Annotated in this window: 55 protein-coding genes, 1 tRNA gene and 3 pseudogenes (2 of these 59 running past the window's edge); 24 read left to right on the top strand and 35 right to left on the bottom strand. The window is 62.4% G+C overall.

Features of this window, described 5'->3' with window-relative positions:
• The 8 genes and pseudogenes from KCN53_RS00575 to KCN53_RS00540 all read left to right on the top strand — a co-directional run.
• Positions 1-1,002, top strand: the 3' portion of a protein-coding gene (locus KCN53_RS00575; protein ID WP_088711939.1) for an acyl-CoA dehydrogenase family protein. It extends 90 nt beyond the left edge of the window; only the last 1,002 of its 1,092 coding nucleotides appear in the window; its start codon lies off the left edge, out of view; it ends in the stop codon at positions 1,000-1,002.
• Positions 1,003-1,065: 63 nt separating this feature from the next.
• Positions 1,066-2,679 (top strand): acyl-CoA synthetase, encoded by a 1,614-nt coding sequence (locus KCN53_RS00570; RefSeq protein ID WP_088711940.1) that lies wholly within the window; start codon positions 1,066-1,068, stop codon positions 2,677-2,679.
• Positions 2,676-4,313, top strand: coding sequence for a flavin-containing monooxygenase (locus tag KCN53_RS00565; RefSeq protein WP_088711941.1), 1,638 nt, complete (start codon positions 2,676-2,678; stop codon positions 4,311-4,313). Before KCN53_RS00570 ends, KCN53_RS00565 begins: the two co-directional genes overlap by 4 nt.
• Positions 4,310-5,320: an alpha/beta hydrolase gene (locus KCN53_RS00560; protein ID WP_088711942.1), complete on the top strand. Its 1,011-nt coding sequence runs from the start codon at positions 4,310-4,312 to the stop codon at positions 5,318-5,320. Before KCN53_RS00565 ends, KCN53_RS00560 begins: the two co-directional genes overlap by 4 nt.
• 101 nt (positions 5,321-5,421) lie before the next feature.
• Positions 5,422-6,504: an ABC1 kinase family protein gene (locus KCN53_RS00555; protein ID WP_224199267.1), complete on the top strand. Its 1,083-nt coding sequence runs from the start codon at positions 5,422-5,424 to the stop codon at positions 6,502-6,504.
• 261 nt (positions 6,505-6,765) lie between these two features.
• Positions 6,766-7,918, top strand: a pseudogene (locus tag KCN53_RS00550) (IS3 family transposase).
• Positions 7,919-8,111: 193 nt separating this feature from the next.
• Positions 8,112-9,058 (top strand): IS630 family transposase gene (locus tag KCN53_RS00545; RefSeq protein ID WP_088711943.1). Its coding sequence is split into 2 segments (ribosomal slippage): positions 8,112-8,448 and positions 8,448-9,058, totalling 948 coding nucleotides; the frame shifts between segments, so codons are not numbered across the junction.
• Between the two features lie 116 nt (positions 9,059-9,174).
• Positions 9,175-9,744 carry a MarR family winged helix-turn-helix transcriptional regulator gene (locus KCN53_RS00540; RefSeq protein ID WP_088711944.1) on the top strand — a complete coding sequence of 190 codons (570 nt, stop codon included), beginning with the start codon at positions 9,175-9,177 and terminating at the stop codon, positions 9,742-9,744.
• A 107-nt stretch (positions 9,745-9,851) separates the two neighbouring features.
• Here the strand turns inward: KCN53_RS00540 and KCN53_RS00535 are convergent, their stop codons facing one another.
• The gene (locus KCN53_RS00535) at positions 9,852-12,932 is read right to left on the bottom strand and encodes a TonB-dependent receptor (protein ID WP_088711945.1); all 3,081 of its coding nucleotides are present in this window, start codon (positions 12,930-12,932) and stop codon (positions 9,852-9,854) included.
• A gap of 28 nt (positions 12,933-12,960) precedes the next feature.
• Entirely contained in the window at positions 12,961-15,927 is a 2,967-nt protein-coding gene (locus KCN53_RS00530; RefSeq protein WP_088711946.1) for a TonB-dependent receptor domain-containing protein, read from the bottom strand.
• Between the two features lie 667 nt (positions 15,928-16,594).
• Here KCN53_RS00530 and KCN53_RS00525 point away from each other — a divergent pair.
• The 6 genes and pseudogenes from KCN53_RS00525 to KCN53_RS00500 form a co-directional block, all read left to right on the top strand.
• Entirely contained in the window at positions 16,595-16,990 is a 396-nt protein-coding gene (locus tag KCN53_RS00525; protein ID WP_088713370.1) for a hotdog fold thioesterase, read from the top strand.
• Complete coding sequence (locus tag KCN53_RS00520; RefSeq protein ID WP_143712200.1) at positions 16,987-17,421, top strand: efflux RND transporter periplasmic adaptor subunit; 435 nt, start codon at positions 16,987-16,989, stop codon at positions 17,419-17,421. Before KCN53_RS00525 ends, KCN53_RS00520 begins: the two co-directional genes overlap by 4 nt.
• A gap of 8 nt (positions 17,422-17,429) precedes the next feature.
• Positions 17,430-18,110, top strand: a complete 681-nt coding sequence (locus KCN53_RS00515) for an efflux RND transporter periplasmic adaptor subunit (RefSeq protein WP_224199265.1) — start codon at positions 17,430-17,432, stop codon at positions 18,108-18,110.
• A 30-nt stretch (positions 18,111-18,140) separates the two neighbouring features.
• Positions 18,141-18,920: an efflux RND transporter permease subunit gene (locus KCN53_RS00510; protein ID WP_088711949.1), complete on the top strand. Its 780-nt coding sequence runs from the start codon at positions 18,141-18,143 to the stop codon at positions 18,918-18,920.
• 98 nt (positions 18,921-19,018) lie between these two features.
• Positions 19,019-19,720 (top strand): efflux RND transporter permease subunit, encoded by a 702-nt coding sequence (locus tag KCN53_RS00505; protein WP_088711950.1) that lies wholly within the window; start codon positions 19,019-19,021, stop codon positions 19,718-19,720.
• Positions 19,695-19,970 (top strand): annotated as a pseudogene (locus tag KCN53_RS00500) (transposase); the annotation flags it as partial. The gene KCN53_RS00505 and the pseudogene KCN53_RS00500, both read left to right, overlap by 26 nt.
• A 439-nt stretch (positions 19,971-20,409) precedes the next feature.
• Here the strand turns inward: KCN53_RS00500 and KCN53_RS00495 are convergent.
• The 5 genes from KCN53_RS00495 to KCN53_RS00475 form a co-directional block, all read right to left on the bottom strand.
• The gene (locus KCN53_RS00495) at positions 20,410-20,676 is read right to left on the bottom strand and encodes a hypothetical protein (RefSeq protein ID WP_143712201.1); all 267 of its coding nucleotides are present in this window, start codon (positions 20,674-20,676) and stop codon (positions 20,410-20,412) included.
• A 149-nt stretch (positions 20,677-20,825) separates the two neighbouring features.
• Positions 20,826-21,053: a TolC family protein gene (locus KCN53_RS00490; RefSeq protein ID WP_143712202.1), complete on the bottom strand. Its 228-nt coding sequence runs from the start codon at positions 21,051-21,053 to the stop codon at positions 20,826-20,828.
• Positions 21,054-21,065: 12 nt separating this feature from the next.
• Positions 21,066-24,173: an efflux RND transporter permease subunit gene (locus tag KCN53_RS00485; protein WP_088711951.1), complete on the bottom strand. Its 3,108-nt coding sequence runs from the start codon at positions 24,171-24,173 to the stop codon at positions 21,066-21,068.
• A complete protein-coding gene (locus tag KCN53_RS00480; protein ID WP_172406198.1) occupies positions 24,170-25,288 on the bottom strand; it encodes an efflux RND transporter periplasmic adaptor subunit in 1,119 nt (372 codons plus the stop codon). The genes KCN53_RS00485 and KCN53_RS00480 overlap by 4 nt, the downstream gene beginning before the upstream one ends.
• Before the next feature lie 13 nt (positions 25,289-25,301).
• Entirely contained in the window at positions 25,302-26,765 is a 1,464-nt protein-coding gene (locus KCN53_RS00475) for an efflux transporter outer membrane subunit (protein WP_088711953.1), read from the bottom strand.
• Positions 26,766-26,983: 218 nt separating this feature from the next.
• Here KCN53_RS00475 and KCN53_RS00470 point away from each other — a divergent pair, with 218 nt between their 5' ends.
• The 3 genes and pseudogenes from KCN53_RS00470 to KCN53_RS00460 all read left to right on the top strand — a co-directional run bounded on the left by KCN53_RS00470 (position 26,984) and on the right by KCN53_RS00460 (position 29,958).
• Positions 26,984-27,622: a TetR/AcrR family transcriptional regulator gene (locus tag KCN53_RS00470; RefSeq protein WP_088711954.1), complete on the top strand. Its 639-nt coding sequence runs from the start codon at positions 26,984-26,986 to the stop codon at positions 27,620-27,622.
• Positions 27,623-28,059: 437 nt separating this feature from the next.
• Positions 28,060-29,065 (top strand): annotated as a pseudogene (locus KCN53_RS00465) (IS1595 family transposase).
• A 692-nt stretch (positions 29,066-29,757) separates the two neighbouring features.
• Positions 29,758-29,958 (top strand): hypothetical protein, encoded by a 201-nt coding sequence (locus KCN53_RS00460; RefSeq protein WP_088711956.1) that lies wholly within the window; start codon positions 29,758-29,760, stop codon positions 29,956-29,958.
• Here the strand turns inward: KCN53_RS00460 and KCN53_RS00455 are convergent.
• Positions 29,953-30,666 (bottom strand): hypothetical protein, encoded by a 714-nt coding sequence (locus KCN53_RS00455; RefSeq protein ID WP_088711957.1) that lies wholly within the window; start codon positions 30,664-30,666, stop codon positions 29,953-29,955. The genes KCN53_RS00460 and KCN53_RS00455 overlap by 6 nt on opposite strands.
• A 127-nt stretch (positions 30,667-30,793) precedes the next feature.
• Between KCN53_RS00455 and KCN53_RS00450 the strand changes: the two genes are divergently transcribed.
• A complete protein-coding gene (locus KCN53_RS00450) occupies positions 30,794-32,419 on the top strand; it encodes a hypothetical protein (RefSeq protein ID WP_088711958.1) in 1,626 nt (541 codons plus the stop codon).
• A 128-nt stretch (positions 32,420-32,547) separates the two neighbouring features.
• Here the strand turns inward: KCN53_RS00450 and KCN53_RS00445 are convergent.
• From KCN53_RS00445 to KCN53_RS00425, 5 genes are all read right to left on the bottom strand, one after another.
• Positions 32,548-32,624 (bottom strand) — tRNA-Arg (locus KCN53_RS00445).
• A gap of 34 nt (positions 32,625-32,658) precedes the next feature.
• The gene (locus tag KCN53_RS00440) at positions 32,659-33,153 is read right to left on the bottom strand and encodes a DUF1178 family protein (RefSeq protein WP_088711959.1); all 495 of its coding nucleotides are present in this window, start codon (positions 33,151-33,153) and stop codon (positions 32,659-32,661) included.
• Positions 33,150-33,965 carry a carbon-nitrogen hydrolase family protein gene (locus KCN53_RS00435; protein WP_088711960.1) on the bottom strand — a complete coding sequence of 272 codons (816 nt, stop codon included), beginning with the start codon at positions 33,963-33,965 and terminating at the stop codon, positions 33,150-33,152. The genes KCN53_RS00440 and KCN53_RS00435 overlap by 4 nt, the downstream gene beginning before the upstream one ends.
• On the bottom strand, positions 33,965-34,237 hold the full coding sequence (gene grxC / locus KCN53_RS00430) for a glutaredoxin 3 (protein WP_088711961.1): 273 nt from the start codon (positions 34,235-34,237) through the stop codon (positions 33,965-33,967). The genes KCN53_RS00435 and grxC overlap by 1 nt, the downstream gene beginning before the upstream one ends.
• Positions 34,238-34,255: 18 nt before the next feature.
• Entirely contained in the window at positions 34,256-34,996 is a 741-nt protein-coding gene (locus tag KCN53_RS00425; protein ID WP_088713371.1) for a ComF family protein, read from the bottom strand.
• Between the two features lie 49 nt (positions 34,997-35,045).
• Here KCN53_RS00425 and KCN53_RS00420 point away from each other — a divergent pair, with 49 nt between their 5' ends.
• Entirely contained in the window at positions 35,046-35,837 is a 792-nt protein-coding gene (locus tag KCN53_RS00420) for a methyltransferase domain-containing protein (protein WP_172406201.1), read from the top strand.
• Here KCN53_RS00420 and KCN53_RS00415 read toward each other — a convergent pair.
• A complete protein-coding gene (locus KCN53_RS00415) occupies positions 35,834-36,238 on the bottom strand; it encodes a (deoxy)nucleoside triphosphate pyrophosphohydrolase (RefSeq protein WP_088711963.1) in 405 nt (134 codons plus the stop codon). The genes KCN53_RS00420 and KCN53_RS00415 overlap by 4 nt on opposite strands.
• A gap of 110 nt (positions 36,239-36,348) precedes the next feature.
• Here KCN53_RS00415 and KCN53_RS00410 point away from each other — a divergent pair, with 110 nt between their 5' ends.
• Together KCN53_RS00410 and KCN53_RS00405 are read left to right on the top strand one after the other, a co-directional pair.
• The gene (locus KCN53_RS00410) at positions 36,349-36,525 is read left to right on the top strand and encodes a Flp family type IVb pilin (protein WP_088711964.1); all 177 of its coding nucleotides are present in this window, start codon (positions 36,349-36,351) and stop codon (positions 36,523-36,525) included.
• A gap of 215 nt (positions 36,526-36,740) precedes the next feature.
• Positions 36,741-36,932, top strand: a complete 192-nt coding sequence (locus KCN53_RS00405) for a Flp family type IVb pilin (protein ID WP_088711965.1) — start codon at positions 36,741-36,743, stop codon at positions 36,930-36,932.
• A 99-nt stretch (positions 36,933-37,031) separates the two neighbouring features.
• On the opposite strand, the gene KCN53_RS00400 is transcribed toward KCN53_RS00405, so the two are convergent.
• The 6 genes from KCN53_RS00400 to KCN53_RS00375 form a co-directional block, all read right to left on the bottom strand.
• Complete coding sequence (locus tag KCN53_RS00400; protein ID WP_224199263.1) at positions 37,032-38,513, bottom strand: M48 family metalloprotease; 1,482 nt, start codon at positions 38,511-38,513, stop codon at positions 37,032-37,034.
• Positions 38,514-38,592: 79 nt separating this feature from the next.
• Complete coding sequence (locus tag KCN53_RS00395; protein WP_088711966.1) at positions 38,593-39,198, bottom strand: ABC-type transport auxiliary lipoprotein family protein; 606 nt, start codon at positions 39,196-39,198, stop codon at positions 38,593-38,595.
• The gene (locus KCN53_RS00390; RefSeq protein WP_088711967.1) at positions 39,195-40,145 is read right to left on the bottom strand and encodes an MlaD family protein; all 951 of its coding nucleotides are present in this window, start codon (positions 40,143-40,145) and stop codon (positions 39,195-39,197) included. The genes KCN53_RS00395 and KCN53_RS00390 overlap by 4 nt, the downstream gene beginning before the upstream one ends.
• Before the next feature lie 4 nt (positions 40,146-40,149).
• Complete coding sequence (locus KCN53_RS00385; protein WP_088711968.1) at positions 40,150-40,944, bottom strand: ABC transporter ATP-binding protein; 795 nt, start codon at positions 40,942-40,944, stop codon at positions 40,150-40,152.
• The gene (locus tag KCN53_RS00380; protein WP_088711969.1) at positions 40,944-42,071 is read right to left on the bottom strand and encodes an MlaE family lipid ABC transporter permease subunit; all 1,128 of its coding nucleotides are present in this window, start codon (positions 42,069-42,071) and stop codon (positions 40,944-40,946) included. The genes KCN53_RS00385 and KCN53_RS00380 overlap by 1 nt, the downstream gene beginning before the upstream one ends.
• 41 nt (positions 42,072-42,112) lie before the next feature.
• Positions 42,113-43,039 (bottom strand): SMP-30/gluconolactonase/LRE family protein, encoded by a 927-nt coding sequence (locus KCN53_RS00375; protein ID WP_088713373.1) that lies wholly within the window; start codon positions 43,037-43,039, stop codon positions 42,113-42,115.
• Positions 43,040-43,134: 95 nt separating this feature from the next.
• Here KCN53_RS00375 and rmuC point away from each other — a divergent pair, with 95 nt between their 5' ends.
• Complete coding sequence (gene rmuC, locus KCN53_RS00370; RefSeq protein ID WP_088711970.1) at positions 43,135-44,634, top strand: DNA recombination protein RmuC; 1,500 nt, start codon at positions 43,135-43,137, stop codon at positions 44,632-44,634.
• A gap of 18 nt (positions 44,635-44,652) precedes the next feature.
• Here the strand turns inward: rmuC and KCN53_RS00365 are convergent, their stop codons facing one another.
• The 9 genes from KCN53_RS00365 to KCN53_RS00325 are packed head-to-tail and all read right to left on the bottom strand — an operon-like array spanning position 44,653 to position 50,551.
• Positions 44,653-44,853, bottom strand: a complete 201-nt coding sequence (locus KCN53_RS00365; protein ID WP_088711971.1) for a DUF5818 domain-containing protein — start codon at positions 44,851-44,853, stop codon at positions 44,653-44,655.
• A 6-nt stretch (positions 44,854-44,859) separates the two neighbouring features.
• Positions 44,860-45,432, bottom strand: a complete 573-nt coding sequence (locus KCN53_RS00360; protein ID WP_088711972.1) for a cupin domain-containing protein — start codon at positions 45,430-45,432, stop codon at positions 44,860-44,862.
• Positions 45,432-46,232, bottom strand: coding sequence for a TrmH family RNA methyltransferase (locus KCN53_RS00355; RefSeq protein WP_088711973.1), 801 nt, complete (start codon positions 46,230-46,232; stop codon positions 45,432-45,434). Before KCN53_RS00355 ends, KCN53_RS00360 begins: the two co-directional genes overlap by 1 nt.
• Before the next feature lie 13 nt (positions 46,233-46,245).
• Positions 46,246-46,515, bottom strand: a complete 270-nt coding sequence (locus tag KCN53_RS00350; protein WP_397333595.1) for an HPr family phosphocarrier protein — start codon at positions 46,513-46,515, stop codon at positions 46,246-46,248.
• 2 nt (positions 46,516-46,517) lie between these two features.
• Positions 46,518-46,931 carry a PTS sugar transporter subunit IIA gene (locus tag KCN53_RS00345; protein WP_088711975.1) on the bottom strand — a complete coding sequence of 138 codons (414 nt, stop codon included), beginning with the start codon at positions 46,929-46,931 and terminating at the stop codon, positions 46,518-46,520.
• A gap of 18 nt (positions 46,932-46,949) precedes the next feature.
• A complete protein-coding gene (gene rapZ, locus KCN53_RS00340; protein ID WP_224199261.1) occupies positions 46,950-47,870 on the bottom strand; it encodes an RNase adapter RapZ in 921 nt (306 codons plus the stop codon).
• Positions 47,871-47,875: 5 nt separating this feature from the next.
• On the bottom strand, positions 47,876-48,301 hold the full coding sequence (locus tag KCN53_RS00335) for an HPr kinase/phosphorylase (protein WP_088711976.1): 426 nt from the start codon (positions 48,299-48,301) through the stop codon (positions 47,876-47,878).
• On the bottom strand, positions 48,298-49,857 hold the full coding sequence (locus tag KCN53_RS00330) for a sensor histidine kinase (RefSeq protein WP_088711977.1): 1,560 nt from the start codon (positions 49,855-49,857) through the stop codon (positions 48,298-48,300). Before KCN53_RS00330 ends, KCN53_RS00335 begins: the two co-directional genes overlap by 4 nt.
• The gene (locus tag KCN53_RS00325; RefSeq protein ID WP_088711978.1) at positions 49,832-50,551 is read right to left on the bottom strand and encodes a response regulator transcription factor; all 720 of its coding nucleotides are present in this window, start codon (positions 50,549-50,551) and stop codon (positions 49,832-49,834) included. Before KCN53_RS00325 ends, KCN53_RS00330 begins: the two co-directional genes overlap by 26 nt.
• A gap of 170 nt (positions 50,552-50,721) precedes the next feature.
• Here KCN53_RS00325 and KCN53_RS00320 point away from each other — a divergent pair, with 170 nt between their 5' ends.
• Positions 50,722-52,326 carry a phosphoenolpyruvate carboxykinase gene (locus tag KCN53_RS00320; RefSeq protein ID WP_088711979.1) on the top strand — a complete coding sequence of 535 codons (1,605 nt, stop codon included), beginning with the start codon at positions 50,722-50,724 and terminating at the stop codon, positions 52,324-52,326.
• Between the two features lie 52 nt (positions 52,327-52,378).
• Here the strand turns inward: KCN53_RS00320 and KCN53_RS00315 are convergent, their stop codons facing one another.
• From KCN53_RS00315 to rpmF, 5 genes are read right to left on the bottom strand one after another with little or no spacing between them, the layout of a single operon-like run.
• A complete protein-coding gene (locus tag KCN53_RS00315; RefSeq protein ID WP_088711980.1) occupies positions 52,379-52,789 on the bottom strand; it encodes a MerR family transcriptional regulator in 411 nt (136 codons plus the stop codon).
• An 11-nt stretch (positions 52,790-52,800) separates the two neighbouring features.
• Complete coding sequence (locus tag KCN53_RS00310) at positions 52,801-53,100, bottom strand: integration host factor subunit alpha (RefSeq protein ID WP_088711981.1); 300 nt, start codon at positions 53,098-53,100, stop codon at positions 52,801-52,803.
• 57 nt (positions 53,101-53,157) lie between these two features.
• Positions 53,158-54,144, bottom strand: coding sequence for a beta-ketoacyl-ACP synthase III (locus KCN53_RS00305; RefSeq protein WP_224199259.1), 987 nt, complete (start codon positions 54,142-54,144; stop codon positions 53,158-53,160).
• Entirely contained in the window at positions 54,141-55,190 is a 1,050-nt protein-coding gene (gene plsX, locus KCN53_RS00300; RefSeq protein WP_088711982.1) for a phosphate acyltransferase PlsX, read from the bottom strand. Before plsX ends, KCN53_RS00305 begins: the two co-directional genes overlap by 4 nt.
• Before the next feature lie 24 nt (positions 55,191-55,214).
• Positions 55,215-55,394, bottom strand: coding sequence for a 50S ribosomal protein L32 (gene rpmF, locus KCN53_RS00295; protein WP_088711983.1), 180 nt, complete (start codon positions 55,392-55,394; stop codon positions 55,215-55,217).
• Positions 55,395-55,585: 191 nt separating this feature from the next.
• Here rpmF and KCN53_RS00290 point away from each other — a divergent pair, with 191 nt between their 5' ends.
• Entirely contained in the window at positions 55,586-55,993 is a 408-nt protein-coding gene (locus KCN53_RS00290) for an MAPEG family protein (protein ID WP_224199257.1), read from the top strand.
• Between the two features lie 7 nt (positions 55,994-56,000).
• On the opposite strand, the gene KCN53_RS00285 is transcribed toward KCN53_RS00290, so the two are convergent.
• Positions 56,001-56,553, bottom strand: partial view of an MBL fold metallo-hydrolase gene (locus KCN53_RS00285; RefSeq protein WP_088711984.1) — the 3' portion only. It continues 110 nt past the right edge of the window; 553 of the gene's 663 nt are visible here — the last part of the coding sequence; its start codon lies off the right edge, out of view — the gene reads right to left on this strand; the stop codon is at positions 56,001-56,003.

The raw sequence follows: 56,553 nt of genomic DNA, 5'->3' as shown, positions 1-56,553 counted from the left end.
GAATGCGCGGAGGGCGAACCCGTCTTCAGCGATAAGACCATGTCGGCGCTCGGTGAGCTTGGCTTGCCCGGCATGATGGTGCCCGAAGAGCATGGCGGCCTCGGCATGAGCCTGCTGGATGCCGCCGTGGTGGCGGAACAACTGGGCTATGCCGCCGCGCCGGTCCCCTTCCTCGCCACTAATGTCCTCGCCGCTCTCGCTCTGACGCATGCAGGCTCACGAGAGCAACAAGCCGACTGGCTGCCTCGCATTGCCCGCGGCGAGCCCCGGATTTCGGTGGCCATCGCCGAGACGGTGGAAGCACGCGACGGTGCCGTTGTCGCCGCGCACGGCGGAGGACTCAGCGGAACGTCGCTCTTCGCGCTCGACTTCAGAGGTGCCGATGCGTTCCTGGTCGCGGACGGGGCGGGCCGGCTCCATCTCGTGCCCACCGACGCCGCCGGTCTGGAGACGGTGGCGCTGACGACCATCGACCGGACGCGCAGCGTCGGCGAAGTGCACCTTCAGGGCGTCGCCGCCGAACCTCTGATGGCCGATGGCGGGGTGGCGGCTGCGCGGCTGCGCTGCGCCGGCCGTATCATTCTTGCCGCCGACAGCCTGGGAGCGGGCGAGGCCATGATCGAAAAGGCCATCGACTATGCCGGACAACGCGAACAGTTCGGCCGCGTTATCGGCAGCTTCCAGGCGGTGAAGCACATGTGCGCGGAAATGGCCGCGCGTCATGAACCATGCCGTGCGCTGGTCTGGTATGCCGCCCATGCGTTCGACGCCGCACCCGACGAGGCCAGGCTTGCGGCGTGCCATGCCAAATCACATACCGGTGAGGTCCACCGCTTCGTCGCGCGCACGTCCACGGAGGTACACGGTGGAATGGGCTTCACCGACCTTCTCGGTCTCCACTACTGGTTCAAGCGCATCGGCTTTGATCGGCAGGTTCTCGGCGGGCCGGAAGCGGTGCGCGCCGAAGCGGCGACGCTCCAGGGCTGGACCCGCGCGGCATGATATAAACGACGGCGTGGACGCGCCCGAAAGGGGCGCGCGCGCCTTGGGAGAGGAGACGCAAAGATGATCAACTGGAACCTGGGCGATATTCTCGACGCCATTGAACCGGTCCTGCCGCCCGACGCCCCAGCGCTCATTCATGGGGACCGTATCATTACCTGGGCGGAAATGTCGGCCCGTTCCAACAATCTTGCCCGCACTCTGCGCCAGCGTGGTGCCGACGACGGGGCGAAGGTGGCGTTCTACATGCGTAATCGCCCCGAATATGGCGAACTGATGGCCGCCTGCTTCAAGGGGCGGCTGACGCATGTGAACATCAACTATCGCTACAGGCCGGAGGAAGTCTTCTACATCTTCAACGATTCCGACAGCGAGGTAGTCGTCTACAGCGCGGAATTTCGCGACTGCATCGTCGAGCTGAAGGACCGGCTGGACAAGGTTCACACTTTTGTGGAGATCGGCGACGCCTCCGAAATCGCGCCCTTCGCCCAGCCCTATGAGGATCTGGTGGCCGCCGGGGACGGCTCGCCACTCGAAATCGATCGTTCCCCCGACGACTTTCTCTTCATCTATACCGGCGGCACAACCGGAATGCCGAAAGGCGTCATGTGGCGCCACGACGATATGCGCAACGCCCAGCTCGATGCGCAAAAGCTGCTCGGCCCGGTACCTCAGACGATGGAAGAGATGGTGTCGCTGGTGAAGCAGGGCGAACTGGCCCGGATCACCTTGCCCGCTTGCCCGTTAATGCACGGAACCGGCTTCATTACCGCGATCGGCACGCTGATGTCAGGCGGTGCCCTCGTGACGCTTTCCGACGCCTCCTTCGACGCGGGGGAACTGTGGCACGCAGTCGACCAGCACAAGGTGCAGAGCATCGCAATCGTCGGTGACGCTTTTGCAAAGCCCATGCTGCGCGCGCTCGATGAGAACCCGGGGCGCTGGGATACGAGCAGTCTGGTTTCGATCATTTCCTCGGGCGTCATGTGGAGCAAGGAGGTAAAGGCCGGGCTGTGTCGGCATATCCCCCAAGTCGTTCTGATGGACAGTTTCGGCGCGTCGGAGGGCCTGGGCTTCGGCCTGTCGGTCACCACCGCACAGGGCGGCACGAACACCGCTAAGTTTGCGATCGGCGAGTTCTGTGACGTCTTCGACGAACAGGACCGTAAGGTAGAGCCTGGCAGCGGCGTTCCAGGCTTCATTGCGCGAAAGGGGGCGATCCCGACCGGTTATTACAAGGACCCGGAGAAATCGGCGAAGACCTTCAAAACAATCGACGGTGTGCGCTACTCCATTCCGGGGGACTGGTGCACTGTCGAGGCCGACGGCAGCCTGACGCTTCTCGGCCGCGGCAGCGTATGCATCAACACGGCGGGCGAGAAGGTTTATCCCGAGGAAGTGGAGGAGGCTTTGAAGACCCATCCCGCCATTGCCGATGCGCTGGTAGTGGGGGTACCGCACGAAAAATGGGGTCAGGCGGTCACCGCCGTTGTCCATCTCGACAAGCAGGCCCTCTTCGATGAAGATGACGTGAAGAAACATGTGCGCGGGCAGCTTGCCGGTTACAAGACGCCCAAGGCGATCCATCCCACGACAGCGGCGCTACGCGCTTCCAATGGAAAACCGGATTACGCGCAAGCAATGAAGGTCGCAGACGGCAGCCGGACGGCGGCGTGAGCGCCGCGCCCTCCCCGGATCACGACGCGGTCATCGTCGGAGCCGGTTTCAGCGGCGTCTACTTGCTTTACAAACTGCGCGAAGCCGGGTTCGACGTTCTGCTGGTGGATGCCGCAGCCGAACCGGGCGGCGTCTGGTACTGGAACCGCTACCCCGGTGCGCGGGTGGATTCACAAGTTCCCATCTACGAATTTTCCATGCCGGAAGTTTGGGAAGACTGGACCTGGACCGAACGGTTTCCCGGCTGGCAAGAGCTGCGAGCCTATTTCCGGCACGTCTGCGACAGGCTTGACCTGTGGCCATTTATGCGGATGGCAACACCCGTGAAAGCAGCACGCTTCGATGAGGACGGCGCGTTCTGGCGTTTGCGGCTGGGCGATGACGAAAACGTCACAACGCGGTTCCTCCTCCCGGCGCTCGGCTTTGCCTCCAAACCCTATATTCCCGACCTTGCCGGCCTTGACGATTTCTCGGGAGAATGGTGCCATACCGCGCGCTGGCCGCAAGAGGGCGTCGACCTTACCGGACGCCGCATCGCGCTGATCGGTACGGGCGCAAGCGGCGTGCAAGTGGCGCAGGAAGCGGCAAAATGTGCCGGACAGCTGACGATTTTCCAGCGGACCCCCATTCTCGCCCTCCCCATGCGCCAACAGGCACTGGACGAGACCGCCCAGACACGCCGAAAGGCCGACTATCCCGCTATCTTTCGGCAGCGGCTGCAGACGAGTGGCGGCTTCGAATGCCAGTCACTTGACGTGTCCGCGCTAGTTGTGACGGAAGCGGAGCGCGCAGCGCACTTCGAAGACTTGTGGCAGCGCGGCGGCCTCTGTTTCTGGTATAACAATTTCGCCGACCTCCTAACCGACGAAGAGGCCAACCGCCACGCCTATGCGTTCTGGCGCGACAAGGTCCGCGCGCGGATCGCCGATCCGGCGCTCGCCGAAAAGCTTGCCCCGCGCGTGCCGCCGCATCCTTTCGGGACGAAACGTCCTTCGCTCGAACAGAATTATTACAAGATCTTCTCACAGGACAATGTGAAGCTTGTCGACCTTATGGAGACTCCCATTGAGCGCATCGTGGCCGACGGTATCGAGACCGCAGACGAGAAGATCGCATGCGACCTTCTCGTCTTCGCCACCGGTTTCGATGCCGGACGCGGCGGCCTCATCGACATGAATATTTCGGGTCGCGGCGGCCTAAGCTTGGCCAAAGCATGGGAACACGAGGTCCGGGCGTATCTCGGCATGGCCGTATCGGGATTTCCGAACATGTTGTTCGCTTATGGACCGCTCAGTCCGTCAGGGTTTTCCAACGGACCGACGAGTTCAGAAGTCCAGGGCGACTGGATCCGCGATTTCCTGGTTTGGCTGCGCAACAGGGAGTTCCATCTATTCGAGGCGGAGGCCAGCGCAGAAAAAGGTTGGACGGATTTGGTCGCGCAGGCAGGCGCGATGACGCTCTTCCCGAAAGCCGATTCTTGGTACATGGGGGCGAACATTCCCGGGAAGCCCCGTCAGCTGATTAATTTTCCAAGCGTCGTCGGATATTCGGCGCTGTGCGACGACGTCGCGAACAACGGATATGCCGGCTTCGCCATGGGACGGCCTCCGACGCGGGAGGCCGACAGGATATGAATGAGATAATGCCGTTTCGCACCTTGCCCTCGGACATCGACCCGCTATGGGCCGGCGACGGCGCGCACCTGCCAGAATGGTTTGTCTCCGCGCTTGCCGTTCCGCGCCAGGAAGGTTTCATAGAGATTGACGGCGCCCGGGTGCACTATATGCGCTGGGGCGAGCGCGGCAAACCGAAAGTCCTGACAACACACGGTTTCCTATCGCATGTGCGTTGCTTTGCGTTTATCGCGCCCTTTCTAGCCGGCGACTACGATATCGTTGCCTTCGACCTTGCTGGTATGGGCGACAGCGACATGCGCGGTAAGGCCGACGTCGACGCGCGCGGACGCGAATTTCATGAAATCGCCGAGGCGCTCCAACTGTTCGAGGGCGGGGAGCGCCCTTATATCGTAGCGCACAGCTTCGGATCGGGCGCTGCGCTTACGGCGGTTACGCAGCGGCCCGGTTCCTACGCCGGGCTCGTCATTTGCGATCTGATGATCATGCGCCCCGAAATCATGGCGGAATACTGGTCGAAGGACCGAGCCAGTCCGGGGTCGGGCGATCCCGCCAAGCCTAAGCGAATCTACCCCAGCTATGAGGCGGCACGCGAACGCTACATCCTCTCACCGCCCCAGCCCGTCGGACAGCCCTTCCTTATGGACTACATGGCCTTTCATTCGCTCCGACGCGAAGGCGATGGATGGACCTGGAAATTCTCTCCGGAAGTATTCCGTCGCGGCAACAAGGCGGAAGAATGGCTGACGATGGGAGAGCGTCTCGTGAACGCACCGGGGCGAAAAGCCATAGTTCATGGTGAGAAGACAAGCTTGTTCACCGAGGACTCGAGGAAGTACATTTGCGAGCTGGGAGGAGGCGATATTCCGATCGTTGCGGTGCCCGACGCCCGTCATCATCTCATGCTGGATCAGCCGCTCGCTTTTGCGGCCGCGCTGGGCGCCATTCTCGCCCTGTGGTCGAGCGGCCGGCACGCTCAAGAATACCGACTGCCTTCACGACGTTGACCGCTTCCGACGACCGGCGTGCGTACGCCTTTCCGCTTCCGACCTGTCACCGAACGACTGTTCACTAAATGCCGAGAGGGAGCAATCCGGACGGCGAACGGATGGGCGAAGTCGCGCGGCTTGCGGAACTGGGACGGATTTTCGTTCGGCACGGTGCCGGCAATCTGGCCGCTGCCCTCGGCCTCGCCGGCCCTGCTGAAGGTAACTTAGACGCTGACAGACTGCGTCCGGCGGCAACAGTCGCCTTGCTGCGAGACATCGGACCGGTGGGCGTCAAACTGGGGCAGCTGCTCGCGACACGAGGGGACTTGTTTTCCCAGGAGTGGATCGCGGCATTCGCTTCGCTACACGACCAGGTTGAGCCGATTGCGTTCGAACTGATCGAACCGGTGCTGATCGACAGCTGGGGTGACAAGTGGGCAACCGCGTTCCGCACTTTCGAACGAACGCCGCTGGCTTCGACCTCGATCGCACAGACATACCCCGCCACTCTGAATGACGGAACCGATGTCATCGTGAAGGTCCGCCGTCCAGGCACCGCCGCACGCCTGCGAGCCGATATCCGGCTTCTCACTCATCTGGCTTCTCTCGCGGAAAGCCGATCGGAGAGAATCGCGCGCTATCGACCGGTAGAGTTTTTGCGGCAATTCGGTCGTAATCTCGCGTGGGAGTTGGACCTCGCCGCAGAAGCTCGCGCGTGCGAGCGCATCGGTAGCTTGCTGCAGACCCTTCGTGTGGCGACCCCGGCCATCTATTGGGAACTGACCAGCCTCGGGGTCAATGTGCAGCAGCGTTTTCAAGGCGTTTCGGCGGCGCAACTGAACGTCCAGATGCCGGAAGCCAGAAAAGCCGCGTTCGCCAGGCGTTATGCTGACACCGTGTTGCGCATGATCATATTCAATGGCGAGTTTCACGGCGATCCGCATCAAGGAAACGTCTCCCTGCTAGATGAGGCCGATCTCGGCTTCATCGATTTCGGATCGGTAGGCACGCTTACAAGGACCCGGAGACGGGAGGTCGTCCGGCTGATACTTGCCGTTTCGTGCGATCGCTTGCCCCCGACTACAATATCGTGGCCGAAACGCAGCCGATTGTGCTGGAGCTCTTGGCGGAACGCTTTTCGCTCGGTTCAGCCCGCTCAGAAATCAGCAAACTACGCCGCACCCTCTCGACTGCCGGCATGACCCTACCGGACACGGTAGCACAAGCGGCTACAATCATCAGGAGCAGCGCGCTCCCTGTCAGGTTCGACGAAGCGACCCTCATCCGGCTCAATGAAATGCGGGAACGTCGCCCTAAGCATGCCGGTCCGGTCGCCGCAGCCTTTATTATCTAAGCAGAAATCTTAATCGCTGAATTACCGTTGGTCGCGATTGCGTGTGACGTGACCCCCTGATTTTCCTCCAGTCTCGATTAGAGTCCGGCCCTGACGGAGGACGGACGAGATGAAGAGAACGAGGTTTTCAGAAGAGCAGATCATCGGCGTTCTGAAGGAAGCTGAGGCCGGAGCGAAGACCGCCGACCTGACTCGCCGGTACGGTGTATCGGAAGCGACGATCTACAACTGGAAGTCGAAGTATGGCGGGATGGAGGTGTCCGATGCCCGGCGGCTGAGGGAGCTGGAGAGTGAGAACGCGAAGCTCAAGCGACTTCTGGCTGATGCAATGCTCGACCAGGCTGCGCTGACCCGAAGGGCGGCGCAGCCAACGATCTTCTGGCAAAAAAGTTCTGACGCCCGTCGCGAAGCGGGAAGCTGTGGTTCATCTCCAGGCATACCATGGGATGAGCGAAAGGCGGGCGTACCGGGTCATCGATGCCGATCGCAAGAGCGTTCGTTACCGTTCCACGCGGGACGATGATGCCGGATTGCGCGAGAAGCTGCGCGAGCTGGCCAACCAGCGTCGCCGGTTCGGCTATCGCCGTCTGCACATCCTGCTGCGCCGAGAGGGCGTGATGATCAACCGGAAGAAGACCCAGCGGCTCTATCAGGAGGAAGGGCTTGCGGTCAGGCGCCGACGCAGCTGCAGGCGTGCTGTCGGCACGAGGGCACCTGCTCCGGTGCTCGCGTTGCCGAACCAGGGCTGGAGCCTCGACTTTGTGCATGACCAGATGGCGTCTGGGAGGCGGTTCCGGGTGCTCAACATCGTCGACGATGTGACCAGAGAATGCCTGCGAGCGGTGCCAGATATGTCCATCTCCGGTCGCCGGGTCGTGCGCGAGCTGGCCGATCTGATCGTCGAGCGCGGCAAGCCGGGGATGATCGTCAGCGATAACGGTATCGAGCTGACGAGTAATGCGGTGCTGGCATGGTGCGGCGAGATGGGCGTCGAGTGGCATTACATCGCGCCGGGCAAGCCGATGCAGAACGGCTTCTGCGAGAGCTTCAACGGCCGCATGCGCGACGAGCTGCTCAACGAGACGCTGTTCATGAGCCTCGCCCATGCCCTCATCGAGATCGCAGCTTGGGTCGAAGGCTACAACCGCGAGAGACCGCACTCGGCCCTCGGCTACGCAACCCCGGCGGCGTTCCCCGCCAACTTGGATAAGCAATGGCCTGCTTCAGCCGCGCTCATGCGCAAAACAACCGCTTGGCTCTAATCCCAGCTGGGGGAAAGCTGGGGGTCACGTCACCGCGAGAACGCATTCTTAAAATTACCTAACTGCACGATTCTGGATCGAAAACCTTTTCTGGCCCTCTAGAGCGGTTTCCGCCCGGCCCGAATCGCGAGGGATTCCCAAGTCGCTGATTTTCTGATTCATCATGCTGGCTGGTGAAGGGGGCCAGTATGGAATGGGTCAGCCTCTCTCGATGGATTTACGTTCGCGGCTGCTGGGCGCGGTTGACGCGGGGATGAGTTGCCGTTCGGCGGCCGACCGGTTTGGTGTTGCCCCTTCGACAGCGATCCGGTGGCAGGCGCAGCGCCGCGCGACCGGGAACTTTGCACCCAAGCCGCAAGGCGGTGACACGCGCTCGCGCTGGGTCGAGGAGTATCGGGAGATGATCCTGGCTCTGTGGGAAGCGCGCAAGGACATCACGCTCGACGAGCTTCGGGCGGAACTGAGCGGCATCGGTCTGGTGGTGGCGAACTCGACGCTTCATCGCTTCTTCGTGCGTCACGGCATCACGCGCAAAAAAAGACCGGCCACGCGGTCGAGCAGGACCGGCCCGACGTCCTGAGCCAGCGCCGCGCCTGGTTCGAGGGGCAACTCGACCTCGATCCGGAGCGTCTGGTCTTCATCGACGAAACGTGGACCGCGACCAACATGACCCGCAGCCATGGCCGGTGCGCCAGGGGCGAGCGTCTGAGGATGGGCTTCCCGCATGGGCATCGCAAAACGACCACGCTGGTGGCCGGCCTGCGGATGAGTGGAATGATCGCTCCGATGGTGCTCGACGGGCCGATCAACGGCGACTGGTTCGAAGCCTATGTCGTCCAGGTTCTCGTGCCCGAGCTGCGCTGTGGCGACATCGTCATCATGGATAACCTGTCGAGCCATAAGCGCGCGTCGGTGCGCGAGCTGATCGAGGCGGCAGGGGCAACACTGCTGTTCCTCCCGCCATACAGTCCCAACTTCAATCCCATCGAGAAGGCCTTCGCCCGGCTCAAGGCGATGCTCCGCAAGGCAGCGGAGCGAACCGTATCCGGCCTCTGGAATCTGATCGGCAAGCTCGTCGACCTCTTCCAGCCCGACGAATGCGCCAACTACTTCAGCTCCTGCGGCTATGACCCAGAGTGAACGGAATCCGTTCTAACGCACACGTTTAGCAGCTGGGGAATGAAGGATGAGGGATGAGAGATGAGGGATGAGGGATGAGGGATGAGGGATGAGGGATGAGGGATGAGGGATGAGGGATGACGGATGACGGATCGGCCAACACGTTGCTGACAAGCCGGAAATCCATCATGAACAGGATCTCGGCTACCTTGAAAGACACCGATGTTATGAATAAACCGCGCACCGCGACCGAGAGGGGCACTACCCCTTTTGCAGATGCTATAACAGATGCCGACCATGCTTTTTTTCTAATGGACGAAATAAACAGGAGCGCTCGGGCCGCCTTTGAACAAAGGATCCATGGCTTGGGACTAAACAGGACCCAATGGCGCATCATAACGCAAATTGCCCGAAACCCCTTAGTCAGTCAGACAGAATTGGGCACTATATTAGAGCTAAAAAAAGCAACTATAGGGTTGGCAATATCTAGTCTAGAAAACGCCGGATACATAAACAGATTAAGAAGCCCGGATGATCAAAGGGTTTGGCAAATCGTTCTTTTACCGAAGGTAAAAACGGCTTTACCTGTACTTCGAGACGCTGCCGACGATGTATACAAACACCTATGGGGTATTCTGTCGAAGGAACAGCAGGACTTTTTGATTGAGACTCTTGAGCGCATGGCAGCGCGAACTAGCGAACTGTAAAAAAAGGGCCGGTCAGAGACCGGCCCAAGTCTGCTAAGAAAGCCCTGGGAAGGATCGACTTAGCAATAAGACCCTAGCAAAATCCTGGCATCTAGTAAAGCGCTTTATCAAAATCTCAACCCCATTGCCGCTCCGTATCTGCGCGGTTCGACGCTGAAAATGTTCGTGAAATTACCGGATGACGCGTCTGTGAAATATATTCCGGTTATAGCGCCTGAATCGAAGGCGTTCTGAACGAAGCCGCGCAGATAAAAGCGCTCGTCCGGTGACGCGAGCGTCAACTGCGCATTTACGATCTCATAACTCTGAATGCGGTCGGCGTTGGCGTTGAAAATACGACCGAACTGCTCCCCGGTGAAGTTCAGATCGGCACGCGGCGTCAGGCGCCAGCCATTCGCCATCTCAATCTCATATTGAGCGCCTATGGAGAACTTCCACTCCGGCGAATTCAGGAGCTCATTGCCATCGAGGTTTTGTTCTACTCCGGCAGGGAGGCCCGATGGCGTCGTAAGAAACGGCAAGGGGCCGCTTGCCACGCCTAGAGAACCACGCAACAACGCTTCTAACGGCGCACCAAACGCGCCTGGGCTCGCAGCAATAGCCCCTAAGGTTTCACAAACAGAAAATGCGCCGGTGGCCTGCGTCCCCGGTACGGGAACCGGAGCACGCAGCTCGGCGCCACCAAATACCGCCGCATTTACGAGACCGACGAAATCGGCAGCGGACGCGCCGCCCCCCTCCGTTGGAATCACGGCACAATTGGAGGCGTTCGTAATATCCTTAATGATGGTCACGTCATCCCGGCCGCCGGACGGGTCCCGCGGATCGGGAAGCAAAAGATCTTTGATCTCGGTCTTCAACCACGAGCCCGTAAGATTAATCGTCAAGGCGTCGACCGGGTTGATGATCGATTCGAGCTCAATGCCGTAGACACTTGCATCCGCATTGTCATTGAAAGACGTGCGCGCGATGATCCGGCTAATCTGCAAGTCAGAATAATCGTAGTAAAAACCGGTCAGATTGAGGACAAAGCGACCGCCCCCGAACACGTTCTTCGTGCCGATCTCGAACGCATTGATCTGTTCGGAATCGAAGGTCGCGTTTGCCTCCGGAAATGTTTCAGGATTGAAAGGGGGGTTGATACCGCCCGCCTTGTATCCTCGTGAGTAGCTTGCATAGACAAGTGTATCGTCCGAAAAAGTCGTAAAGGGATTCCAATCTACGACCACGCGGCCCGTAAAGGCATCGAACGTTTCGCCCAGTTCCGCGAAAGGCTGGACGCCAGCCGCGCCGGGATCATTGTCCACTGTCAATAGCGCGTCATTGGCGTCCTGGATGCCGATGGGAACAAGGGCTGTGGCGAGCGGCGAGCGGCCACGCTGGAACTTCTTGTCATTCGAATATCGCAAACCGCCCGTCAGCGATAAGTCATCGCTGACATCCACATACACTTCTCCGAAGATACCGTAGCTTTCCAGCTTGTAGAAGTTCGTTTCGTTGTTGAAGAACGGGGTTGCCAGCGCAGCAACGCCGCCCGTTCCAAGAGGATCGCCCGCGGCAAGATTCTGGGCCGTCCCCAGTAAGAGCGAACCATAATCAAGTCCCGTCGCGACGACGTAGTAATTGCCGTTGTTCGACTCCTGCTCGAGGTAGATACCGCCCAGCAGGAAATTGAACGGCCCGTCGAAGTCAGTTGCGATCCGGCCTTCGATCACCCACTGTTCGTTGGAGGCACGGGATTCGTCATATTCTGTCGTGTTGGCGGCGCACCGTTCGACGTCGCCGCCGATGAACCCGACATTCGCCGGTCCCGGGTCGGAAACGCAGATCAGCCCGTCCTGGAACAGCGGCGTTGCCAGGAAACCCTGCGCAAGAGGGCTCCCCGCAGCGGCCGCCCCCTGCAGCGTCAGCAATCCAGCGCTGCTTCCAACCACGTCGTCAGTTACCGAAAGATTGTAGTCGGTTCTGGAAACAACCTGATTATCGACATAGCCCCCGTTCAGCGTAAAGACGGCCCGATCGAACTCATAAGAAAACTCACCTTGGATGATGAGTTCATCCGAATCGTATGTGGGCTCGAAGTCGACTTTCACCTCTCGCAGATCACGGGGATTCACACTGTTGCTGAACGCCTGACCGTCATCGCCGTAGACGCTGCCGAGCGCGAAAGGCGCGAGTGCATCGGCACCCAGCACACGGAGGAGCTCAGGACTTGTGAGAATGGTTGCAAGCGTTGAGTCGCCATTGATGGAGTCGAAGCCCAGCCTGTCCGGGCGGCACCCGAGGATGCCGGTGGGATCAGATGCACAAAGCTGCTTCTGGATACGCGAACGGTTCGAATCCTCCTCGTAATATTGCGCGGTCAAGAACAAACGCGCGCGATCAGAGGGCTCTACTAAAAACGATCCGCGAACGGAATAATTGTCGCGACCGTCGATATCATTGCCCGTGAACAGATTCTCGGTGAACCCGTCCCGATTTAGGTAGAGGCCGGCGAGCCGTACGGCCGCGATATCGCCAAGGGGGACGTTGACCATGCCCTTGGCCTGCACCGAATCGAAATTTCCATATTCAAATTCGCCAGCTGCTTCAAAATCGAACGACGGTTTCGCAGTAATCAGATTGATGACGCCGCCGGTCGCATTGCGACCAAACAGGGTGCCTTGCGGTCCACGCAAGACTTCAAGGCGTTCCAAGTCGTAAAACTCGGTTTCGAATAGGCGCGGAGCTACAATGGGCATATCGTTGAAGTGAACGGCAACGCCAGGATCAGACGAGGTCGAGACAACAGGTGACCCGATACCTCGGATTGTAATATTCGCGCCGGTAAAGTTGCCTTTCGTGAAGGTCGTGCTCGGCAACGCCTGTTGCAGGTCCAGCGCATTGTCCAGCTGCTGATCAGCAAGCGACTCATCAGAGAAGGCACTGACTGCTACTGGCACGTCCTGCAGACTTTCCGCCCGACGCTGCGCCGTCACCACAATCGTGGGAATGCCCGACTGGCTTTCGACAGCAGCAGATCCGGTAAGTTCGGGCTGCGAGCTATCGGCTTCCTCCGGCGTGACGGCAACTTCTTGGGCGTAGAGCGCCGTCCCAGTCGCCAACACCGTCAGTGCCGTCGTCCCCTTCAGGCAAAACCGAAATCCGCTAGCCGCGACATGAGCCGCACCCTTTGAAACATGGCGCATGGAATTTCCTCCCCTTTTCCCGAAGCCGTCAGAACTTAACCCTGCCGCCGAGGCGGAACACACGCCCGAGGGGGTTTCCGATGAACGGATTATAGCCAAGATCAATACGGGCACCCGGCGGGTCCTCGTCGAAAATGTTTTCAACGCCACCCTGTAATTGGACCTCGACATCATTGATGGGGGCGAGGTCGTAAATCACAGTAAGGTCGTGCTGCATATATTCTTCGATATCGACGCCAAATGTCGTGACGCCGAATTCGGGTGTGGTTGTGGGACCGCGCTCGTCAGTCACACCGTCGATATACTTGAACGTATAGCGTGCATTCAGCCCACCTGTACTTAGATTGATATATGCATTCCCCCGCCACTCTGACACCGTGCCCGGGTCGCGAAAGAAGTTGGCGAACCCAACCGCGTCAAAACCCTCTGTCACCGTCACGCCATCGATTACGAAATCGTCGATCTCATAATCCATGGTCCATGTGGCGTTGCCGCCAACCGAGATAAGACCGAAACCAGCATCTATGTCGTAATTCAAGGCGAAGTCGAAGCCGCGGGTCGTCACCTTCGGGCCATTGACGATGTCGGTCCGCACGCGGGAAATATCATTACCCACTGTCATCGGCCCACATGTGTCATTGTTCGAAAAGGTGATGAGTGGACGCAGCGGGCTCGCACAGTCAACGAGTTGCGTACCATCGCCTGGGCCGTTCGCGACTACATTCGCGATATCCTGACCTGGCGTAACCGTGATCTGATCGTCGAAATCGTACGTCCAGAAGTCCACTGAGAAGGTAAAGCCGCTTCCCTCGAAGATCGCTCCTACATTATAGGTCAGCGCGGTTTCAGGGTCGAGATTCGGATTGCCGAAGACATCGACCGACTTGAAGTTGTTACCCGCCGCCTGAATACCGGCTAGAGCAGTTACCGAGTTCGGATCGATGTCTGAGGGCAAGGGACCCCGGAAGGTTGTGCCAACGGAGCCGCGAAGAACAAGCCAGTCGGCCGCTTGCCAGCGAAATGACCCCTTCGGATTGAATGTCGATCCGACAGGATCGCCGTAATCTTCATAGCGCGCCGCTCCCGTAAGTTCGAGCGTGTCGCCAATGGGAACGTTTACCTCCGCAAACAACGCGTAAATGTTCTGCGAAAGGTCAACGGGCGCTGACTGTCCGAGGAATATGAAGGGCCCAGACTGAACGTCACAGCTGGTGCTTCCAATGACGGGACACGGGTTCAAGTTGACGTTCTGAAGTTCCGAGTTCGGGCGGGCGGAAAAGCTCGAATCTCGATATTGGCCACCGAAGGCGAACGCCACCGGGCCACCGCCGAGATCTACACCGGTCTCCCCGGAAAAGACGAGATCGAAGATATACTTGTCCTCGACGTCGATCGTGCCGTTGTCCTGAAAGATGTAATCCAAAAGCTCGAGGTCGTTCTCGTTCCCAGGAATATATGCAGGGTTTTCAAGGTTCTGGCGGGGATTTTCCGGCGACGAGTTGATGAAAGGATTGAAGTACAGGCACCCCCCCTGCCCCGGGACTCCGGCGGACACGTCACAGCCTGCGCCCCCCAGTCCGTTCAGCGCGTTCTGGAGCCGCTCGGCCACAACGTCGGGGACTAGCTGCGTACGCTCTGATCGAATGTATGTCGCGGAGAGCTCGCTGCGGAACCTGTCCGAAAATTCATACTCGAAACCACCCGAGACCCGGAAAGCGTCGGCGTCAGCGGTGCCGATCTGACCGCCGCCGTAGAGTCGGTTGCCACCCCAGCCTACAGGACGGCCAAACGCATAATAGCGATCAGCTGGGATCGCTGTGTTCGTCACCCCGGGCGTTTGCGCGATGAAATCCGCGACGAACGGATTGGAAGCCGGCACCACGAACTGCGGAAACACACCCGGCCCAAACAAGCCTTGGATCGGCGGAAAGGATGGAGAGTAGCGCGTGGTCTGATAAGAGTCGGCGAACAGCACGTCCACAGTGAAACGCAGCTGATCCGACAAATCAGCAACCAACTGACCATAAACTTCTATGCGCTCTTGATCCTCGACAAGGTTGTCGAAGGGGATGAATTGGAACCGGCAGACCGGAATACCCGCGTTATTTGGCTCGGTGTTGCCGACGAACCCGCCAACGTCATCGCATGCATTGAGCCCCTGGGCGTCAATAAACGCACCGGTGGCCGGAACGAGGAAACCGAGCGGATTTGCAGGCGAGGCCGCGAGCGGGTTCGCTGGGAAATAGGTTTGCGGGTTGCCGAGAGATGACCACCCTCCGCCGGGATTTACCGCATAGGGAAGAGTCGCGTAGTCCCGCTCCACGGACGGCAATTCGCTACGTTCCTGATAGCCCACCCCTATCATCAGATTGGCGGCCCCATCGGCAAAGTCCAAGCCGCCGAGAATGGATGCCGTCCAGTCCCCGTCGGACCCGTCAATGAATTCGTAATCGCCCTCGATCTCGACGCCGGTGAAATTCCGCTTCGTGACGAAGTTCGCGACGCCAGCAATCGCGTCGGACCCGTAGGTTGCCGCTGCGCCATCCTTCAATATCTCAATACGATCTAGCGCAAAGAGGGGCATCAAATTGGTGTCGACGAACCCTTCACCCGGGCTGGTGATCGTACGCTTCCCGTTAAGCAGGACGAGCGTACGCTCCGCGCCTAGATTACGAAGATTTAGCGAGCCCTGACCTTGGTTTCCCTGGGCAGAGGCGGAAAACTGATTGGTATCGCCAAGAACCGAACCAACCGACGGAAGGTCCTTAATAAATTCTAGCGGGGAACTGACGCCAGACTGTTCGAGCTCCTCGCTATTGAAAACGTCAACCGGAAGAGCGGCATCCTCTGGCGTCCCGCGGATGAATGAGCCCGTTATGACAATCGTTTCTGGCGTGTTGCCCACTGGCGAAGCTTGATCCGCAACCTCTTGGGCAAATGCTGTGGACTGAACAATTAAAGCCGACGCTGCAGTCGCAAGAAATTTAGCTCGCATGGTGTCTCCCCAAAACCTCCGTGGCAATCTCCGCTGCCATACCCCCTCAAGTGCTAGAGTCGGGGGGAGCCGTCAAGTGTCTTACTAGTTTCAGCGGCGTAATCTCGGCGCCTGTGGCAGCAATGCGACTTTTCTCGCGCACGCTCAAATAGGGTCCAATTTGACCATTTATCTTGTCATTTCAGTATCTTCTGCCGTCCGGATATTTTGCCCCAAACCGCGCTAGCGGTTGCGCATTCGGGCCCGGCCCTTGCGCGGACTCCGTGTCTCGAACGCGTTTAGTTATTCACTATACTGGTTGACCGCTCCTGGGTTTCCGGTAAGGGACCATCTAGGTCGAAAAGGAATTTGCGCAGAGGCGTGCCGCGCCATCCTGAACGCGCCAACTAAGGTCAACCGAAGCGTTGTAGAAAAAAGGTGAGATTTCATCTTGTGAAGTATACTTGGGGTAGCTTCATGAAGTGGACTTCCGAACTGCCTTCTTGAGAAAAAAGATTCTGCGACGGCCCGCTTAGTGATTTCGGGATGCTGGACCGAGCCTATGAGTAGTTTTGTCTAGGACGGACTTAATGCTGAGAGGCATTAAGGTCGTGAGAACTTCGATAGCGTTCAGAGTTTATTTGCTATTATGCTGACCATTATTCAGTTCATGGACAAGAGGGTTACGATGAACGAGAAGATGTTACAGGAAGCGTTGTTGATATCGCCCTTTCACCGCTGGCTTGGGCTAGGGATCCAGTCGCGGACGGAAAGCGAGCTCGAACTCACCATGCCCTGGCGGGAAGAGATCATATCAAATCCGTCGATTGGCGCAGCGCATGGCGGCATACTCGCCTCTCTGGTCGACCTGACGGGCTTGTACGTTTTAATCGCTACCGGAACCTCGGCGAAGGCGACAGCCGACCTGCGTGTCGACTATCACCGCCCAGCGATCGGCGGACCGCTTACCGCGGTGGGTCGGGCGGTGAAGGTAGGTCGGCAGATTTCCGTAGCCGAAAGCCGCATTCTGGGAAGCGAGGGCGAATTGCTCGCCAGCGGGCGCGGAGCCTACATCTGCGGATGAGTTGGCCGGTTCGAATCCTCGCCGTCCTTACGACAGCAGCCAGCCTGCTGAGTGCGTGTTCCGATGCCGAGTCGGCAAATGTGGTGGCCTCAGCTGAGCCTGAGGCGGAACCGGTCGAGATCGTGACTGCGAACCTCACGCAACTGGCCAAACCAGTTGAAGCGTTTGGAACGATCGCGGCACGTCAAAGCAGCGCAATCGGTGCGCTCGTGGAAGGGCCGGTCAGAGTCTTTGTCCAGGTGGGCGACCGCGTCTCTAAAGGCGATCCGTTGCTTCGCGTCCGCCGCAGCTATTGTGAGCGGCGGGTTGAGGAGGCGGAGGCTGCGGTCGCCCTTGCGCGCGCACAAACCGAGCAATCCGAGCGTCAGCTTGAGCGCGTAGCGGCACTTGCTCCCCGGGTTCATATCAACGGCGAGAGTGGAACAGGCTGAGACCGAACTTGCCGTCGCACGGGCTCAGCAGGCGCAGGCTTTCCTCCGCCCAACAAGCGTTGGAGGACGCAGTCGTACGGGCACCCTTCAACGGCGTCATTACCGCGCGTCTCGTCGTTGAGGGCGTCTACCTGAACAAAAGGTTCTCCATCGGCGGCCAGTCCGCCGCGATAGAGGTCCAGCAGTTCGGAGTTGTCGCAGCAATTGTCAATGCGCCGCAGGAGTATGTGGACGAATTCCGTAAGAACCTGCCCGCGAAGGTGTTCGTCGAAGGATTCAACGAACCCTTCGACAGCATGGTCTATATAATCAACGACCGCGTCGATCCGGAGGCGCGCACTGTCGAGTTGCGGCTGCCCATACGCAACCCGGATTACCGGATAAGCTCCGGACTTTCGGCTCGTGCCGAAATCGCGATACCGCCCACCGAGGCCGTAGTGCTGCCCCGGTCAGCCGTGCTTGCCGACGGTGGAACGGCCTACGTTTTCGTTGTCTCGCGCGAGAAGGCCATGCGGCGTCCAGTCGAGGTAGAAAGCATCGATCTTGATCGGATGCGCGTTATTGAAGGTCTGGAACCGGGTGAAATTGTGGTGCGGGCTCCGCGCCCCACCCTGCGCGACGGGGATGCGGTTTCGGTGCGACAACAAGCGGCAAATAATACTCGGGAAGGGGCAAATGTGGCTCGCTGAAGTATCAATCCGGCGTCCAAGTTTGCCACGATGCTGATCATGTCGCTCGTCGTTCTCCGGCTGATCTCCTACGAACGGATCGGCGTCGATCTCTTCCCGGATGTGGAGTTTCCGTACGTGTCAGTGACGACCGCAATCCCGGGGGCCGCGCCCGGCACGGTCGTGATGGAGGTTACTGATATTCTGAAGGAGGAACTGTACAGTATCTCCGGCCTCCGCCAGATGCGCTCTACTAGCGCCGAAGGCGTCAGCATCCTCAGCCTTGAGTTCGAACTGGAAGAAGACGGCGACGTCAAGGCGCAGGATGTGCGCGACAAGGTCGCACGTCTCGGCGCAGATCTTCCCGAAGTTACTGACCCTCCCATCATCGAGAAGGTCGTTCCGGACGCCACGCCCATCCTTTCCGTCATGGTAGCAGGCGACATCCCGATCCGCGATCTCACCACTTTCGCCAACGAAGCGATCAAGGAACGGCTTGAGCGTGTCGCGGGCGTAGGATCGGTCAAGCTATTAGGTGGACGCGAGCGCGAGATGCGCGTCTGGCTTGATGCGTCGGCAATGCGTGCACAAGGCGTGACCGCAGACGAGGTTCTGACGGCACTGCAACGCGAAAATGCCGAACTGCCCGGCGGGCGGCTCGTCGCCGAGGAGCGGACGCGGCACTTTGGCGTTCGCACTCTTGCCGAGGCCGGATCTGCCGAGGAGTTCGCGGCACTTTCCGTCGCTTACCCCCCCGACGGTCGGACCGTCCGCGTCGGCGACGTCTCGCGTGTCGTAGATTCGGCCGAAGACAAAACGAGCTACGCTTAGTTGTCGGGCGTGCCGGGCGTCACTCTTGAAATCAGGAAGCAGAGCAGCACGAACACCGTGGCCGTCGCCGGAGAAATTCGCGACCGTATTGTAGAGTTGTGAGCCAATGCACCCCCTGGTGTGCGCCCAATCGTCGCCCGCGACACCTCCCGCTTCGTCGAACAGGCAATCGACGATGTGCATTCGACCTCGCAATCGCGGTCGCGCTTGTCGTTCTCGTGACCTTTCTGTTTCTTCTCAGTTGGCGCGCGACGGTAATTGTGTTGCTGGCGATTCCAACCTCCGTGATCGCGACTTTCCTCGCGTTCGGCGCCTTCGACTTCACCATTATTATGATGACCTTCCTTGCGCTCACGGTGGCAATCGGACTTCTGGTGGACGCGATCGTGGTCGTAGAGGCGATCCAAAACGCCGTCGATGCAGGCGCCGACCGAATGGCAGCCGCCCTTTCCGCCACGAAGCGTGTCGCTCTGGCTGTGCTGGCGGGAACCTTCGCAACACTGGCCGTTTTTGTTCCTCTTGCGTTCATGGAGGGGATCGTTGGCCGATTCTTCTTTCAGTACGGGCTGGCTATCGTCTTCTCCGTCAGCGTATCGCTACTCGTGGCGTTTACACTCACGCACGCTCTCGCGGCGCGGCTGCTCCGTCCGGAACAAGGTGTCCACGGGCCCCTAGCACGGATCGAGCGATTTCACACGGCAATGCGGAGCCGTTACCGGCAGCTAGTTGGATGGGCAGTGAAGCGCCGTTATCTTGTTCTGGCATGTGCATTCGCCGCGCCAGCACTCAACCGGCGGTAAACAGCGGCTTGGCAGCATATCAAAGATGGGTGAACGCACGATAAGGAGGCTGCTCATTATCGGCGGCAGCTCGATGGTGCGTCAGGCGTGCCGGTCCGGTGCACCGGCCGGTTCGTGGCTGGAGCGGATGCTCGCGCGCAAGCCACGCATGCTCGTCTCGGTCGCGCTCGCCAACAAGATGGCGCGCATGGTCTGGGCGCTGCTCACCAGGAAGGAAGATTACAGGGCTCCGGCGGCGGTCGCGGCGTAAGCCGAGGTAGCAGCCAGAGGCGTCGGGGACGTAGGCGGTCGAAGGAGGGTATGGCACAACAGTCGGCGAGACGGGGCTGGAAGAACCAGGGAATGGCAGAGCGCTAGCCAAGCGCGCAAAGCTGAAATGGATCCGGTCCGCGAACTCCCATACTGGCCCGCAGCTATGGCGCTGCTCATCGGGGCCGGACAGATGACAGCATCCGACTACGTGCCAACACACCCGAATTTACCGCTTGCATCCGAAGGGGCGTCCACAGATGCCGTTACGAATGGTGGAATGCCCATATCGTCGAGTTCAGATCGGCTCTTCCTCGTAGCATGAAGTCCGTATCTGCCGAACAGCTCCTGCTTCCTAGCCAGACCGGCGTGCTGCGAGGAATGAACGGCGACGGTCAGGTTGCCATTGTCGCGGTAGTCGGAATCCGCCCCGCTTCGGGCTACCATAGTGCCGACTGTCCCCCGTCAGCACCTATGGCACAGATTGTTACAGCGCAAAGGATAACGCATGGCTCGTCGACCTGGCGGGCAAATGCCCGAAGCGATTCATCAAAATGCACCGCGCTGAACCAGCCAGGTCCGCGATCGACGAGCTTCTCGAGCTTCACCTGGCCGAGATGGCGCCTTTGCTGCAGGCCGTCATATAGCTCGACATAATCGAGACACGCGTCTCCTGCCGCAGTATCGAGCAACGCAAGATCGCCCATCCGCGCCGTGATGCAGGCGGCGGCCCGGGCACGGCTGGCAGCACGGTCGCGGTTGCCTGCGTCCCGGCAGGGTAGTCGCGCAGCAGCGCCTCGAGTTGGCGGGTCAATCGCTCGGCATTCTCCTCAAGCTGCTGCAAGCCAGCGCGCGCCTACTCCAGGTTGGAGATGGCGAGCAGCTTGTCGTTAGGTGGCGCAATCCCCACGTCGGCTCGATTGCCGACCTGCCGTGCGATCTTGCCGAAGGTGTCGTCCACCTCTTCCGACAGTGCTGCCTGCGCGCGTGCCTCGACCAGGGTGAAATAGCTGCGGGCCACCTGTGCTGCAACGGCCTGTCGCGCGGCTCTCAGGTTCGCTTCGCTGGCAAGGAACTCGACGATGCGGTCCTGCTTTCAGGCACTAGCGGCCGCGGGCTCGCCGGTGGTGGCCTGCGGAGCCGGTTCCTCCTCGCCTCCAAAGAACCAGGTATATAGAACCGGGACGACGCCCAGCGTAAGAATGGTTCCGACTAGAAGTCCGAAGGCGATCGCGCTGGCCATGCCATAGAACAGTACGTCTTGCGCGATAATGAGCGGAAGCAAACCCAGTATAGTGGTTATGTTGGTCATCAGGATCGGGCGAAAGCGTCTTAGCGACGCTGAGATGACGGCATCGGTCACGTCGTCTTTCTCCTTCTTTTCGATATCGCACCTGTCGACCAGTACGATGGCATTGTTGATGATGATGCCCACCAGCGCGAACAGTCCGAGAATGACCATGAAGCCGAAATCCGCGCGCATGACGTGCAAGCCGATCGCCGCGCCGATGACCGAGAGTGGCAGGGTCAGCAATATTATGCCGGCGCGCCGAAATCCCCGGAACAGCGCGACCAGCATGATAACTATCAAACCGATCATGGCCGGTACGCTGGCGAACAGGGCACCGGTGCCCTCCGCGCTCTGTGCGATAATTCCGTCCCATTCGATGAAATGACCGGGCGGCAGGCTGGCTTCGAGTTCGTCGAGCTGTTCCTGTATTCGCGGCACCAGATCCTGCGGCGTCACCTCGGTCGGTCTGGCTTCCACGGTTAGGGTTTCGATCAGATCCTCTGTCTGTATCCGCCCGAGCTGGGGGCGCAGCGTGACGGTGGCAATTTCACCGAGTTGAACCGGCCCGTCGCTGCCGGTCAGCGTAACCGCCTCTATCCGCCCGGGGTCGGAGCGTTCGCCTTCCGGAGCGCGTAAGATGATGGGAACCAGATCGTCCCCGTCGCGAAACTCGCCGGCAGGTTGCCCTGCGAAATAAGCCGAAAGGGCCTGCGAAACGTCCAGCGAGGAGACACCCGCAGCGCGCGCCGCTGCCTGATCGACCGAAACCCGGTATTGAAGCGACGGGTTTTCCCAGTCGGAAGTAACATCGATCGTGCCTTCGACATCTCGCAGGAGGGCAGCGAGCCTGTCTCCCGTTTCCAGGAGTACATCCCGGTCAGGCCCCCGCACCTGTACCTGCGTGATGTTGGGATCGCTCGGCCCGAGAAACATCCCCGCTATTCGCAGGCGAATACCGGGAAACTGGGCTGCCAGATCGTGGCGAAGCGCGAGGACGCCTTTATCGCGGGCTTCGGCATCAGCAGCGTTGATGACCAGGAAGCCGCGGTTCGGTGCGGGATCGACGGGAGCGAGAGACAGCACGAAGCGCGGGCCACCGAACCCCGAATAGGCGGCGACATTATCGAAGTCGGGATAGCGTTCGTCATCTTCGATATATTGCGCGATCTGCTGTATCTGATCGTCCGTCGCGGCGCTCGACGTGCCGACCGGCATATCGGCGTAGACGAGGATCTGCGCCCGGTCGGAGGCAGGAAAGAACTGCTGCGGCACGAATTGCAACGAATAGCCCGCGAGGACGAAGGCAGCGGCCATCGCGCCCATGAACAGCTTGCGATGATCGAGCGCCCAGCGCAGACGATCTTCGTATTTGCCATTGGCCCATTCGAACGCCTGATCCACCTTGCGGCGGATCTTCCCTTGCGTCTCCTTATCGGTCGGCTGCGCGAACCAGTAGCACAGCGTGGGCGTGACCATCATCGCGATCAGCCATGACGAAGACAGAGAAATCAAGATGACGAGCGAGATGCTGCGGGTATATTCTCCCGAACCTTCCTCTGCCAGCATCAGCGGCAGAAAGACGAGAATCGTTGTGATCGTCGATGCCAGGAGCGGGAGGGCAAGCTCCCTGCCAGTTTCGCCGATCGCATCGCGTCGGTCCACGCCCTGCGCCAGCCGGGTCTTGAAGTCCTCGGCGATGACGATGCCGTTATCGACCAGCAGTCCCAGCGAGATCACGATCGTCGCCAGGCTCATGCGTTCCAGCTTGATCCCCAACACGCCCATCACCCCCAGCGTCACCAGAATCACGACCGGCACGATGGAGCCCACGATCAGGCCGGTTCTGACGCCTAGGAACAGGATGACGACGCCCAGTACCAGCGCCAGGGTCTGCAGGACATTGAAGCTGACGCCATAAACGGCGTTCTCGACCTGATCGGCCTGCCAGGTCATCACGTTAAGTTCGACGCCCGCGGGCATCGCCTGGCGCAACTCGTCGATCGCAGGGCGCGCGCGTCCGGCGTAGTTTATGACGCTTTCTTCATCGAGCATGGAGATCGCGAACACGATGGCCCGTTCGCCGTTGAAATAGGCGGTCTGAGCAGGCGGTTCGAGAAAACCGCGCCGGACTTCGGCATAATCGCCCAGCCGTATCGGGCCGATCTCAGGGCCGAGTTCCAAATAGAGATCGGCGATCTCCTCCACGCTGTCGAACGATCCGGAAGGCTGGATCGCAATGCGGCGGGTCTCGGTTTCGATCGTTCCGCCGGGCGCAACGGTGTTCTGGGATCGCAGGGCCTGCGCCACCGCAGAAAGCGGCGCACCCAATCGTGCCAGCGTTGCATTGTCCATCTCGACATAAATGCGCTCATCCGGGCGGCCCAGAACGTCGACCTCCCGCGTACCCTCGATCATGTAGAGCCGGGTACGGATATGTTCGGCGAGGTCGCCCAACTCGACCATGTCGAAACTGTCGGATTGCAGCGCCATGGTGATGACGGCGACGTCGCCGAATTCGTCGTTGATGAAGGGCTTGCGCGCCCCTTCGGGCAACAGGGGCGTCGTTTCCTCGACCTTGTCCGCCACTTCGTCCCAGACCTGGTCGAGGTCGCTCGCCGAAAATTCAGCCTCGGCGTGAATGATCGACTGACCTTCCATCGAGGTCGCACGCACCTCTTTTATCTCGGGAATGGTCATGATGGCTTCGGCAAGCGGCGTGGTAATCAGCTGTTCGACCCGGCTCGGCGAGAGACCCGGGTGGCTGGTGGAGACCACCGCCTCGCGGATGGTGATCTGGGGATCCTCCCGCGCGGGCAAGGTGAAATAGCTTATCGCACCGTAGACCATCGCCAGCGCGATGGTAAGCAGCACCGCGGGGCGGAAGCGGAACCCGATTTCGGAAAGCGTGGTCATCGCGCGTAGCGTCGTGGGCCGACGCCGAGGCGGCTCACCTCTTGCCCTTCGGACAGGAAGGCTGCGCCTTTCGATACGATCATGTCGCCGCGCGAGAGGCCCGACAGGACCACCACCTCGTTTCCACTGGCCTTGCCGAACCGGACGGGAGCCTTTTCCAACCGTTGCGTGCGCGGCAATATGCGCCACACGTAACCGCTATCGTCATCTTCCGGTATGATCGCCGTCAGCGGCACCAGGATTCGGGCGGTATCCCGCCCGTTCTCCGATTGCGCCGGGCGATCGGGCAGGCGGACCTCGACGACCTGACCCGCTTCCAGTTCGGGGCTGGCCGCTGCCAGAGCGGCGACGATTTCGAACGCTCCGGGCCCGCTTGCCCTACTGCCGATATCGGTAATGCGGGCAGAGCTTGTGATGCCATCGCCCGATGAGGGCGCAACGGTGACGTTCTGCCCCACCGACAGCCGGTCGCGCTGGCGTTGCGGGACCGAGAAGCTGACCTCCAACCGGCTGCCGTCCAGTTCGTAAACCGGTTGCCCGGGGGAAACCTGAGTTCCCGGTTCGACCAGACGGCGGGCGATCTGACCGGAATAGGGCGCACGCATCCGCGTATCCGAGAGCGCTTCGCGCGCCACGCCCAGCTGCGCCTCGTTTGCATCGGCAATCGCACTGAGGCTGCCGAGCTGGGCTCGCGCATCCTCGAGCCGGGCCTGCGATGCAGCGCCTTCGGAGTACAGATATTCCTGACGTTCCTCGTCCTGCCGCGCCTGATCGAGGCGCGCGCGGCTTTCCGCGAGATTGGCCTGCGCTCTTGCCGCTTCGAGCCGGTAGCTTGCCGGGTCGAGCGTCGCGATCACATTGCCGCGCGCCACCCGGTCGCCAAGGTCGGCCGACATGCTGGCGATCGTGCCGCCGACTTCGAAGCTCAGGACCGTCCGGTTCCTTGCCTGCACCCGGCCCGGAACGTTCGTCGCGATGTCGGTGTTGGAGCCGGTGCCGATCTTGATCCACGCGACGGGCTTGGGGGGCGGGGGTTCATCCTGGCTGCCGCAAGCGACCAGCATCAGCGAGATGGCGACGAGAATGGTCGATCTTCGAAGAGATAAGAGAGGCATCACGGCTTTCTGTTCAGTCGGAAATAGGAAGGATCGTGGACGGCGGGGCCGCCGCCGAAGGAGGTGCCGGGGCGGGAACGGGAATAGCGACATAAGGCGGAACGGCTTGCCAGCCGCCGCCGAGCGCGGCGTAAAGCTGCGCTAGTGCGAGCGTCGAATTGCGGTAGGAAATCGCGCCGTTGCGCAGCGCATCGCTATATGTCCGTTCGGCATCCTGCAATTCGAACCGGTCGATATCGCCGACTTCGAAACGGATCCGCGCGAGACGAAGATTTTCCTGCGCGAGTTCTATCGTGCGCAACGCGAGCGGACGTCCCTCCCGTGCGAGGTCGTATTGCGCGATCGCGGTTTCCGCCTCCTCGATCGCGGTGATCGTGCCTTCGACATAGGCCAGGGCGGCGGTGCGCGCTTCGGCTTGCGCCAAACGAATGTCGGCGCGCACCCTCCCGCCATCGAAAACGCGCCAGGACAGAAACGGCACAATGGTAAAGCGCGTGCTGTCGCCGGACAGGATCGTCCCGGGATCGATGGAGGTAAAGCCCCCCGATGCATCGAGGCCCAGTTGCGGGAACAGTTCCCCGCGTGCGATACCGAGCTCGAATGTTTCCGCCGCCAGTTCGCGTTCGAGCCGGGCGACATCGGGGCGGCGCCTGAGCAAATCCGCCCGGGTTCCCACCGGAATGTCCGGCAGCTCCAGCAGCGGCGGCACCCTATCGGCCAGGGCGATCTCGGTTTCCGGCAGGCGGCCGGTCAGGACGCCCAGCGCAAGCGCATTGGCCTGAATTTCCGCTTCGACACTTGGCAGCTGCTCCTCCAGACGCGCGAGTTCCGCTTCCACAAGGACCAGCTGCGCGCGTGAAATGGCGCCCGCTTCCAAACGGGTTTCCGCAAGACCGAGCTGCGTGCGTTGCGCCTCGATCCCGAGCAGCAGTGCCCGCTTCTCCTGCTGGAAGCCGGCCATGGTGAAATAGGTGGCCGCCGTTTCCGATGCGATCGCCAAGCGCGCGCCGTTGGCGGCTGCGATCAGGGCTTCCACCCGGGCATCGGCCGCATCGATCCGGCGCCGTCTCTGGCCCCATAGATCGACTTGCCAGTTGAATGCCGAGCCCAGCGCATATTGCTCGTATTGACGCTCGAAGCCGGGGAACTGAGCTTGGCCGAGCTGGGTGTTGAGGCTTTGCTGGAGCACGGTGGCCGAGCTTTCCGCACTGACCGAAGGATAGCGGGCAGCGCGGGCGCGAAGGCGACGGGCATTGGCTTCCTCTATGCGCGACAACCCCTGGCGTATCGTCAGATTGTCCTCCAACGCCGCCTCGACCAGCCTAGCGAGTTCCGGGTCGCCAAGTTCCCGCCACCATGCGACGAATTCCTCCTCCGCCACCGCTACATTGGCGCGGTCGATCCAGTCGGTTTGCGCGGCAGGCGGGGGCTGGCGATCATAATCGCCCCCCACGGCCATGCATCCCGATAACAGCATGCCGGCGAAAAAGATCGGCGGGCATCTGAACACGAAGCGTGTCCGGCAGGATCTGTCGCTGGGCAATTCGGCTGAACCCTACCTGGAATGAACTGAGCGGTTCATTCGCCTGAACTATCGAGATAAGCTTTTCAACCTTCATTACGAATTCAGGCCTATCATCTCGCCCCGGGGGCTATAGCGAGGAGAGTCGGAACCTTTCCGAAAAGCGCGATTCAATGAACAACGCCGAGGCCACGAAAATGACTGCGCCCCATCCCAGTATTCACGCAAAAATTCTTGCTGCCGCGGTCGAACAGTTCGCCGTCGATGGTTTCGAGGGCGCCAATATGGATGCGATCGCACGCCGGGCCGGTGTGGCCAAACCCACGATCTACAATCATTTCAGGGATAAGTCCGCGCTATACCTGGCCTCAATCGAATACATGCTGGGCCGCAACCGTGCTACCATCGCCAGCCCTTCGTTCGCCAGCCTCCCCGCCGGGAAAGGCATTCTGAAGGTGGCGCTCGAACTTACCTGGCTGTTCGGCCGCGATGACGACATGCTCATGTTCTGCAAGATGTGCATCGCCGGGAACGAACGGTTCCAGACCGCAGCCGACGTGTTCCTTCGTAACGGTCCATGGCGCGGTACGGACGAGATCGCGTCCCTGCTTCGTGTCTGGCACGAACGTGGTGAACTGCGGATCGACCGCCCGAGCTTCGCGGCGCGACAATTAAGCGAATTGTGCAAGGCCGATATTTTCGATGCGCGGTTGTTCGGCGGACCGGCAATGGCAACCGAGGAAGAATGTCGCTTCACGGCATCCGAGGCGGCCAGGACGTTCCTTGCACGGTACGCGCGCCACGAAAGATGAATGCTCTTTCATCGCAAGAGAGGCGGTAGAAGCCGTCAACGCCGCAGGGGGAAACGCAGACCGATGTCCAGCTTCCGAGATAAGCTATCCGCGATCGGACGTTCCGCACGCCGCCCATAATTCGTAATATGACGCGCGTCCGTTTCTTCGGCATCGACTAAAAAGCCATTTGTCAACGAACCAGGTGAGTCGGCCTGACCGGTAGAAAACTGCCGTTCGCGTCGAGCCTTTGAACAAATCGTCAATCGCAGGTCGCAGGTTTCTGCCGCCGCGTCAGTTGGGCCGCCCACCGTCTGTTGCGCTGCGACTGGCTTCTTGTGCCGCGCAGCCGGGGGGCGGTTCGCCCCGCGGAAAGGGCAGAGCCGAAAACTTGGCGATTATATACCTTGCAAACACAGCGCGGATAGGGCATAAGATTCCTAAAGGGAGTCAATGCAGTGTCCGTTCTGAGCAAGCCGTATTTTCACAATGAGGAAGCAGCGTTCGCCTATCTCGAAAGCGTGATCTGGGGCGATGAACCGGCTTGTCCGCATTGCGGCGGCGTTGACCGCATCACTAAGGTGAAGGCGAACCCGGCGAAGCGCATTCGCATAGGCCTGTGGCGCTGCGGCGATTGCAAGAAGCAGTCCACGGTGAAGGTGGGCACCTTTTTTGAGCACATGCGCATTCCGCTGCATAAGGCTCTACAGGCGGTCTACCTGATGACTTCCAGCAAGAAGGGCATCAGCTCCCACCAGCTACACCGCGTTCTGGAAGTGACCTACAAGACGGCGTGGTTCCTGACGCACCGCATCCGCGAAGCCATGCGCGAGGGCGATCTTTCCCCGTTCGGCGCTGGCGGCGGCATTGTCGAGGTGGACGAGACGTTCATCGGCGTTGACCGCACGAAGAAGCCGAAGGGCGAGAAGAAGGGTCGCGGCTACGCGCACAAGCACAAGGTTCTGTCCCTCGTTGACCGCGATACGGGCCGTCAGCGTTCTATGGTGGTCGATAGCCTGAAAGCGGCGGACGTTCTGCCGATCTTGCAGGCGAACATTGCAGGAAGCGCGCGTCATGACGGACGAGGCGGGCCAGTATAAGTTCCTGAGCCGCTCCTTTGCCGAGCATGGCTACACGCGCCAGAGCCGGGGCCAGTATGTCGATCACGAGAACCCGGAAATTCACACGAATACGATTGAGGGTGCGTTCAGCATCTTCAAGCGCGGCATGAAGGGCGTCTACCAGCACTGCGGCAAGAAGCACCTGCATCGCTACGTTGCGGAGTTTGAGTTTCGTTACAACAACCGCGAGGCAAACGGCGTGAATGATGCTGAGCGGAGCGGGGAAGCGCTGCGCGGCATTGTCGGTAAGCGCCTGACCTATGGGGGTATGCTGCGGCTTGACGAGTCCGCCCCGCGACGAACCGTTCCGGTTCAGCTTGAACTGCCGCTGATCGGTGGTTAGGTTAGCTTTTGCAGCCCTTGCTTGGTGATAAACGCTACCTTAGCGTTTCGGGAGATAGCCAAGATTGCCGATATGGCGGGCTGCGCTTCATTTAGTAGTAGTGCTGGTGCCGCGCGCCCAGAGTTCGTATTCGTAACTCATGCGGGGGTCTGATCACGTCCAGCCATTGCGAATCCTGGCGCTCCCAATGCCGTTGGACCGACCAAGCGCAGTAGTCCGCCGCCTGTAGCAGGCAGTCAGTCATAGATGGGCGAAAATCAACAGCCCAAGGGATCGTTGGTCCACACTGCTGAACTACATCGTTCAGCGCGTTAGTGTAGGTAGCTCGCTCTTTCTTGGCGCCAATTGACGCTGCGGTTACGAGCAGGCGGCCGCCCTTGTGCAGGTGAGGCGCAAGGGAGTGACGAAAGTGATAGAACCACGGGTATTTATAGAAGCGCGCCTTGCTTGTTCTAGTCTGGGGCTGCGCCTTCGACTTCTCGCAGATGGTGGCCTGAAAGCGGAAATCGTGTTTCATCATCTCAGCGTAGACGCGCTCCTTCACCGCATTCTGCTCAGTGGCTGCGTGAAAGAAGTCGCGCAGCTCTGCGCCCTCCCTGACGAGGTCGTGTCGAAGTTGGCCCAAGGCAGGCGCCCATCTTGAGGGATTTCGTCGTCAACGTGCAGATGATAAAGTATCTGCTGATGTTTGGTTGGCGCATGAAGGTGAAATCGCCAGCTTCGTCGGAGAAAACGTAAAGGTCCATATGACTGTGAATAAAGAGCAATCGGACAAATTCAAAGATGCCGCCCGCGACCTTGATTGCGACGAGGACGAAGGCCGCTGGGAAAAGCGGTTGAAGAAGGTGGTGAAAGAGAAACCCGAAGACGCTAAAGGGGTTGAGGTATCATAATACCGTGTGGTAGAGAGGCACCTCATGGATGTATCCCTCAGTGAATGGTGCGATGAGCTCACGCGATTGTGTGTGAAGCACCGCGTTGGCCTTGCTGGCGAAATGGAGCCTTTCGTCATGGAGGCCGAAGATTTCCGCAACCATTACGAAGTCGATGGCAGTGGCAAGCTGGCCGTTAAGGAAGGCGAAGAGATATCCCTGAATTCGGACCGCCGGGCATCTTCGACTGAGTGTCCTGCCCTGAGCCGTGCGCAAGTCCTCCAGCACGTTCGCCGGATCGAAGTGCTGGCCTACAGCCTCTTCGGAGGACGAACGCGGGTTCTGTGAGAACCTAGCCCGATAACCGACGAGATGTGGGGTGCCATTATCCAGAGCGAACCGGCATAAGCCGCGAATATAGAACCAGTTGAACTCATCCTCTGCCAACGTTTCATGCGCGTTCACTGGGACCTTGGCCATCGTGTGGCCTCCAGTCGGCTTCTTTCGCGGCATGTGCGTTTTTAGGCAACCGTTGGCTAGAATTGCTCGCGCTAAGTTTTCATCAGTCCCATCGCTGGCTGCGCTCTTGAGAATATCAGGCCACTGACCGCACCCATTTTCGGTCAGGCGGGGACTTTCGTAGAGGATGCCGTTCTTTTCATAGAGCGCAATCTCTTCGAGCGTGTACTGCCGCACCTCGTCAGTGAGGTCCTTGTATTTCAGTCCCATCCCGAATCCTCCCCTTAGGCGATGGGGGAGGCTACCGCTCAGCGGTGTGTTTGCAAACGGTATAATCGCCTTTAAAAAATGCGGCGCCCCGGGAAAACCGAAGCCGCTCGGCGGTCCCATTGGCCGGATGCCTGCGGAGGGACTCCCCCGGGCGTCCCGCATCGACTCGGAAATCGAAGCCGTATTCGAGAGCTGTACGAACAGGTATTACCGCAAGAACCGGCACATCTCGCTGCGCGATACCTACAACCGCGCCGTCGAGAAGCTCTGTACGAGTTGCGTCTTCGATGACGACACGGGTGCGCCCATCACCTTCATTCTCGACGAGACTATCGCTATCCCGACCTTCCGCCAGTTCAGTTACTGGTACGGAAAGCAGAAGAGGGCAAAGTCGGATGCGCAGGCGAGGCTGGGCGATGCAAAGTTCGCGCTGCGCTCGCGAGCGCGGCTTTCCTTCGCGGCGCAGGATAACGAGAACGCCGGCGGCCGCTACGTCATCGATTCGACAAAGCTAGATGTGAATCTCGTGGCCCGGCATGACCGGCGCGTCTTCATCGGCACGCCGGTTCTTTACGTCGTAGTGGACGAGTTCACCGGTCTCATCATCGGGTTTTCCGTAAGCCTAGAGGAAGCTTCCTGGCTCGCCGCAGGCCTCGCGATCCTCAATTGTCTCGAAGACAAATCCGATTTCTGCCGCCGCCACTCGATTGAGATCGACGCCTGCGTGTGGGCGACCGGCGGAATGATGCCGATGCGGTTTTTGTTCGATCGCGGAGAAGCACGCGGCGATCTCGCTTCAGGGTTCGTCGCCAAGTCCGGGATCATCGTCGAGAATACCGGTGCCTGGCGGGCGGACCTCAAAGGTGTCTGTGAGAAACGCTTCGATCTCATCAACTGCGCACTAAGAAGCGAGCTCCCCGGAGCGCGCGATAAGGATTCCGGGAAGCGAGGCGAGCGGGATCCGCGCGAGAAGGCGGTCCTGAACCTCGACGAAATCGTCCGCATCCTGGTCTTCGCCATAATCCATCTAAATGGGCGTGAACTCACCGACTTTCGGCAGACACGCGCTATGATAGCCGACGGTGTCCCCCCCATTTCGTCTGCCATGTGGGAATGGGCGGTCGCGACCGGCCGCTCGGCCCTGCAGCGCTTCGAGCCGGACGAACTCGCGGTCGCGCTCATGCCCATGGAAACGGGAACGATCACAGCACAAGGGGTGAGGTTCAAAGGGCTTTACTATACGGGCGACCGCGCCGAGGCGGAAAACTGGTTTGCCATGGCCGACGCGCCTGGCTTCATCCGGCACCTGAGCCTCTCATACCATCCCCTGCTCGCCGACGCCGTCTACCTTCACATTCCCGGCGAGAAGAAGGCGCTTCAGGCGGTCCTGACGCCCTACAGCCAGTCCTGGTCCGGAATGTCGTTCGATGAGATCGAAGCGACGCGCCGGGCGAAGCGGATCTCAGCGAACGGGAGGCAGCTCGATCAGATCGAAAAGCGTGCCGACTTCCGCAACCAGGTGCAGCATGTTCTCGATGAGGCCGCGAGGGAGCGGCTTGGAAATCTCCGTCCCCGCGACCTCAAGGACGCACGCACGAACAAAGCGCTCGAGCGCGAGGATCGCCGGCTCGAAGCCAGACGGGAGATGCGCAGCCAGATCGGTGGTCAGCCCATCCCTGCCCGCGGCCCCCCGGCCGGCGTCTCACAGGGAGATGCGTCTGCAGACGATCTCGGCGAAGGGATGATCGAGTGACGTCCGTCTCGCAGTCGCCCAACCCCTATCTCGATGTCCTGCCGGCGGCAGTTCTGATGCACTACAGAGGCAGTTTACCGCCAATATCGCGGCAGTTTTCGTGCGGCTCGACAATGGTGAAAAAGAAATGGCGCGCCCGACAGGATTCGAACCTGTGGCCCCCAGATTAGGAATCTGGTGCTCTATCCTGCTGAGCTACGGGCGCCCGGGTCTCCATTGACCGCGCGGCGTGCCGCCGGTCAAGCATCGCTGCGCGGGCGGACCGGAAATAGCAGCGGCATCGCGTCGACCCCCTCTTCGCGCAGCGCTTTCGCCTCTTCGGGGGCGGTCTCGCCGTAGATGGGACGGTGATCCTGTTCGCCGTAATGCATCGAGCGGGCCTCCTCGGCGAAGCGGGAGCCGACATAGTCGCTCTTCGCCACCGCGTCCGCCTGGGCCTTCGCAAGCGCGGCGAGCGCCGCCTTCACCGCGGCCGGGTCGACCGGCGGCGTCTCAGGGGGTGTGCCGGCAGGCGAAGCGTCCTTTGTCTTCTCCTGTTCGCCAGCGGTTGTCTCGGCGGGAGCGGATCGCCCCGACCCGATCGCGAGCGCGGACGGGGCGCGGCGCACATCGACATCCTCGCAGATGGGGCAGGCGACCAGCCCTTTCTCCTGTTGCCGCTCGAAGTCCGCGGCACTGGAAAACCAGCCTTCGAAGACATGGCTGGCGGAACATTTCAGGTCGAATACGATCATAGCGGTTCGATATGGGTACGATGTTCGTGCGAGGGAAGCTTGCGGCGGATTTCGGAAATCCGCTCCAGTTCCAGGTCGCAGACGGCATGTCCCGGCTCGGTGCCCATGTCGAGGAGAACCTCGCCCCACGGGTCGACGACAAGCGAATGGCCATAGGTCGTGCGACCGTCCTCATGCGCACCCGCCTGGGCCGCTGCGATGACGAAGCAGCTATTCTCCACAGCGCGGGCGCGCAGCAGGAGGTGCCAGTGCGCTTCGCCGGTCGGGACGGTAAAGGCCGCCGGCACCGACAGGATCTGGGCTCCCGCCTCGGAAAGCCGGTCGAACAGGCGCGGGAACCGCACGTCGTAGCAGATGGTCATGCCGATCGTCGCGCCATCGGCATCTGCAAGTGCGGGCCGGGTCCCGCCCTGGAAAGTCCTCGACTCGCCGTAGCGCTCGCCCTCACCAAGATCGACGTCGAACAGATGTATCTTGTCGTAGCTCGCCGCGACCTCGCCGTCAGGGGAGATCAGGAACCCGCGATTGACGAGCTTTTCCGCGTCGATCGACTTGAGGGCAAGCGAGCCGAGATGGATCCAGAGGCCGGTTTTTTTCGCAACCTCGCGCACGCGGGCGAGAACGGGATCCTTCGCCTCGGTCGTCGCGGTAGCCATCAGCCGCTCGCGATTCTTGTCCAGGCAACCGCTCATTTCGGGCGTGAACGCGATGTGCGCCCCCTCGGCTGCGACGGCTGCAAGATCGCGCTCGAGGGTTGCGGCATTCCTCTCCGGGTCGATGCCGCTCGTCATCTGGATCAGGCCGATGCGCATCAGGACAGCGCCCCGGCCTCCTTCAGCAGGTCATCGAGCTTTCCCGACTGTTCGAGAGCGGCAAGGTCGTCCGATCCGCCGACATGGGTGTCGCCGATAAAGATTTGCGGCACCGTCGACCGGCCGTTCGCGCGCGACAGCATTTCCTGTCGCTTGTCGCCGCCCATCGAGATGTCGATTTCCTCGAACTCCACGCCTTTCTTGCTGAGCAGCGTCTTGGCGCGGGTGCAGTAGGGGCAGAGGAACTTGGTATAGACGTCGATCTTGGCCATAGCGGGCCCTTTCTTTCCTTATTCGTCTTCGGGAAGTGCGCGGGCAAAGGTCAACACGTCAACCCGTGCGGCTCCTCCCCGTGTCAGAGCGCGCGCCGCGGCCTCCGCCGTAGCGCCCGTCGTCATTACATCGTCAACAAGAAGAACGCGGGCGCCCGCCAGTCGGTTGCCTTTCGGCGCGAAGGCGCCTTCAGCGGCGCGGAATCTGCCGGCGCGGCTCAGTCCCGCCGTCGAGTGGGTGGGCTTTGTGCGAACCAGGCCCTCGACATCGACGGGAAGTCCGGCGCGCTTTCCGAGCGCGCGGCAAAGCAGTCCCGCCTGATTATATCCGCGCTTTCGAAGGCGCGCCCGGTCGAGAGGGACGGGGACCAACAGATCGCTTCCCCCAGGCGGGAGAAGGCGCGTCATATGCGCCGCCATGACCCTTGCCAGCTGCGTTCTGCCGGCATGCTTGAATCCGAGGAGGACCGGCACAGCCGCGCCCGCATATCTAAGCGCCGCCCGGGCGGTGGCATAGGGAGGGGCCCTTCCCGAGCACGCGCCGCACAGCGCATCCGCGCCAAGATCGACGTCGAAGGGAAGGCCGCAGCTCTTGCACCAAGGGGGCGTGATAAAGCGCAGCTCCGCCCAGCAGGTGCCGCAAAAGCGCCCATCATCGCGAACGATGTCCTTGCAGGCCGGGCAGCGCGGCGGAAGCACAAGATCGAGAGCCTGCGCGCCCACCCGCCTGACCCGGCTTGCAACCTCCTGCGCCTTCATCCTGGCATGCGCCCCTTTCCCCGACCCGTTCGACCCCTATATCGCCGCAGTGGCCTCCGATACCGATGCTTTCGAACCGTTCGACCGCAGCATGCGCCGCCGGGTCCGTGCGCGTGCGGCCTTCGGCTATGGCGATTTCGCATTTCTGAAGGATGCCGTGTCGGAGGATCTGGCCGCGCGCGCACAATCCTTCGATCGTAAATGGAGCCGGCTTCTCGACCTCGGCGCGCATGACGGCAGGCTCGGCAAGGCCATCGCCGCCGACGAACATGTGTTCGCCGATCCTGCGCCGGAATTTGCCCGCGCGACTGCCGGCGTCGTCTGCGACGAGGACCGGCTGCCGTTTCGCGACGCCAGTTTCGATCTTGTCGTCTCTTCGCTGTCGCTGCACGGCGTCAACGATTTGCCGGGCGCGCTGGTACAGGTACGCCGCGCGCTCCAGCCGGGCGGGGTCTTCCTCGCAAGTTTCGTTGGCGGCATGACCGCCACCAACGTCCGCCGCGCGCTCCTGGATGTCGACATGGCGGGGGAGGGTGCTGCACCGCGTCTGCTGCCGATGGTCGACCCGGCGGAGGCCCCGGGCCTGTTGCAGCGGGCAGGGTTCGATCAGCCGGTCGTCGACATCGCGTCCTTCGACATTTCCTACGGCGCGGTCGAGGGCCTGCGCCGCGATGTCCGCGGCATGGGCGAAGGCAATTACCTCGCCGCGCGCGCATCCGCTCCTTTGACGCGAAGCCATGCCGCGCAAATGATCGCCGCGCTCGAAGAGCTGCGCGGACCGGCAGGCAAAATCCCGGTGAAGCTGGAAGTCCTCACCCTGACCGGGATCTGTCCCGGCTAGATCAGCGCGTCGAGCAGCCCGATCAGCGGCTTGTCGGCGGGTGGCATATCCAGGCGGAACATCTCTGCCGGACGCGCCCAGCGCAGGGCCTGGCCTTCGCGCCCTTCCGGAGTGCCGCGCCATTTGCGGCAGGCATAGACGAGCAGCAGGAGGTCGAACTCCTCATAGGAGTGGCTGGCAAAGGCCGCGGGCGAGAGGCAGGATTCCTGCGTCTCGATGCCGAGTTCTTCGGCCAGTTCCCGGATCAGCGCCTGTTCGGGGCTTTCGCCCGCCTCCAGCTTCCCGCCCGGAAACTCCCACGTGCCCGCGAGGTGCTTTCCCGGCGGTCGCTGCGCCAGGAGAATGCGTCCCTCGCGATCGACGAGGGCGGCTGCCGAAACGATTTTCGTTTGTCGCGTCATGACCTTGCAGCGTTAAGGAATTGGGAAATCTTCCTGCGAGCCATTTGTTAACCCCCGCGTGCCTATAAAGAGGAGACTAGCCAGGCCGCACCTGCCCGAGGGGGTATCCCGTGAAACCATATCTCCGCAACCTTCGCCGCGACGACTCCGGCGCGACCGCCATCGAATATGGGTTGCTCGCCGGCCTTATCGCGATCGCGGCCCTGTCGGCCTTCCAGGCCTTCGGCGACGGCCTCGGAAACATGTGGGGACATGTGCGCGACGAGTCGACCAACGCCATGGGCTAGGGGGTCGGTTCGGCTGCGAAAGGGCCTAGGCGCGGAGTAATTTCCGCGCCTTTTTCTTTATCTTTCATGGACTTTCCCGCTGAATCAAAAAATAACCGACCGAATTAAGGTCTTCTCAAGAGGTCGTCCTTACAAGGTAAGTTGCTGACCCAATGAGGACCGGGTGAAGCATTCGGATCGAGTAAGTACGTACTGAATCAAGTGAGGAGAGAACCATGTCTTTCATTCGCAATTTCCGCCGCGATGAAGAAGGCGCCACCGCCATCGAATATGGCCTGATCGCCGCCCTTATCGCCGTTGCCGCCATGGCCGCCATGAGCGCCCTGGGCGATTCCATCGGTAACACCTTCACCGAAGCTGCCGATGAAATGAACAACGCGGTTTCCGACGACGCCAGCAACGGCTAACTCGCGAACCTGAATGAAAAAGGGCGTCGGGGTGACCCGGCGCCCTTTTTCTATGCGTGATTTCTATGCGTGAACGGGAAGGCGAAACGCCGTGCGTCCTTAGCCTTCCACGACGATCTTGACGCGGTCGCCGGCGGATACCTCGCCGCCGTCCTCCAGGTCGTTGAGGACGCGGAAGCGCGCTTCCTGATAGTCGTCGAATGCCATGCGGCGCGACAGGGAGGCGACCGTGTCGCCGCTTCCGACGGTAACGACTTCCAGATGCTTGGGCTCCAGCTGGGCCGCTTCGCTTGCAGAAAGCTTGCGGAAGCTCTGCGCCGTGGTCGAGATCACGTTTGCGGCGCTGACATTCGCAGGGCTGATGAAGGCGAAATAATAGGCGCTGTCGGCGTCATATTCATAGGCGATGACGGTCAGGTCGACCTGGCCTTGGTTGGAGGCCACGCGTGCCTGCTGCTGCGCCGCCGGCATGCCGTTGATCGTGGTGGTCTCGACCTGGCTGTACTGGGCCTGCTGCGCCGAATTTCCCAGCAGTCCGCGCAGCGCCTGCTGCGTCACGGAGGCGATGCTTTCCCCGGCCTGCTTGGAACCGCCGGAGAACTGGATCTGAACCGGCGAATTGCCGCTCGTCGCCGTGACCGCGCTGGAGGAATTGTTCAGATAGAACCCGTCGGGAACGCGGAAGGCGAGACGCAGGGTCGGGTGCGCGAACTGATGCTTGTCGACGAAGCCCTGTTCCGGGGCGTCGCCGTAGAGCATGCCATCGATCGCGGAATAGAAGCGGCTCTCATTCTGCGCGAGCTGGCCAGGTTGCACTCCCGTCTCGCGGGCCTGGGCGGTTGCGCGCTGGACCCGGTCCGCCGACAGCGGGTGGGTGCGCGCCCATGCCGGAATCTGGGCAGCTTCGTCGCGTCCGCGAATCTGCGCCTCAAGGGCGGCCTGGTCGCCCAGAGCCTCGAGCACATCGGCCGATTCATAGGGGTCGTAACCGGCGCGGCGCATGTAGAGAATGCCGAGGTCGTCCGACTGATATTCCTGGTCGCGTGAATATTTCAGCGTCCACACCTGACCGAGCTGGCCTGCCAGCTGGGCAACCTGGCCCGAACCGGTCAGGACGCCCGCGAGAACGGAAAGCAGGCTGGACCCGAGCGCGGCGTTCTGCCGGCGCTGGCCGTGATCCGCGGCGACATGGCCAATCTCATGCCCCAGGACCGAAGCGAGCTGCGCCTCGTTCTCCATCAGCGCGACGAGCCCGCGCGTCACGTACACGTAGCATCCGGGAATGGCGAAGGCGTTCACCACGCTGGAATTGAGGAAGGTGACGGTACAGTCGCTGCCGGTCTGCGAGAGGCCGGATTCGACGGCCACCTCCTTGCCGACACGATCGACCATCTGCGACCCGGGACCCGTATAGGCGCCGCCGAATTCCGCAAGGATCTGCGGGTGCGCCTCTGCGCCGGACTGCCGTTCCGAAGCCGTGACCTGGCCGGGGTTGTTCGGGTCGAAGGACCCCATACAGCCGGCGGTCGCCAGAGAGGCGGCGACGCTGGTGGCAAGGGCGGCTTTCGAAAGGGTCGGCACGGGCGATGTCCTCCGGGTCAGGCGGTAATTTTCTTGCCGTGTGAACCGAAGGGGGGGTGGGTCAGTTCCCTCGAACCGCTCAGCCGGGCGTCGGAGCCTTCGCCGCGACCCACGCGGCAAGGGCGCCGGCAACCTCGTTCGCCGCCTCGCTGAGCGCGGCCGCGACGGCCGGTCCCGTCTGCGTGGCGACAGGCCTGCGCACCGTGAAGGTGCGGCTCGAAACGAAGCCGGAATGCGGGGCCGTCAGCAGGGCGTCGTAACGCACCACGACTTCGGGGCGTCCGCTGACGTCTAGGCCGAACTCTGCCAGCGATCCCGAAAGTCGCATGGCCGGTACGACCGAAACGCTTCCCTCGTCGATGACGGGACGGCCAAGGTCTGCCGCCATCACGTCCATGAGGAGCTGCTGGAACAGAAGGTTCGGCTGCTCCACCCATGTGGCCGCAGCCAGATATTCCACCTCGGTGCTGCTGGTGGTTACCGGAATGCGCACGGTGCGCAGCTTGCCGGGAACCTCGGGCAGGCTGACCATGATCGGTGCGCCGGTGGGTTCGCCTTCGGGCGTCCGGGCGGGGTCGAGCGCCAGGAGGCTGGAGGGCGGGGCGCCGCCGCCGCCGATCTGCACGATCGGGCCGCAGGCGGTGAGCGAGACGGCAAGTGCGGCGGCGACTAGTTTCGGGCTCATTCCGACTCTCCGGGCGTGTATGTTGGCAGCGTGCGGCCGCCCAGAAGGGCGCCGGCCGGGTCTTCGTCCAGCTTGGCGCTGATCGCCCCAAGCGAGCTCGAGGCACGTCTGAGGTCGCGAATCAGAAGGTTTACCTCCGGCAGTGTCTGCGTGTTCACCTGATCGATGCCGCGGTTCGCGCTCATCGCGACCTGTTCGATTTCCGACAGCGTGGCGTTCGCCCGCTCGACGGTGGTGCGCAGGTCTGCCACCAGCGGACGCCCTTCTTCGTCGAGGAGGGTGGAGGTGTTGTCGGCCACCCGGGTCAGCGCTTCCGTCGCATCGGCGAGATTGGAGATCAGGCGGCGGGCTTCGGTCACGCTTTCCGACAGGTCGTTCTCGCGCGCCGCAATGGCCCCGGTGACGCGCTCGGTATTCTCGAGAATACCCGAAATGGATCCGAGGTTGCGATCGTCGAGGAGGAGGGTGAGCCGGTCGGTAAGCTGGCGCACATCCTCGAGCAGTTCGGGGGCTGCGTTGAGCAGCGAATCCAGCGTTCCCGGGGCGGTCGGTATGACGGGGGCGCCGAACTGGCCGGGCTCCGTAATGGGGGGCTGGCCCTTTTCCGCGCCGTCCAGGCTGACGATCGCCACGCCGGTAAAGCCAACCGACGACAGCGTCGCCCGCGTGCCCTGTAGGATCGGCGTTTCTTCCTGAACCGAAATCCGGACGCGCACGAATTCGGGCGAATCCGGCATGATGGCGATGTTGCGGACCGACCCTACCGGGACACCCGAATAGTTGACCGCACTGCCGGTCGCGAGGCCCGATACGGACTCAAAGAAGACGTCATATTCCTTCTCGCCGCCCGTATCGATGCGCGCGATCCAGAGAATGAATCCGAACAGGGCAAGGAACAGGACCAGCGCGACGGCGCCGACGAGGATATGGTTCGACCGGGTCTCCATAGGCTTATCGTCCTTGCGGGCTCTCCGTCGCCGCCGCAAGGGCCGCGCGCCCCCGCGGCCCGGAGAAATATTTCTGGATCCAGGGATGGTCGATCTCGATCAGATTCTCGATCGTGTCGACGGCCAGCACCTTCTTGTCGGCCAGGACCGCCACGCGGTCGCAAATCGTGTGCAGCGTGTCGAGGTCGTGCGTGATGAGAAAGACGGTAAGGCCGAGGGTGCGCTTGAGGTCTAGGATCAGCTGGTCGAACGCGGTCGCCCCGATCGGGTCGAGACCGGCGGTTGGTTCGTCCAGGAAGAGCAGGCGGGGATCCAGCGCGAGCGCGCGGGCCAGCGCGGCACGCTTGCGCATGCCGCCGGAAAGCTCGCTGGGAAATTTCGGTCCCGCATTCGCTTCCAGCCCGACCAGGCCCACCTTGTAGGCCGCAATCTCGTTCATCAGCTCCGGCGTCATGTCGAAAAACTCGCGCAGCGGAACCTGGATGTTTTCCGCCACCGTAAGGGTCGAGAACAGGGCGCCGTTCTGGAACAGGACGCCGAACTGACGCCGCGTTTCCAGTTCCTCGCGTTCGGCCAGGCCGCTGACCGGCTTGCCGAAGATGGTGATTTCGCCGTCCCGGAACGGCTGCAGGCCCAGGATCGACCGCATGAGCACGGTCTTGCCCGTTCCCGACCCGCCGACGACGCCGATGATCTCGCCGCGCTTGACGGTCAGGTCGAGATCCTCGTGCACGACCTGATCGCCGAACTGGTTCTTCAGGCCCTTAACCTCGATGACGGTCTTCATCCTGTCGGGCATCAGATCCACCCCAGGACGGAGAAGAAGACCGCGAAGAAGGCGTCGAGAACGATGACGAGGAAAATGGCCTGCACCACGGCGGCGGTGGTGCGCCGTCCGACTTCCTCGGCATTCCCCGACACCTGCATGCCTTGGAAACAGCCGGTTACGGCGATGATCAGGCCGAAGACCGGCGCCTTGATCAGGCCGACCCAGACGTCGGTGATCGGCACCACCTCCTGTATGCGCTGGATGAAGGTGGAGGGCGGGATTCCGAGCGACAGCCAGCTGATCAGCGCACCGCCGGCGATGGCCATCATCGAGCCGTAGAAGGCAAGCAGCGGCATCGCGATGACGGAGGCGAGCAGGCGCGGAACGACCAGCACTTCGATGGGCGGCATACCGATGGTGCGCATGGCGTCGATTTCCTCGGCCAGCTTCATCGATCCGATCTGCGCCGCGAACGCGCTGCCCGAACGGCCCGCCACCATAATGGCGGTCATCAGCACGCCGAGCTCGCGGAAGGTGATGCGCCCGACCAGGTTGATGACGAAGACCTCCGCCCCGAACTGGCGTAGCTGCACCGCGCCCTGCTGCGCCACCACGATGCCGACGAGAAAGCTCATCAGTCCGATGATGCCGAGCGCCGCCACGCCTACGGCTTCCGCCTGCTTGAACATCGCGGCCCCGCGCAGGCGCCGCGGGTGCGCGGCGATCTTTGCGAGGGCAAGGAGCGTCATGCCCAGAAAGGCCAGGAACGCGCCCAGTTGACGCACTCCCTCGGCAATCCAGCCGCCGAGCCGGTCCAGGAGAGCCAGGAAGCGCGGCATCTCCGGCGGGCGGACGCGGCAGTCGCCGGCCGCCTTCCCGACCTGATCCATCATGTGCTGGGCATTCTCGGAGACGCCGCTGATATCGGTGTCGTAACCGCGCTCGCTGCGTTCGCGCTCCAGGCGAAACAGGACCCAGGCTCCCACCGTGTCGATGCGGTCGACCTCGGCTATGTCGAGATGGAGCGGCTCGGGGCGCTCTTCCAGATCGCGGAAATGGGGCGAGAACTCGTCGGCGAACCGGACCGTCAGCCGGCCGGTAACCGTCACCCTTCGGGTGCCGTCTTCCGTGGTTTCGTGGAGGGACGCCGCACTCATGCGGCAGCCTTTAGCCGGGCTGGCCGCCTCTCACTAGGCCCTCACGCATAGTGGGCCAGTTGCAGCCCCGGCGTCGGCCAGCGCACCTTCGCCAGCTTGCCGGTGGTGGACAGGCACACCCAGGCGTCCTGCATGTCCTCGCCGCCGAAGCAGATGTTCGTCGTCAGAAGGTCGGGAAAGTCGTACTGGACCATCTCGCCGCTGGCGGGGTCGATCGACGCGATGCCGGGGGTCTCCACCAGTGTGGCGACGCAGACATTTCCTTCTGCATCGACGGCAAGCGAATCGAGCAGGGTGCGGCCGCCCCAGCCATAGGCGACGCGTCCCGGGAAGCCGGCAAGCGGACCGGGGCCGACCTCTCCTACGCCGGTAATGTCGAGAGCCAGGACCTGCCGTTCGTTCGTCAGGGCCGTGTAGACGGTCTTCCCGTCCGGCGACAGGCCGACGCCGTTCATGTTCGGGCCGTAGGTCGCGCAGCGAATGTCCGAACCGTCCGCCTTCGCCCAGTACAGTCCGCCATGGTCGTGGCCGGCCTTGCGCACCTTTCCGAGGGCGGTGAACCAGAAGGCGCCGCTGCCGTTCATTTCGAAGACGATGTCGTTCGGCCCAGACAGGTTGAAACCGCCGCAGCTCTCGTAAAGCCGCTCCACCTTGCCGCTCGCGATGTCGATCCGTTCGATGCGGCCGGTCTCGTAGTCGTCTGGGGCCGGGCCGGGGATCAGCAGATCCTCTGCGCGCGTCCATTCGAAGCCGCCATTGTTGCAACAATAGAGCGCGCCGTCCGGCCCGACCGCCAGGCCGTTCGGTCCGCCGCCGGGCTCGGCCACGGTTTCCTTGCTGCCGTCGGGCCTGACGCGGGTGATGCGGCCCGCCTCGATCTCCACGAGGATGATCGACCCGTCCTTCATCCAGACGGGCCCTTCTGGAAAGCGCAGGCCGTCCGCGACGATCTCAAATTCGAGTTGCATGGCGATCTTCCCTTTTTCTCCCATCAAGGCCGCGCATCGCTTTACCGCCACCCTTCATCTGCGTAGGTTCCTATTATGTTCTTCCGGAGGGCTTCATGACGACCGAATTCATCCTGGCGGCGATCGGCGGCCTGGCCCTGGGCTTCCTGATCGCCTGGTTCCTGCGGCAGGGGGCGCTGCGCTCGGCGCTGTCCGAACGCGATGCGGCGCGCGCCGGTCATGAGGAGGAACGCTCGGCCCATGCCGCGACGCGCGACGGCGCGCTCGGCGACAAGGAGCGGCTGACCAAGGCCATTGCCGATGCCGAGCGTGCGCAGGCGCTGGCCGAAAGTGCACGCGACGAGCGCGTCCGCGAGATCGAGGCGCTGAGGGGCGAGATCGCCGGTAACCGGGCGAAGATCGACGAGCTGGACGCGCACCGGCTGGAACTGATCGACCTGAAACGCGGCCTTTCCGAGCAGGAGAAGGCGTTCGAGAAGCGCGAGGAGGATCTCAACAAGCGCTTCGCCGAGCTTGCCGATGCGGCGCTGGGCAAATCCACCGAGGCCTTCCTGAAGCGCGCCGAGGAAACGCTCGTCCGCCACCGCGAGGCTGCCGACAAGGGGCTGCAGACGAACAGGGCCGAACTCGACAAGCTGATCGCGCCCATGCGCGAGACGCTGGTGAAATATCAGGAGCGGCTGAAGGAGGTCGAGGAGAAGCGCCACAACATGTTCGGCGCGATCAACTCCGCCATCGCCGGCGTCAAGGAGGGGCAGCTGCGCGTGACCGAGGAAGCGCAGCGCATCGTCCATTCGCTGCGCAATGCCCCGAAGTCGCGTGGCCGCTGGGGTGAGCAGCAGCTGAGGAACGTGCTCGAAATGGCCGGCCTGTCGCAGCATTGCGACTTTCAGGAGGAGGTGCATGTCGATACCGGCGACGGCGCCATTCGCCCCGACGTCGTCATCAACCTGCCCGGCGAGCGCGTACTCGTGATCGACGCGAAATGCTCGCTCGTCGCCTATCAGGACGCCGTCGCGGCCGCCTCCGACGAGGAGCGGCACGCGCATATGCTGGCGCATGCCAAGGCGCTGCGGACGCATGTCGATACGCTGTCGCGCAAAAGCTACACCTCGCAGTTCGAGGACACGGTCGATTTCGTGATCATGTTCGTGCCGGGCGAGAATTTCCTCGCTGCCGCGCTGGAGGTCGATCAGGAGCTGTTCGAAAGCGCTTTCCAGAAGCGCGTTCTGCTTGCCAGCCCCACCAACCTCATCGCCATCGCGCGCACCGTCGCGATGGTCTGGCAGCAGGAAAAGGCAGCCGAGAACGTCCGCGAGATCGCCGCGCTGGGCAAGGAACTCTACGACCGGCTGGCCACCATGGGCGAGCATGTCGCGCGGGTCGGCAGAAACCTCGAGCAGGCCACCGGCGCTTATAACAAGATGGTCGGCAGCCTCGAAAGCCAGGTGCTGACGTCCGCCCGGCGTTTTCGCGATCTGGAGATCGAGCCGCCGAAGAAGGATATCGACCTGCTCGAGCCGACTTCCACCGAACCGCGTGAACTCACCAAACTGGAAGTCGGCAGCGCCGACGATCGCGAAGCCGCCGAATAGCCGCGACGGCGCTTCCGTTCAGGCAGGCGCGACGCCGTCGGCGTCGACCACTGCGCCGCCCTCGGTCAGCCGGCCGGTCACGCGGACGCTTTTCTCGACCAGGTCGACGGGGGTGCGCGGCAGGATCAGGCGGATGCGGCCCGCGCCATTGTCGCGCAGCAGCTCGAACCCGCCGTCGCCGCGTTTCAGGATTCCGGTTTCGTCGAATTCCTCCGCCAAGACGCCTCAGAGGTCCTTCAGCGCCGGGTCGAACTGGCCGTCCACCAGCACGAAGCAGACGCGGCAGGGCGCTCCCGAGCGATTCGCCCAGCCATGGTTCGTACCGCGCTGGACGACGATGTCGCCCGCCCTGACCACGGTCTCGCCCACATCGAGGATCAGCGTGATCTCGCCCTCAAGCACGATGCCGTAGTCGATGGTTTCGGTGCGGTGCATGAAGGCATGGCGGCTGTCGGCGCCGCTATGGCGGGAGGCGGATTCGGCGCCCATCGCGGCAAACTGAGCCTGGGCCTCCTCCGGCGATACGGGCGCGGCGGTATCATCCTCAGGTGAGAATTCCACGATGCGGATGCGTGTGCCGCCCGGGGGCGGGGCGAGCGTCACCGGTCCCTCTTCCGGCTCCTCGCAGCCGGCCTCGATCGGCGCCGGGCATTGCCCGGTAGTCCATAGCTCCGTGAAGGTCGTCTCGCGGTCGTCGCCGAAGCGGAACACGCGGGGCGCGGGCCCGTCCTCCAGGAAGACGGCGCGGCCGTCATCGTCGTGACCGGTCACGATCCGCCGGGTCTGCCGCGTACTCATCAGCGCCTCCGCTGCTGGTTCAGGACCTCGTACACCATAACCGCACAGCTGACGGCAACATTCAGGCTGTCGGCCTTGCCGCGCATGGGAATTTTCACAAGCTCGTCGCAGGCCGCTTCATAGTCCGGCGGCAGGCCCCGTTGCTCGTTGCCCATGAAGACGAAGGTGGGCGGCGCATAGCTCACGCCCTGATAGTCCCGGTCAGTATTGAGGCTGGCCCCCACCAGCATTCCCGGGCCGCTGCGCAGCCACGTGAAGAAATCCTGTCCGTCGGCCTGTGCCAGCGGGACCGTGAAGATCGCCCCCATGGAGGCGCGCACCGCCTCGACGGAGAAGGGGTCGCAGCTCTGGTCGAGCAGGATGACGCCGCCGCCGCCGACGGCATCGGCGGTGCGCAGGATCGTACCGAGATTGCCGGGGTCCTTCAGGCTTTGGCACACGATCCAGATGCCCGACGCGCTGCGGTCTAGCCGCGCAAGGCCGGTCTCGAGAAAGCCGAACACGCCGACGACGGCCTGCGGGTTCGCCTTGCCGGTAATCTTTTCCAGAATGTCGCCGGGAACGCGCAGCGCCTCACCGCCCGCTGCCTCGACTTCGCGCTCCAGCCGCAAGGTGAGTTCGTGCGTATCGCCGATGCGCGAGACGAGAATGCGCGGCACATGACCTGCCTCCAGCGCTTCGGCGCAGATGCGCAGCCCCTCGGCCATGAACAGGCCTTCCAGGATGCGATGCTTCTTCTGAGCCAGGGAGCGGACGCGCTTGACGGTGGCGTTCGAGAAGCTGGTGATGTCGCGCGGCATCTGGGGGGCGCCGCTATTCCTCGCCGAATTTCGATTCGACGAGTGCCGACAGCGCTTCGATGGCGCCTTCCGCTTCCGGACCCGCTGCCGATATGACCACATGATCGCCGGGACCTGCCGCCAGCATCATCAGGCTCATGATCGACGTGCCCGCCGCCTGGTTGCCGTCCTTCTCGACGGTGACGCGGGCATCGAACCCGTCGGCCATGGTGACGAACTTTGCGCTCGCCCGGGCATGAAGTCCTCGCTTGTTGGTAATTTCCACCCGGGACGAGACCGACACGTTCAGGCCGCCGCTCCCAGGATTTTCGACGCGACGGAGATATATTTCCGTCCTGCCTCCTGCGCCGCCTCGATGGCGGAGGATGCATCCATTTCCCCGCGAACGCTCGCCAGGCGGATCAGCATCGGCAGGTTCATGCCCGCGATGACCTCGACGGCACTGGACTGTTCCGCGCCCATAAGGCTGATCGCCAGGTTCGACGGCGTGCCGCCGAACATGTCGGTCAGGACGATGACGCCCTGGCCGCTGTCCACGGACTCGATGGCAGCCGCGATATCGTCGCGCCGCTCTTCCATATCGTCCTCGGCAAGGATGCAGATCGCCTCGATCTGTTCCTGTTTTCCGACGACGTGCTCCATCGCGTTGACGAACTCGCGTGCGAGTCCTCCATGCGTCACGAGCACCATTCCGATCATAGGCTTCCTACACTTCCCCTACCGGCTCACATCGCCGGAGTCGGCTGATTCAGAAATATCTCTGTGCATCACTGCCGGGTCGATCCCCGCCTCCCGCAAGTGATCCGCAAGCCGTTCCGCAGTGTAAACGGAACGATGGCGACCGCCTGTACACCCTATGGCAATTGTAAGATAGGACTTTCCCTCGTCATGATAGGCGGGAAGCAAATAAGAAATCAGGTCGGCGATACGATCGACTGCGCCTTCGAAGCGGGGATCTGCACGAATGAAGGCTCCCACCTCCGCATCATGGCCCGTCAGCGGGCGCAGTTCCTCATCCCAATGCGGATTTGAGAGGAAACGCATGTCGAACATCAGGTCGGCGTCGCGCGGGACGCCGCGCGCGAACCCGAAGGACATGACCGTGACGGTCAGCTTGCGGGGCTCGCCGTTGCTGAACTTCTGGGTGATGCTGCGGCGCAGATCGTGGACCGAGTAGTCCGTCGTATCGATGACCACATCGGCGGCGCGGCGTAGCGGTGCGAGGACCTCGCGCTCCTGTGCGATTCCGTCCGCGGCGGGCCGGTCGAGGGCGAGCGGGTGCCGCCGCCTCGTTTCGGAAAAGCGCCGGATAAGTTCGCTGCCGCTACAGTCCAGGAAAAGCAGCCGGGTGGGAAACCCCTCCTCGTTGAGGTTGCGGATTTTCTTGACGACGTCCGAGGCGTTGAAGCGGCGCGTGCGCGCGTCGATGCCCACCGCGATGGGGCGCGAATAGAGGGAGGGCGCCGCTGCGGCCGTTTCGAGAAGATGCGTGACGAGCGACAGCGGTAGATTGTCGACGACCTCGAAGCCCTGATCCTCCAGCGCACGCAAGGCGGTCGACTTTCCCGCGCCGGAAAGTCCGGAGACGATCAGCAGCGCGGGGCGCCGCGTTTCGCCGAGGGCGGACGGGTTGCTCACCCGTCTCAGTCTAGGGGAAGCGCCGCGCCGTTCAACAGCATCTCGATCAGAATCGGCGCGGACGGGAGCTGCGCATCGACGCAGGCCTCCCGAACCGTCTCGCGGCCGAAACGGCGGTAATGCGGTGCCGGCAGGCGGGCGGGGCGCGATCCCAGACGGCAGATCAGCGAAAGAGGCGCGGCGGCGGCATGCCGTACCCGGCACGGGCCGAGGCCCCGCACTTCGATCACGCCTTCGAATTTCTCGACCGGCCGAAGGAGGGGAGCGGTGTGCCCCGTCCGCTCGACGATGGTGGTATCGTCGCTGACGAGCGACGCTCCGCGGTCGATCAGGCGCAGCGCCAGGTCCGATTTGCCGCTACCCGAGGGGCCGCGCAGCAGAACGCCGCGCCCGCCGATCGACACGCAGGTCGCGTGAATGCGAAAACTCATATTGCGGGCAGGCTCATGATGAACCGTGCGCCGCGGCCGCCGTCCCGAGCCGCCTCGACCGTCAGACGGCCCTCATGCGCTTCGACGATGGCGCGAGAGATGGCGAGGCCGAGACCGCTATGCTGGCCGAAGCCCTCGCCCTCGGGGCGCTCGGAATAGAAGCGGCGGAAGATCTTTTCCTCCGCGCCCTCGGGTATGCCCGGTCCTTCGTCGCTGACGATCAGCCGCACCTCGTCGCCATGCCGTTCGAGAGAAAGCTCCACCCGCCCCCCATCGGGCGAGAAGCTGACGGCGTTGTCGATCAGGTTGCGAACAACCTGGCCGAGACGGGACTCGTCCCCCGGCACGAGGAACGCGCTCTGCTCGGCGCGCTCGACGGCGATGCTGACGCCGCGCGGCAGGCCGCGGCCCTGGTAAAGCTCCGAGAATGCCGTTGCCATGGCCGCCAGGTCGACGGGCTCCATACGTGCCCTGCTAAGCTCCGCATCGAGCCGAGAGGCATCCGAGATGTCCGAGATCAGGCGGTCGATTCGCTGGACGTCGGCGCGCGCGACCTCGAGCAGCTGCGCCCTCAGCTTTTCGTCGCGGACACTGCCCAGGCTGTCGACGGCGCTCTTCACCGACGCGAGCGGGTTCTTGAGCTCATGCGCCACATCGGCGGCGAAGGTCTCGGTCGCATCGATACGGCTGCGCAGCGCGGCCGTCATGTCGGACAGGCTGCGGGCGAGTTCGCCGATCTCGTCGCGCCGTTTCTTGAAGCGCGGCACCGTCACTTCGCGCGACCTGCCGAGGCGAACCCGCTGGGCGGCGAGCGCCAGCCGCCTCAGCGGGCGGACGATGGTGCGCGCAAGAAAGCTGGTGAGCATCAGCGACAGGCCAAGGACGCCCAGGAAAATCGCGAAGAGGACCGCGCGCTCGTCGCGGACGACCTGCGTGATGTCCTGCGCATTGGCGGAAATGGTCAGCACCTCGCCGCCTTCCAGCGGGACGGCCGAGTAGGTCAGCGGCGTGCGGTCGGGCGCGAAGCGCAGCGCGTCCTGTACCTGCCCGGTCGCAAGCGCGGCTTCCGCCTCGGCATATGACTGCCGGCGGTCGGGCAGGGAGGTGTCCAGATAGGGCGGCGATTCTGCGCCGACGAGGAAGTCGATGGACCGGTCGATGCTTCGCGCGGCAGTCAGCCGCCAGTCCTCGGTTGCGGGATCGGCCAGCGCATAGGTGGGCGGCGCCACGTCCCAGCTGTCCAGTCGCTTTTCGCCGCCCGGCCCGTAGATGCGAATCCGGGTTCGCGTCTCGGCGCCGGCAACCGCGATCAGGCGGCGAACTTCCGGCGCGGCGTCGTCGCGGATGCCTGCCGCGATCAGGACCGCCCCGGCACGCATCTCCTCCAGCCGCTGGGCGAGGAGCCTGTCGCGAAAGCTTTCCAGATAGACCAGGCCGCCTGCGAACATCAGGATCGCGAACAGGTTCACAGCCAGGATGCGCGTGGTCAGCGACCAGCTGCGCGACCATCTTAGTTGGCTATCGTCGGCGTCAGTCGCCGCTGCCGCCTTCGGCAAAGCGGTATCCGGCTCCGTAGAGGGTCTCGATGGCTCCGAACTCCGGATCGACGGCGCGGAATTTCTTGCGGAGCCGTTTGATGTGGCTGTCGATTGTGCGGTCGTCGACATAGACGTCATCCTGATAGGCCGCATCCATTAGCTGCTCGCGCGACTTCACGAAACCGGGACGGTGCGCGAGGGTCTCCAGAATCAGGAACTCGGTCACCGTCAGCGTGATGTCCTTGCCGTCCCAGCTGGTGTGGTGCCGGCCCAGGTCGAGCGTCAGCCGCCCGCGTTCGAGGCGCTTGTCGTCGGCGCCCCCCTCGTCGCCGCTGTCCTGCTGCCGGAATGCCGCGCGTCGCAGCACGGCGCGGATTCGCTCTACCAGCAGCCGGTGCGAGAAGGGCTTGCCGATATAGTCGTCGGCGCCCATCGACAGGCCCAGCGCTTCGTCGATCTCCGCGTCCTTCGACGTCAGGAAGATGACCGGCACATCTGTTTTTTCGCGCAGCTTCTGCAGCAGTTCCAGGCCGTCGAGCCGCGGCATCTTGATGTCGAGGATGGCCAGGTCCGGCGGGTTGTCGGCGATGCTTTTCAGGGCGGTCACCGGGTCCGAATAGACACGGGTGGAGAAGTCCTCCGCCTGCAGGGCGATGGACAGGGAGGTGAGGATGTTCCGGTCGTCGTCGACCAAGGCGATCGTCGCGCTCATGGCTTCCATTCTGACCCATAGATTCGACAGGGTCTATGCACGCTAATTCTAGCCGCCATGTTTTGACCAATTCCGAGTCGCGGTGTATGCGCGACCGAAAGCGAAAGGCCGGGCCGACACCTTCGGATCAGAGCCGTTCTGCACGACATGCACTATAGGGGAGACAGCCCGTGGCTGCCCAATCGACCGTTCCTGCCCATGATCTTTCGCAGCAGGGCATTGCGACCAATGCCGAAATTCACTGGAACCTGACGACAGCCCCTCTCGTCGAGACCTCCGTATCGCGCGAAGAGGGTCTGCTGTCGAAAGACGGCGCGCTGGTCGTTGAGACGGGCAAACACACCGGTCGCAGCGCCAAGGACAAGTTCACCGTCAAGGACGATACCACGGCGGAGACCGTCTGGTTCAACGACGGCAACAAGCCGATGTCGCCCGAGCACTTCGCGAATCTGAAGGAGGATTTCCTCGCCGCCCTCGGCGAAAAGGAGACCCTCTTCGTGCAGGACCTCTACGGCGGGTCGCAGCCCGAACACCGCGTGAAGGTGCGGGTCATCAACGAGCTTGCCTGGCATAACCTGTTCATCCGGACCCTGCTGTGCCGCCCGGAACGCGAAGAGCTTGCCGGCTTCGTGCCCGAGTTCACGATCATCGACCTGCCGACCTTCCAGGCCGATCCCGAACGCCACGGTTCGCGGTCCGAAACGGTCGTGGCCGTCAACTTCACCGAGAAGCTGATCCTGATCGGCGGCACGCGCTATGCCGGCGAGATGAAGAAGTCGGTGTTCGGCGTTCTCAACTACAAGCTTCCCGAAGCGGGCATCATGCCGATGCACTGTTCGGCCAATATCGGACCGAACGGCAAGTCGGCGGTGTTTTTCGGGCTTTCGGGCACCGGCAAGACGACCCTTTCCGCCGATGCCAGCCGCACGCTGATCGGCGATGACGAGCATGGCTGGTCCGATACGGCGGTCTTCAACTTCGAAGGCGGCTGCTATGCGAAGATGATCCGCCTGGACCCAGAGTCCGAGCCGGAAATCTACGCCACGACCAAGCGCTTCGGCACCGTGCTCGAAAATGTGGTCATGGACCCGGAAACTCGCACGCTCGACTTCGATGACAATTCGAAGGCCGAGAATACACGCGGTGCATATCCGATCGATTTCATCCCCAATTCCTCCGAGGAAAATCTGGGGCCGCCGCCGTCGAACGTCATCATGCTGACCGCCGATGCGTTCGGCGTCCTTCCGCCGATCGCGAAGCTGACGCCCGAGCAGGCGATGTACCACTTCCTGTCCGGCTACACCGCGAAGGTGGCGGGCACCGAGATCGGCGTGACGGAACCGCAGGCGACCTTCTCGACCTGCTTCGGCGCGCCGTTCATGCCGCGGCATCCGAGCGTTTATGGCGACCTTCTGAAGACGCGGATCGCCGAAGCTGGCGTCGACGTCTGGCTGGTTAACACGGGCTGGACCGGCGGTCCGCACGGCGTGGGCCATCGCATGCCGATCAAGGCCACCCGTGCGCTGCTCAACGCGGCGCTCGACGGCAGCCTGAAGGACGCTGAATTCCGCGCCGATCCCAATTTCGGCTTCCAGGTTCCGGTCGAGGTTCCCGGCGTGGACACCGCCATCCTCGATCCGCGGTCTACCTGGGACGACAAGGACGCCTACGATCGCAAGGCGCGCGAGTTGGTGGAGCGGTTCATCGAGAACTTCGCCCAGTTCGCCGACCATGTCGATGAAGGTGTCCGCGAGGCCGCGCCGAAGGCAGCCTGACGAGGTTTTTCGGGGGGTGGGGCCGGCAGGCCCCCTCCCAGCCTTACCTGACCTATTCCGCTGCGTTGGCGGCGCTGAGAAGCCGGTCCCTGATCGCGGCGATGCGAACCTGCACGTTCAGGGGCAGGTCGCTCTGCGCGTCTTCGGTGGCGGCTCCGTTTCCGCTGCCCGCCGGAGCAGCAGAACCGTCCAGCGGTGCCTCTGCGTTCGCGATGGCTTTCACGCCCCGCTCGCGCAGCAGTTTCTGGACGCCCTTGATCGTCAGGCCATCGGTATAGAGCAGGCGGTTGATCGACCGAATGAGCGCGATGTCGCCGGGGCGATAGTAACGGCGGCCGCCGCCGCGCTTCATGGGCTTCAGCTGCGTGAACTTCGTTTCCCAGAATCGCAGGACATGCTGGGGCACGCCGACATCTTCGGAAACCTCACTGATCGTGCGCAGAGCGTCGGGAGACTTGGCCACGTCGCTGCGGCTCAGTCTTTGCCGTTGATCTTCTCGCGCATGATCTGGCTGGGCCGGAAGGTCATGACCCGGCGCGGCTCGATCGGAACCTCCTCACCGGTCTTCGGATTGCGGCCCATGCGGCGGTTCTTGTCGCGCAGGATGAAACTGCCGAAAGAAGAAATCTTCACATTCTCCCCGCGGACCAGCGCGTCGCTGACGGTGTCGAGAACGGTTTCTACCAGCTGGACCGACTCGCTGCGGGACAGGCCGAGTTCCTCGTGCACGACTTCGCCCAGTTCGGCGCGTGTGAGGGTCGGTGAAGTCGTCATGGCGTTCCCCTGAGGTTCGCGATTCTGCTAGCAAAGCAGGTCAGCGATGGAAAGCCGTTACCAACGGACCGCGCTGGCGCCCCACGTAAATCCGCCGCCCATCGCCTCCAGCATGAGTAGATCGCCGGCCTTGATTCGGCCGTCGCGAACGGCAGTGTCGAGCGCCAGCGGCACGCTGGCGGCGGAGGTGTTCGCATGCTGATCGACCGTCACGACCACCTGGTCCATGCCCAGGCCGAGCTTGCGCGCCGTGGCGTCGAGGATCCGGAGATTCGCCTGGTGCGGGATGACCCAGTCGATGTCCGACTGGTCGAGGTCCGCCATGTCGAGCACTTCGCGGCAGACCGCGGCGAGATTCACGACCGCGTGGCGGAACACTTCCTTGCCGGCCATGCGCAGCTTGCCGACGGTTCCCGTGGTCGAAGGACCGCCATCGACATAGAGAAGCTGGTTGTGCGTGCCGTCGGCATGCAGCCGCGTCGCAAGGACGCCAGCGTCCCCCTGATCGGCTTCCATGACGACAGCGCCGGCGCCGTCGCCGAACAGCACGCAGGTGGCACGGTCTTCCCAGTCGAGGATGCGGCTGAACGTCTCCGCGCCCACGAGGAGCGCTCGGCGATGCTGGCCCGACCTGATCATCGCATCGACGACCGAGAGCCCGTAGAGGAAGCCCGAGCAGACCGCCGCCACATCGAAGGCCGTGCAGTCCTTGATCCCCAGCTTGTGCTGGACGGTCGTCGCGGTGGAAGGGAAGGTCTGGTCCGGCGTCGCCGTCGCGACCACGATCAGGTCGATATCGGTCGCGTCGAGGCCGGCAGCCTTCAGGGCGTTTCTCGCGGCGGCAACGGCAAGGTCCGAGGTAAACTCACCCTCAGCCGCGATGTGACGCTGACGAATGCCGGTCCGCTCGACGATCCACTCGTCGCTCGTCTCGACCTTGGAGGTAAGTTCGTTGTTCGGGACCACGCGCTGCGGCAGGTAGCTTCCCGATCCGGTAATTCGTGCGCGGACGTTTCCGATTGCCGCGCCGGTTGCGCCGCTCACTGCGCGGCTTCCGGGACGGCGCGCCGCTCCTCGAAGCGCGCCAGGTCCTCGCGGATCCGGTGCGCGATATCGTCGGTGATGAGGTCGCGGGCGACCCCGATGGCGTTCGCGAAGCCCTCGATGTTCGCGCCTCCGTGACTTTTCACGACCAGGCCGTTCAGGCCCAGGAAGACCGCGCCGTTATGGGCGTTCGGGTCGAGATGTGAGCGAAGCTGCTTCAGCACGCGGCGCGACATGAAGAAACCGATGATCGAGAACAGGTTCGAGCGGAAGGCGCGGCGCAGCAATTCGACGACGAGCCGGGCGGTCCCCTCGGCGGTCTTCAGCGCGACATTGCCCGAGAACCCGTCCGATACGATGACGTCGACATCCCCGCGGCCGATTTTGTCGCCCTCGACGAAGCCGGTATATTCCATCGCAAGGCCGGGGCTGGCGATCTTCAGGGCCTCGGCAGCTTCCTTGTGCTCGTCGGTGCCTTTCAGCTCTTCCTCGCCAATGTTGAGGATGGCGACCTTGGGCTCGTCGACGCCGAGAACGATCCGCGCGAAAGCGGCGCCCATCAGCGCGAACTGGATCAGGTTCTCGTCATCGCATTCGGAATTGGCGCCCAGATCCAGCATCACGCTGTCGGTTCCCATGGTGGGAAGGAGAGCGGCCAGGGCAGGGCGGTCGATGCCCGGCATGGTCTTCAGGCCGAGTTTCGCCATCGCCATCAGCGCGCCGGTATTACCGGCGGAGACGGCGGCCTGAGCTTCGCCGGCCTTCACGGCCTGGACGGCGAGCCCCATCGAGGAGCGGCGCGCGGTTCGCAGCACCTGGCTAGGCCGGTCGGTGCCCTTCACCTCCACATCGGTGTGCACGACGGAACTGCGTTCCGCCAGCTTGGGCAGACCGGACAGGTGTTCGCCGATGACCGTTTCATCGCCGAACAGCAGAAATTTCAGCTCGGGATAGCGCTTCCGGGCGAGCTCGGCAGCCTTCATGGTGACAGGCGCACCTTCGTCGCCTCCCATCACGTCGATGGCGAGAACGGGCTCGGCAGTCATGCGGGCGCGCCTGCGAGCAGGCTCTTAAAGGCCGACTTCGATGACCTCGCGGTCATTATAGTGACCGCACGCCTCGCACACATGGTGCGGCAGCTTGAGCTCGCCGCAGTTGGAGCATTCCTGGAAGTTCTTCGCAGCCAGCGCGTGGTGCGCACGGCGCATGTCCCGGCGGGACTTCGATACTTTTCTCTTCGGGACGGCCATGGGGCACCTGTTCCTGTCGTAGATTTATCGGGTCGGCGATTCGATAGCGCGCAAGGGGCGGTGCCCCGGTCACCGGTGCCGACGAAGGCGCTCCACATAGCGATTTCCTCTCCAGATGCAAGCCTGCCCCTGTTCAGCGGGAGGCACCCCGGGTAAGCCGATCATATGAAAGAAACGGGGGCGAGCTTGGAATGATCCTGACAGTCACGACGATGGTGGCGGGCGTTCTGGGGTTGATCTACCTCGCACTTACGTTTCGGGTGATTCAGCTGCGCTTCGCCGGGAAGGTTTCGCTTGGCGACGGCGGCAGTCCGCTTCTTCTCGCCAGGTCGCGGGCGCATGGCAATTTCAGCGAATATGTGCCGATCCTGCTCATACTTACGGGCCTTCTGGAATTTGCCGGCGGTTCGCCATTCTGGCTGGGGGGCGGCGGCTTGGTGTTCGTGGGCGGGCGGCTGCTTCACGCCTGGGGAATGGACCTGTCGGCCAGCAATTCCGGCCCGAACAGGCCGCGAATCTTCGGAACCGTGCTTACCTTGTTGGTCTTGCTTGCATTCAGTGTCTGGGCACTGGTCCTTGCGGCGGGGGCGCTCGCCTGATCGCAGCCTAGCCGTAGGCCCCGACGAAGGGATTGGATTTTTTCTCCCGGCCGATGGTCGACATCGGACCGTGTCCCGGGACGAAGGCGGTGTCCTCCGGCAGCGTGAAGAGCTTCTCGTGAATGGCATCGACGAGCTGCTGGTGGTTGCCGCGCGGAAAATCGGTGCGGCCGATCGAACCCTGGAACAGCACGTCGCCGACGATCAGAAGCTTCGAGGGTTCGTGATAGAAGACCACATGCCCGGGCGTATGTCCGGGGCAGTGAAAGACGTTCAGTTCCAGCTCGCCCACCGTCACGGTATCGCCGTCGTCGAGCCAGCGATCCGGCGTAAAGGGACGGGTGCCCGTCATGCCGAAGCGCTCGCCCTGCTCGCCGGCCTGGTCGATCCAGAACTTGTCTTCCGGGTGCGGTCCCTCGATCGGCAGCGACAGCTCTTCGGCAAGCACGCCGGTCATGCCGCAATGGTCGAGATGGCCGTGGGTCACCAGCAGCTTTTCCAGGGTGACACCCTTTTCCGCGACGACCTCTTTCAGTCGGTCGAGATCGCCGCCGGGGTCG

The sequence above is a fragment of the Pacificimonas aurantium genome (genome assembly GCF_020092905.1).
Taxonomy (GTDB): Bacteria; Pseudomonadota; Alphaproteobacteria; order Sphingomonadales; family Sphingomonadaceae; genus Pacificimonas; species Pacificimonas aurantium.
Note: the sequence above shows the minus strand (reverse complement) of the source record. Positions and strands in the feature narration are given on the sequence as shown.

What these genes read in the sequence shown, in the direction of transcription:
- KCN53_RS00570 (WP_088711940.1), top strand. Translation starts at nt 1,066, where the DNA reads ATGATCAACTGGAACCTGGGCGATATTCTCGACGCCATTGAACCGGTC.
- KCN53_RS00560 (WP_088711942.1), top strand. Translation starts at nt 4,310, where the DNA reads ATGAATGAGATAATGCCGTTTCGCACCTTGCCCTCGGACATCGACCCG.
- KCN53_RS00555 (WP_224199267.1), top strand. Translation starts at nt 5,422, where the DNA reads ATGGGCGAAGTCGCGCGGCTTGCGGAACTGGGACGGATTTTCGTTCGG.
- KCN53_RS00540 (WP_088711944.1), top strand. Translation starts at nt 9,175, where the DNA reads ATGACGGATGACGGATCGGCCAACACGTTGCTGACAAGCCGGAAATCC.
- KCN53_RS00535 (WP_088711945.1), bottom strand. Translation starts at nt 12,932, where the DNA reads ATGCGCCATGTTTCAAAGGGTGCGGCTCATGTCGCGGCTAGCGGATTT.
- KCN53_RS00530 (WP_088711946.1), bottom strand. Translation starts at nt 15,927, where the DNA reads ATGCGAGCTAAATTTCTTGCGACTGCAGCGTCGGCTTTAATTGTTCAG.
- KCN53_RS00525 (WP_088713370.1), top strand. Translation starts at nt 16,595, where the DNA reads ATGAACGAGAAGATGTTACAGGAAGCGTTGTTGATATCGCCCTTTCAC.
- KCN53_RS00520 (WP_143712200.1), top strand. Translation starts at nt 16,987, where the DNA reads ATGAGTTGGCCGGTTCGAATCCTCGCCGTCCTTACGACAGCAGCCAGC.
- KCN53_RS00510 (WP_088711949.1), top strand. Translation starts at nt 18,141, where the DNA reads ATGCTGATCATGTCGCTCGTCGTTCTCCGGCTGATCTCCTACGAACGG.
- KCN53_RS00495 (WP_143712201.1), bottom strand. Translation starts at nt 20,676, where the DNA reads ATGGGCGATCTTGCGTTGCTCGATACTGCGGCAGGAGACGCGTGTCTC.
- KCN53_RS00485 (WP_088711951.1), bottom strand. Translation starts at nt 24,173, where the DNA reads ATGACCACGCTTTCCGAAATCGGGTTCCGCTTCCGCCCCGCGGTGCTG.
- KCN53_RS00480 (WP_172406198.1), bottom strand. Translation starts at nt 25,288, where the DNA reads ATGCCTCTCTTATCTCTTCGAAGATCGACCATTCTCGTCGCCATCTCG.
- KCN53_RS00475 (WP_088711953.1), bottom strand. Translation starts at nt 26,765, where the DNA reads ATGCTGTTATCGGGATGCATGGCCGTGGGGGGCGATTATGATCGCCAG.
- KCN53_RS00470 (WP_088711954.1), top strand. Translation starts at nt 26,984, where the DNA reads ATGAACAACGCCGAGGCCACGAAAATGACTGCGCCCCATCCCAGTATT.
- KCN53_RS00455 (WP_088711957.1), bottom strand. Translation starts at nt 30,666, where the DNA reads ATGGGACTGAAATACAAGGACCTCACTGACGAGGTGCGGCAGTACACG.
- KCN53_RS00450 (WP_088711958.1), top strand. Translation starts at nt 30,794, where the DNA reads ATGCCTGCGGAGGGACTCCCCCGGGCGTCCCGCATCGACTCGGAAATC.
- KCN53_RS00440 (WP_088711959.1), bottom strand. Translation starts at nt 33,153, where the DNA reads ATGATCGTATTCGACCTGAAATGTTCCGCCAGCCATGTCTTCGAAGGC.
- KCN53_RS00435 (WP_088711960.1), bottom strand. Translation starts at nt 33,965, where the DNA reads ATGCGCATCGGCCTGATCCAGATGACGAGCGGCATCGACCCGGAGAGG.
- grxC (WP_088711961.1), bottom strand. Translation starts at nt 34,237, where the DNA reads ATGGCCAAGATCGACGTCTATACCAAGTTCCTCTGCCCCTACTGCACC.
- KCN53_RS00425 (WP_088713371.1), bottom strand. Translation starts at nt 34,996, where the DNA reads ATGAAGGCGCAGGAGGTTGCAAGCCGGGTCAGGCGGGTGGGCGCGCAG.
- KCN53_RS00415 (WP_088711963.1), bottom strand. Translation starts at nt 36,238, where the DNA reads ATGACGCGACAAACGAAAATCGTTTCGGCAGCCGCCCTCGTCGATCGC.
- KCN53_RS00405 (WP_088711965.1), top strand. Translation starts at nt 36,741, where the DNA reads ATGTCTTTCATTCGCAATTTCCGCCGCGATGAAGAAGGCGCCACCGCC.
- KCN53_RS00395 (WP_088711966.1), bottom strand. Translation starts at nt 39,198, where the DNA reads ATGAGCCCGAAACTAGTCGCCGCCGCACTTGCCGTCTCGCTCACCGCC.
- KCN53_RS00390 (WP_088711967.1), bottom strand. Translation starts at nt 40,145, where the DNA reads ATGGAGACCCGGTCGAACCATATCCTCGTCGGCGCCGTCGCGCTGGTC.
- KCN53_RS00385 (WP_088711968.1), bottom strand. Translation starts at nt 40,944, where the DNA reads ATGCCCGACAGGATGAAGACCGTCATCGAGGTTAAGGGCCTGAAGAAC.
- KCN53_RS00380 (WP_088711969.1), bottom strand. Translation starts at nt 42,071, where the DNA reads ATGAGTGCGGCGTCCCTCCACGAAACCACGGAAGACGGCACCCGAAGG.
- KCN53_RS00375 (WP_088713373.1), bottom strand. Translation starts at nt 43,039, where the DNA reads ATGCAACTCGAATTTGAGATCGTCGCGGACGGCCTGCGCTTTCCAGAA.
- rmuC (WP_088711970.1), top strand. Translation starts at nt 43,135, where the DNA reads ATGACGACCGAATTCATCCTGGCGGCGATCGGCGGCCTGGCCCTGGGC.
- KCN53_RS00360 (WP_088711972.1), bottom strand. Translation starts at nt 45,432, where the DNA reads ATGAGTACGCGGCAGACCCGGCGGATCGTGACCGGTCACGACGATGAC.
- KCN53_RS00355 (WP_088711973.1), bottom strand. Translation starts at nt 46,232, where the DNA reads ATGCCGCGCGACATCACCAGCTTCTCGAACGCCACCGTCAAGCGCGTC.
- KCN53_RS00345 (WP_088711975.1), bottom strand. Translation starts at nt 46,931, where the DNA reads ATGATCGGAATGGTGCTCGTGACGCATGGAGGACTCGCACGCGAGTTC.
- KCN53_RS00335 (WP_088711976.1), bottom strand. Translation starts at nt 48,301, where the DNA reads ATGAGTTTTCGCATTCACGCGACCTGCGTGTCGATCGGCGGGCGCGGC.
- KCN53_RS00325 (WP_088711978.1), bottom strand. Translation starts at nt 50,551, where the DNA reads ATGAGCGCGACGATCGCCTTGGTCGACGACGACCGGAACATCCTCACC.
- KCN53_RS00310 (WP_088711981.1), bottom strand. Translation starts at nt 53,100, where the DNA reads ATGACGACTTCACCGACCCTCACACGCGCCGAACTGGGCGAAGTCGTG.
- plsX (WP_088711982.1), bottom strand. Translation starts at nt 55,190, where the DNA reads ATGACTGCCGAGCCCGTTCTCGCCATCGACGTGATGGGAGGCGACGAA.
- rpmF (WP_088711983.1), bottom strand. Translation starts at nt 55,394, where the DNA reads ATGGCCGTCCCGAAGAGAAAAGTATCGAAGTCCCGCCGGGACATGCGC.
- KCN53_RS00290 (WP_224199257.1), top strand. Translation starts at nt 55,586, where the DNA reads ATGATCCTGACAGTCACGACGATGGTGGCGGGCGTTCTGGGGTTGATC.